The organism is Nocardiopsis deserti (assembly GCF_008638355.1).
Classification (GTDB): Bacteria; Actinomycetota; Actinomycetes; order Streptosporangiales; family Streptosporangiaceae; genus Nocardiopsis; species Nocardiopsis alborubida.
In genome coordinates this window covers 1-56,107 of record NZ_VWVS01000030.1, presented here as the reverse complement: position 1 = coordinate 56,107, position 56,107 = coordinate 1, and the positions used below count along the sequence as shown (strand labels likewise).

At 72.7% G+C, this 56,107-nt stretch carries 52 protein-coding genes (1 of these 52 cut by a window edge); 28 read left to right on the top strand and 24 right to left on the bottom strand.

Going from position 1 to position 56,107, the window contains the following annotated elements; translation table 11 throughout:
- The 5 genes from FYW99_RS30055 to FYW99_RS30035 all read right to left on the bottom strand — a co-directional run.
- On the bottom strand, positions 1-509 hold the 5' portion of the coding sequence (locus FYW99_RS30055) for an HpcH/HpaI aldolase/citrate lyase family protein (protein ID WP_150255689.1). Its footprint begins 364 nt before the window's first position; 509 of the gene's 873 nt are visible here — the first part of the coding sequence; the start codon lies at positions 507-509; its stop codon lies beyond the left edge, outside the window.
- Positions 509-1,684 (bottom strand): CaiB/BaiF CoA transferase family protein, encoded by a 1,176-nt coding sequence (locus FYW99_RS30050; protein WP_150255687.1) that lies wholly within the window; start codon positions 1,682-1,684, stop codon positions 509-511. Before FYW99_RS30050 ends, FYW99_RS30055 begins: the two co-directional genes overlap by 1 nt.
- Before the next feature lie 133 nt (positions 1,685-1,817).
- Positions 1,818-3,269, bottom strand: a complete 1,452-nt coding sequence (locus tag FYW99_RS30045) for a GntP family permease (RefSeq protein WP_150255684.1) — start codon at positions 3,267-3,269, stop codon at positions 1,818-1,820.
- Between the two features lie 466 nt (positions 3,270-3,735).
- Positions 3,736-4,527, bottom strand: coding sequence for an SAM-dependent methyltransferase (locus tag FYW99_RS30040; protein ID WP_150255682.1), 792 nt, complete (start codon positions 4,525-4,527; stop codon positions 3,736-3,738).
- A gap of 350 nt (positions 4,528-4,877) precedes the next feature.
- Positions 4,878-5,756 (bottom strand): LysR family transcriptional regulator, encoded by an 879-nt coding sequence (locus FYW99_RS30035; protein ID WP_223839787.1) that lies wholly within the window; start codon positions 5,754-5,756, stop codon positions 4,878-4,880.
- Between the two features lie 72 nt (positions 5,757-5,828).
- Between FYW99_RS30035 and FYW99_RS30030 the strand changes: the two genes are divergently transcribed.
- The 3 genes from FYW99_RS30030 (at position 5,829) to FYW99_RS30020 (ending at position 10,308) form a co-directional block, all read left to right on the top strand.
- Positions 5,829-6,782, top strand: a complete 954-nt coding sequence (locus FYW99_RS30030) for a DMT family transporter (protein ID WP_150255679.1) — start codon at positions 5,829-5,831, stop codon at positions 6,780-6,782.
- 381 nt (positions 6,783-7,163) lie between these two features.
- Positions 7,164-9,452: a phosphodiester glycosidase family protein gene (locus FYW99_RS30025; RefSeq protein WP_190394864.1), complete on the top strand. Its 2,289-nt coding sequence runs from the start codon at positions 7,164-7,166 to the stop codon at positions 9,450-9,452.
- 136 nt (positions 9,453-9,588) lie between these two features.
- Positions 9,589-10,308: a polyamine aminopropyltransferase gene (locus FYW99_RS30020; protein ID WP_150255677.1), complete on the top strand. Its 720-nt coding sequence runs from the start codon at positions 9,589-9,591 to the stop codon at positions 10,306-10,308.
- Positions 10,309-10,348: 40 nt separating this feature from the next.
- On the opposite strand, the gene FYW99_RS30015 is transcribed toward FYW99_RS30020, so the two are convergent.
- Both FYW99_RS30015 and FYW99_RS30005 read right to left on the bottom strand, forming a co-directional pair.
- Complete coding sequence (locus FYW99_RS30015) at positions 10,349-10,528, bottom strand: DUF397 domain-containing protein (protein WP_150255675.1); 180 nt, start codon at positions 10,526-10,528, stop codon at positions 10,349-10,351.
- Positions 10,529-10,753: 225 nt separating this feature from the next.
- Complete coding sequence (locus tag FYW99_RS30005; RefSeq protein ID WP_150255672.1) at positions 10,754-11,806, bottom strand: LacI family DNA-binding transcriptional regulator; 1,053 nt, start codon at positions 11,804-11,806, stop codon at positions 10,754-10,756.
- Between the two features lie 188 nt (positions 11,807-11,994).
- On the opposite strand from FYW99_RS30005, the gene FYW99_RS30000 reads away from it, so the two are divergent.
- The 4 genes from FYW99_RS30000 (at position 11,995) to FYW99_RS29985 (ending at position 17,119) form a co-directional block, all read left to right on the top strand.
- On the top strand, positions 11,995-13,839 hold the full coding sequence (locus FYW99_RS30000; protein WP_150255670.1) for a glycoside hydrolase family 2 protein: 1,845 nt from the start codon (positions 11,995-11,997) through the stop codon (positions 13,837-13,839).
- A 73-nt stretch (positions 13,840-13,912) separates the two neighbouring features.
- Positions 13,913-15,268, top strand: coding sequence for an extracellular solute-binding protein (locus tag FYW99_RS29995; RefSeq protein ID WP_263364100.1), 1,356 nt, complete (start codon positions 13,913-13,915; stop codon positions 15,266-15,268).
- The gene (locus tag FYW99_RS29990) at positions 15,265-16,212 is read left to right on the top strand and encodes a carbohydrate ABC transporter permease (RefSeq protein ID WP_150255668.1); all 948 of its coding nucleotides are present in this window, start codon (positions 15,265-15,267) and stop codon (positions 16,210-16,212) included. The genes FYW99_RS29995 and FYW99_RS29990 overlap by 4 nt, the downstream gene beginning before the upstream one ends.
- A 1-nt stretch (position 16,213) precedes the next feature.
- Positions 16,214-17,119, top strand: coding sequence for a carbohydrate ABC transporter permease (locus FYW99_RS29985; protein ID WP_150255665.1), 906 nt, complete (start codon positions 16,214-16,216; stop codon positions 17,117-17,119).
- Positions 17,120-17,609: 490 nt separating this feature from the next.
- On the opposite strand, the gene FYW99_RS29975 is transcribed toward FYW99_RS29985, so the two are convergent.
- The 4 genes from FYW99_RS29975 to FYW99_RS29960 form a co-directional block, all read right to left on the bottom strand.
- Entirely contained in the window at positions 17,610-18,431 is an 822-nt protein-coding gene (locus tag FYW99_RS29975) for an SAM-dependent methyltransferase (protein WP_150255663.1), read from the bottom strand.
- 458 nt (positions 18,432-18,889) lie between these two features.
- A complete protein-coding gene (locus tag FYW99_RS29970; RefSeq protein WP_150255661.1) occupies positions 18,890-19,651 on the bottom strand; it encodes a DUF3159 domain-containing protein in 762 nt (253 codons plus the stop codon).
- Between the two features lie 458 nt (positions 19,652-20,109).
- Positions 20,110-20,712, bottom strand: a complete 603-nt coding sequence (locus FYW99_RS29965; RefSeq protein ID WP_150255659.1) for a response regulator transcription factor — start codon at positions 20,710-20,712, stop codon at positions 20,110-20,112.
- Positions 20,709-21,863, bottom strand: coding sequence for a sensor histidine kinase (locus FYW99_RS29960; RefSeq protein WP_150255657.1), 1,155 nt, complete (start codon positions 21,861-21,863; stop codon positions 20,709-20,711). Before FYW99_RS29960 ends, FYW99_RS29965 begins: the two co-directional genes overlap by 4 nt.
- A gap of 163 nt (positions 21,864-22,026) precedes the next feature.
- Between FYW99_RS29960 and FYW99_RS29955 the strand changes: the two genes are divergently transcribed.
- The 4 genes from FYW99_RS29955 to FYW99_RS29940 all read left to right on the top strand — a co-directional run bounded on the left by FYW99_RS29955 (position 22,027) and on the right by FYW99_RS29940 (position 25,981).
- Entirely contained in the window at positions 22,027-22,911 is an 885-nt protein-coding gene (locus tag FYW99_RS29955; RefSeq protein WP_150255655.1) for an ABC transporter ATP-binding protein, read from the top strand.
- A 187-nt stretch (positions 22,912-23,098) separates the two neighbouring features.
- Positions 23,099-23,827 (top strand): ABC transporter permease, encoded by a 729-nt coding sequence (locus tag FYW99_RS29950; RefSeq protein WP_150255653.1) that lies wholly within the window; start codon positions 23,099-23,101, stop codon positions 23,825-23,827.
- 137 nt (positions 23,828-23,964) lie between these two features.
- A complete protein-coding gene (locus FYW99_RS29945) occupies positions 23,965-24,609 on the top strand; it encodes a GOLPH3/VPS74 family protein (RefSeq protein WP_150255651.1) in 645 nt (214 codons plus the stop codon).
- A gap of 157 nt (positions 24,610-24,766) precedes the next feature.
- A complete protein-coding gene (locus FYW99_RS29940) occupies positions 24,767-25,981 on the top strand; it encodes an acyltransferase family protein (RefSeq protein ID WP_150255648.1) in 1,215 nt (404 codons plus the stop codon).
- Here the strand turns inward: FYW99_RS29940 and FYW99_RS29935 are convergent, their stop codons facing one another.
- Genes FYW99_RS29935 through FYW99_RS29925 form a run of 3 tightly spaced genes read right to left on the bottom strand, consistent with a single transcriptional unit; the run spans position 25,982 to position 28,535 of the window.
- On the bottom strand, positions 25,982-26,455 hold the full coding sequence (locus tag FYW99_RS29935; RefSeq protein WP_150255646.1) for a hypothetical protein: 474 nt from the start codon (positions 26,453-26,455) through the stop codon (positions 25,982-25,984). It lies immediately after the preceding gene.
- Positions 26,452-27,864, bottom strand: a complete 1,413-nt coding sequence (locus tag FYW99_RS29930) for a sensor histidine kinase (RefSeq protein ID WP_150255643.1) — start codon at positions 27,862-27,864, stop codon at positions 26,452-26,454. The genes FYW99_RS29935 and FYW99_RS29930 overlap by 4 nt, the downstream gene beginning before the upstream one ends.
- Positions 27,861-28,535 (bottom strand): response regulator transcription factor, encoded by a 675-nt coding sequence (locus tag FYW99_RS29925; RefSeq protein ID WP_150255641.1) that lies wholly within the window; start codon positions 28,533-28,535, stop codon positions 27,861-27,863. Before FYW99_RS29925 ends, FYW99_RS29930 begins: the two co-directional genes overlap by 4 nt.
- A 113-nt stretch (positions 28,536-28,648) precedes the next feature.
- Between FYW99_RS29925 and FYW99_RS29920 the strand changes: the two genes are divergently transcribed.
- The 6 genes from FYW99_RS29920 (at position 28,649) to FYW99_RS29895 (ending at position 36,337) form a co-directional block, all read left to right on the top strand.
- Positions 28,649-29,440, top strand: coding sequence for an SGNH/GDSL hydrolase family protein (locus FYW99_RS29920; RefSeq protein WP_150255639.1), 792 nt, complete (start codon positions 28,649-28,651; stop codon positions 29,438-29,440).
- A 478-nt stretch (positions 29,441-29,918) separates the two neighbouring features.
- The gene (locus tag FYW99_RS29915) at positions 29,919-31,607 is read left to right on the top strand and encodes a pyridoxal phosphate-dependent decarboxylase family protein (RefSeq protein WP_150255637.1); all 1,689 of its coding nucleotides are present in this window, start codon (positions 29,919-29,921) and stop codon (positions 31,605-31,607) included.
- Positions 31,604-33,121, top strand: coding sequence for a lysine N(6)-hydroxylase/L-ornithine N(5)-oxygenase family protein (locus FYW99_RS29910; RefSeq protein ID WP_150255634.1), 1,518 nt, complete (start codon positions 31,604-31,606; stop codon positions 33,119-33,121). Before FYW99_RS29915 ends, FYW99_RS29910 begins: the two co-directional genes overlap by 4 nt.
- Entirely contained in the window at positions 33,118-33,753 is a 636-nt protein-coding gene (locus tag FYW99_RS29905; protein ID WP_150255632.1) for a GNAT family N-acetyltransferase, read from the top strand. The genes FYW99_RS29910 and FYW99_RS29905 overlap by 4 nt, the downstream gene beginning before the upstream one ends.
- Complete coding sequence (locus FYW99_RS29900; protein ID WP_150255630.1) at positions 33,750-35,591, top strand: IucA/IucC family protein; 1,842 nt, start codon at positions 33,750-33,752, stop codon at positions 35,589-35,591. The genes FYW99_RS29905 and FYW99_RS29900 overlap by 4 nt, the downstream gene beginning before the upstream one ends.
- A 206-nt stretch (positions 35,592-35,797) precedes the next feature.
- Entirely contained in the window at positions 35,798-36,337 is a 540-nt protein-coding gene (locus FYW99_RS29895) for a hypothetical protein (RefSeq protein WP_150255627.1), read from the top strand.
- Between the two features lie 258 nt (positions 36,338-36,595).
- On the opposite strand, the gene FYW99_RS29890 is transcribed toward FYW99_RS29895, so the two are convergent.
- Complete coding sequence (locus tag FYW99_RS29890; protein ID WP_223839785.1) at positions 36,596-37,054, bottom strand: cupin domain-containing protein; 459 nt, start codon at positions 37,052-37,054, stop codon at positions 36,596-36,598.
- A gap of 79 nt (positions 37,055-37,133) precedes the next feature.
- Between FYW99_RS29890 and FYW99_RS29885 the strand changes: the two genes are divergently transcribed.
- On the top strand, positions 37,134-38,123 hold the full coding sequence (locus tag FYW99_RS29885; RefSeq protein WP_150255625.1) for an ArsR/SmtB family transcription factor: 990 nt from the start codon (positions 37,134-37,136) through the stop codon (positions 38,121-38,123).
- Between the two features lie 15 nt (positions 38,124-38,138).
- Here the strand turns inward: FYW99_RS29885 and FYW99_RS29880 are convergent, their stop codons facing one another.
- Positions 38,139-38,777: a TetR/AcrR family transcriptional regulator gene (locus tag FYW99_RS29880; protein ID WP_150255623.1), complete on the bottom strand. Its 639-nt coding sequence runs from the start codon at positions 38,775-38,777 to the stop codon at positions 38,139-38,141.
- A 14-nt stretch (positions 38,778-38,791) separates the two neighbouring features.
- On the bottom strand, positions 38,792-40,282 hold the full coding sequence (locus FYW99_RS29875; RefSeq protein ID WP_150255701.1) for an MFS transporter: 1,491 nt from the start codon (positions 40,280-40,282) through the stop codon (positions 38,792-38,794).
- A 326-nt stretch (positions 40,283-40,608) separates the two neighbouring features.
- On the opposite strand from FYW99_RS29875, the gene FYW99_RS29870 reads away from it, so the two are divergent.
- Complete coding sequence (locus tag FYW99_RS29870; RefSeq protein ID WP_150255620.1) at positions 40,609-41,364, top strand: ZIP family metal transporter; 756 nt, start codon at positions 40,609-40,611, stop codon at positions 41,362-41,364.
- A 152-nt stretch (positions 41,365-41,516) separates the two neighbouring features.
- Here FYW99_RS29870 and FYW99_RS29865 read toward each other — a convergent pair whose 3' ends face one another.
- Entirely contained in the window at positions 41,517-41,708 is a 192-nt protein-coding gene (locus FYW99_RS29865; protein ID WP_150255618.1) for a DUF2795 domain-containing protein, read from the bottom strand.
- 348 nt (positions 41,709-42,056) lie between these two features.
- On the opposite strand from FYW99_RS29865, the gene FYW99_RS29860 reads away from it, so the two are divergent.
- The 5 genes from FYW99_RS29860 (at position 42,057) to FYW99_RS29840 (ending at position 46,835) form a co-directional block, all read left to right on the top strand.
- Positions 42,057-42,974: an ABC transporter ATP-binding protein gene (locus FYW99_RS29860; protein WP_150255616.1), complete on the top strand. Its 918-nt coding sequence runs from the start codon at positions 42,057-42,059 to the stop codon at positions 42,972-42,974.
- A 74-nt stretch (positions 42,975-43,048) separates the two neighbouring features.
- Positions 43,049-43,750, top strand: coding sequence for an ABC transporter permease (locus FYW99_RS29855; protein WP_150255613.1), 702 nt, complete (start codon positions 43,049-43,051; stop codon positions 43,748-43,750).
- Positions 43,751-43,752: 2 nt separating this feature from the next.
- Positions 43,753-45,096, top strand: a complete 1,344-nt coding sequence (locus FYW99_RS29850) for a sensor histidine kinase (RefSeq protein WP_150255611.1) — start codon at positions 43,753-43,755, stop codon at positions 45,094-45,096.
- The gene (locus FYW99_RS29845; protein WP_150255609.1) at positions 45,089-45,730 is read left to right on the top strand and encodes a response regulator; all 642 of its coding nucleotides are present in this window, start codon (positions 45,089-45,091) and stop codon (positions 45,728-45,730) included. The genes FYW99_RS29850 and FYW99_RS29845 overlap by 8 nt, the downstream gene beginning before the upstream one ends.
- Positions 45,731-45,827: 97 nt before the next feature.
- The gene (locus FYW99_RS29840; RefSeq protein ID WP_150255607.1) at positions 45,828-46,835 is read left to right on the top strand and encodes an NAD(P)/FAD-dependent oxidoreductase; all 1,008 of its coding nucleotides are present in this window, start codon (positions 45,828-45,830) and stop codon (positions 46,833-46,835) included.
- A 182-nt stretch (positions 46,836-47,017) separates the two neighbouring features.
- On the opposite strand, the gene FYW99_RS29835 is transcribed toward FYW99_RS29840, so the two are convergent.
- The gene (locus FYW99_RS29835; RefSeq protein ID WP_394350386.1) at positions 47,018-47,371 is read right to left on the bottom strand and encodes an ArsR/SmtB family transcription factor; all 354 of its coding nucleotides are present in this window, start codon (positions 47,369-47,371) and stop codon (positions 47,018-47,020) included.
- 256 nt (positions 47,372-47,627) lie between these two features.
- On the opposite strand from FYW99_RS29835, the gene FYW99_RS29830 reads away from it, so the two are divergent.
- From FYW99_RS29830 to FYW99_RS29820, 3 genes are all read left to right on the top strand, one after another.
- Positions 47,628-48,749: an NADH:flavin oxidoreductase/NADH oxidase gene (locus tag FYW99_RS29830; protein ID WP_150255603.1), complete on the top strand. Its 1,122-nt coding sequence runs from the start codon at positions 47,628-47,630 to the stop codon at positions 48,747-48,749.
- 335 nt (positions 48,750-49,084) lie between these two features.
- Complete coding sequence (locus tag FYW99_RS29825) at positions 49,085-49,252, top strand: hypothetical protein (RefSeq protein WP_190394863.1); 168 nt, start codon at positions 49,085-49,087, stop codon at positions 49,250-49,252.
- Positions 49,239-49,424 (top strand): DUF397 domain-containing protein, encoded by a 186-nt coding sequence (locus tag FYW99_RS29820; RefSeq protein WP_150255601.1) that lies wholly within the window; start codon positions 49,239-49,241, stop codon positions 49,422-49,424. Before FYW99_RS29825 ends, FYW99_RS29820 begins: the two co-directional genes overlap by 14 nt.
- Before the next feature lie 111 nt (positions 49,425-49,535).
- Here the strand turns inward: FYW99_RS29820 and FYW99_RS29815 are convergent, their stop codons facing one another.
- Positions 49,536-51,239, bottom strand: coding sequence for a RelA/SpoT family protein (locus tag FYW99_RS29815; RefSeq protein ID WP_150255599.1), 1,704 nt, complete (start codon positions 51,237-51,239; stop codon positions 49,536-49,538).
- 83 nt (positions 51,240-51,322) lie between these two features.
- A complete protein-coding gene (locus tag FYW99_RS29810; protein ID WP_150255597.1) occupies positions 51,323-52,090 on the bottom strand; it encodes an enoyl-CoA hydratase/isomerase family protein in 768 nt (255 codons plus the stop codon).
- A 304-nt stretch (positions 52,091-52,394) separates the two neighbouring features.
- Between FYW99_RS29810 and gcvH the strand changes: the two genes are divergently transcribed.
- Entirely contained in the window at positions 52,395-52,793 is a 399-nt protein-coding gene (gene gcvH / locus FYW99_RS29805) for a glycine cleavage system protein GcvH (RefSeq protein ID WP_150255595.1), read from the top strand.
- Between the two features lie 252 nt (positions 52,794-53,045).
- Here gcvH and FYW99_RS29800 read toward each other — a convergent pair whose 3' ends face one another.
- Genes FYW99_RS29800 through FYW99_RS29790 form a run of 3 tightly spaced genes read right to left on the bottom strand, consistent with a single transcriptional unit; the run spans position 53,046 to position 55,979 of the window.
- Positions 53,046-54,080, bottom strand: coding sequence for an ABC transporter ATP-binding protein (locus FYW99_RS29800; RefSeq protein ID WP_150255593.1), 1,035 nt, complete (start codon positions 54,078-54,080; stop codon positions 53,046-53,048).
- The gene (locus tag FYW99_RS29795; RefSeq protein WP_223839791.1) at positions 54,073-55,083 is read right to left on the bottom strand and encodes an ABC transporter ATP-binding protein; all 1,011 of its coding nucleotides are present in this window, start codon (positions 55,081-55,083) and stop codon (positions 54,073-54,075) included. The genes FYW99_RS29800 and FYW99_RS29795 overlap by 8 nt, the downstream gene beginning before the upstream one ends.
- Before the next feature lie 5 nt (positions 55,084-55,088).
- Complete coding sequence (locus FYW99_RS29790; protein WP_223839783.1) at positions 55,089-55,979, bottom strand: ABC transporter permease; 891 nt, start codon at positions 55,977-55,979, stop codon at positions 55,089-55,091.
- Positions 55,980-56,107: the final 128 nt, after the last annotated feature.

Here is a 56,107-nt window from a genome sequence, read left to right as displayed (position 1 = left end):
GTGCCCAGGTCCAGGGCCAGGTCGATACCGCCGAACAGCAGCCGGACCGTCTCGGGACGGCTCGCGATGTGGGAGAGCTCCACCAGCCCGCGGGCGGACTCGATCAGCGGCAGTACCAGCGCCCCGCTCGCCTCGGCCGCGGCGCGCACGTCCTCGCCGGACTCGGCCTTGGGCAGGACGACGGCGTCCGGGGCCAGCTCGCGGCAGAGCCGCGCGTCGGCGGCGAACTCCGCGGTGGTGCGCGCGTTGACGCGCACGGCCACGGCGGGGGCGCCACCACCGCCGAGGGAGGAGCGGGAGTCGGCCACGCTCGGCCACCCGTCCCGCAGCGCGTCGCGTGCGGCGTCCTTCCCGTCGGCCGGGACGGCGTCCTCCAGGTCGATGATGACGGCGTCGGCGCCGCTGCGTACCGCCTTGGCGAACCGGTCGGGACGGGACGCGGGCACGAACAGCCAGGTGACGGCCGTCGCGAGTGTGTCCGCGCGCGCGGCGCTCGTCTCCGGCGCCATCAGAGCACCCCGTCCGACCGCAGCTCGGCGGTCTCCTCGGCTGTCATCCCCAGTTCGCCGAGGATGGTGTCGGTGTGCTCGCCGAGGCCGGGAACCGGGTCCATCCGGGGGGCCGGGTCGCGCGGGCCGGGCGGCGCCAGCGCCGGGACCCGCCCCGTCGGCGTGTCCACCTCGTGCCAGCGCCCCCGCGCGGCGAGCTGCGGGTGGCGCCACACCTCGGCGAGGCTGTTCACCCGGGCGTGGGCGACCGGGATGGCGGCGAGCAGGGAGGTGGCCTCGTCGCCGCCCAGTTCGGCGAAGCGCCCGGCGATGACGGCCCTGAGCGTGTCGCGGTTGGCGCTGCGGGCGGCGTTGGTGGCGTAGGCGGGGTCCTCGGCGAGCGCGGGGCGCTCCAGGAAGCGCTCGCAGAACGCGCGCCATTCGCGCTCGTTCTGGATCGCCATCAGGACCACCCGCTCGTCGCGCGCGACGAAGGGGCCGTAGGGGTAGATCGTGGCGTGCGCCGCGCCGGCGCGCGCCGGCGGTTCCTGGCCGTCATAGGCGTAGTAGAGCGGGAAGCCCATCCACTCGGTGGTGGCCTCCAGCATCGACACGTCCAGGTGGGCGCCCTTCCCGGTGCGCGCGCGCTGGAGCAGCGCGCCCAGGATCGAACTGTAGGCGTACATGCCCGCGGCGATGTCCGAGACCGAGATGCCGACCTTCGCCATCTCCTCGCCGCTGCCCGTCACCGACAGCAGCCCCGACTCGCTCTGCACCATCAGGTCGTAGGCCTTCATCGTCTCGTAGGGGCCGGGCGAGCCGTAGCCGGAGATGTCGCAGACGATGAGCTCGGGGCGCCACGCCTGCAACTCGACGGCGCCCAGCCCGGCACGGGCCGCGGCCCCCGGCGCCAGGTTCTGGAGGAAGACGTCGGCGCTGGCCAGCAGCCGACGCAGCACCGCCAGGCCGCGCGGGTCCTTGATGTCCAGTGTCAGGGACTCCTTGTTGCGGTTGACCCACACGAAATGCGAGCTCATGCCGTTGACGCGGGAGTCGTAGCCGCGGGCGAAGTCGCCCGTGCCGGGGCGCTCGACCTTGATGACCCGGGCGCCCATGTCGGCCAGGTGTCGGCTGGCGTAGGGAGCGGCGATGGCCTGCTCCAGGGACACGACGGTCACACCGCGAAGCGGCTGCATGGTTTCTCTCCTGCGTGTGTTGGAAGGTGGGGCGCGCCACGGTGCGGGGGGTGCCGGGAGCCGCTCCCCTCCGGGCCGCCGCGTGCGGATCGGCCCGGAGGGGTGGTGGCCGCGGCTCGCGGCGGTGTCCCGGCTAGACGACGAGGCTGATGCCCACGACGATGACCAGCGAGACCACGGAGGCCAGTGCGGTCACGAAGGTCAGCGCCTTGAGCGTGCCCCGGGTGGTCACACCGAGCAGCGACTGGAACATCCAGAAGAAGTTGCTGTTCACCTGGAGCGCGAACAGGGCGCCCGCGCCGATGGCCAGTCCCAGTACCGCGGGCGGCAGGTCCAGGCTGCCCATGATGGGGGCGAGGATGCCCGCGGCCGCAATGGCGGCGACGGAGATCGAGCCGATGGCCAGGTGCAGCACGGCCGCCACCAGCCAGGCCAGCAGCACCGCCACGAGCGCCGGTGTGCCCGCTTCGGCCGAGAACAGGCCGCCCAGGACCCCTTCGAGCGCCGTCTCGCCGATCACCGCGCCCAGCGAACCGCCGACGCCGGTGACCAGCAGGATCTGCCCGGTGGTGTTGAGTCCCTCGCCCAGTGCGTCGTTGGTCCGCTCGGTGCCCTGCACGACCCGGGACAACAGGTAGGCGCCGACCAGGCCGACGAAGAGCGCCAGCACCGGGTCGCCGAAGAACGCGATCACGGGAGACGTCATACCGGCGGCCTCGGCGATCGCGCCGGCGGCGATCATGATGAGCGGGATGAGGATGGGCAGCAGGGAGACGTAGAGCGGCGGGGTCCGCGGCGCCGCCTCGTCGGCCTTCGTCACGCCGCCGTCGCTGCTGTCGCTGCTGTCGCCGCCGACTCCGCCGCCGCCGCTGCCGCCGCCGGGCGCGGCGCCCGCGGGTTGCACGGCACCGGCGGGCTCCCGGTCCTCGACCGCCACCGGGGCGATCTCGTCCTTCTCGGGGTTCCAGAATCCGAACCTCAGCAGGACGCCGTAGAGGAACACGGTGAGCACCGCCGTGGACAGTCCGACCCCGAAGCCGTAGAGCAGCATCGTGCCGAGCGGGACGCCCAGCAGACCGGCGATCGACACGGTTCCCAGACCGGGGATCACGAACACGTAGCCGACGAGGATGCCGGTGCTGAGCGCGCCGCCCATCATGCCGACGCCGTTGCGGCCCAGGCTGGGAGCGGCGGAGCGGGCCAGCGGGGCGGCGAGCACGAGCTGCACGTCAACGTAGATGGACGGGAAGATCGTGCTCAGCACGGCGGCGAGCGCGTAGGGGAGCCGTCTGGGGCCGAGCAGCCGCAGCAGCAGCTCCACCAGTTTCTGGAGGGCGCCCATGCGGAGCAGCAGTGACCCCAACAGGACGCCGAATCCGATGAGCAGCCCGACTTCGGCCATGATGTCGCCGAAGCCCTGGGCGATGGTCGAGATGGTCGTCTCGAATCCCAGCCCGGCCGCGAGTCCCAGGTAGATCGACCCGATCACGAGTGCGATCACCGGCTCGACGCGGGCGGCCAGGATCAGCAGCACCACGCCGATGATCGCTATCGTCGTGTGCGCCACGACCAAGGTGTCAGTCATTGAGCTCTTTTCCGTTCAGACCTGATTGGGGGCGGTGTCAGGCTCCCGGTCGCTGCGGCGGACCGCGGCTGGTCCGGCCTCTCCACCGCCCGAAACCGCGAAAGCGAGAACGCCTCGGCGGGAACCCTCGCACAGCCGCGGTGGAACGGCGCGGGCGGGCCCGCCCCGGCGTGCTTCAGGCCCACAGCGCGAACGCGTTCTCCAGCGAAACGCCGAAGGCGGCGCCGCGCAGCGGCAGGTGGGCGTAGCGCCCTGTGGTCCGCGACACAGACCTGCCCATGCAACACGAAGGCGGGCCCGCCTGGTAGGGGCCCGTTTCCATGGGGCGCATAAGCAGTGCTTATACCGGCGCGACGGCCCGGGACGGCGGACTGTGTCGGAGCCCCGCCGCGACAGGAAGAGCCGCCGGGCCCGCTCAGTGGTGTGCGGGGCCCGACGGCTCGGGTGGGATCGGCTCCGGGGCCGTTCAGGCCTTGCGGGCCATCCCGCAGTACTCGTCGGCGGCGGCGGGCAACCGGCCGCCGACGTCGATCCGGGAACTGCGCCACTCCAGGGCGGGCACCACTCCGGGCTCGACCAGGTCCAGTCCCGTGAAGTACTCGCCGATCTGCTCCGGTGAGCGCAGGATGTACGGCAGGGGCGCGTCGGCGTTCCACGCCTCCGCGGCCCGTCGCATGCCCTCGCTGGTGTCGGTGCTGTCGGCGATCGCGAGGAAGCTGCCCGAGGGCAGCCGTTCCATGTAGGAGCGCACCAGGGACAGCGCCGTCTCGTGCGTGTGGTGACCCAGGATGCCCAGCATCGTCAGGCCCACCGGACGGGTCAGGTCCAGCGTCCGGGACGCCGCCCCCAACACGACGTCGGGGTCGTGCACGTCGGCGTCGACGTAGTCGGTGGCGCCCTGTTCGGTGCCGGTGAGCAGGGCGCGGGCGTGCGCGAGTACCAGCGGGTCGTTGTCCACGTAGACCACGCGCGCGGACGGGTTCACGGACTGGGCGATCTCGTGGGTGTTGTTGTGCGTGGGCAGCCCCGTGCCCAGGTCCAGGAACTGGTCGATGCCGGCCTCGTCGGCCAGGTGGGTGACCGCACGCAGCAGGAAGGTGCGCTGGGCGCGCGCCACGTCGACCATCTCCGGGAAGTCCTTGAGGATGAGGTCGCCCAGGGTCCTGTCGGCGGGGTAGTTGTCCTTGCCGCCCAGCCAGTAGTTCCACACCCGGGCGGAGTGGGGGACGGAGGTGTCGATGGGGGGTGGGGTAGTCATGGGAACCATGCTCCAGGTGGGGGGTGGGGAAAGTGGGGGTGGGGAAGGGGGGCCACGGCCCCAGGCGCTTCGTCCTGAGAGGCCGAAAACGCGGGAAACAGGGGGGTTCCGCGGTCGCGGTGTGGCACCGGTGGTGATTGTAGTGGCGCGTTCCGCGCCCCGACTCGCACCGGCCACCTCCGGCATCTCGTCCTCGCCAGCCAGGTGCGGTGGGTGCGCGCCCCTCGGTGAACGTGAGGTGCGGCAGCAGCGGACGCCGTCACCGGTCCCCAACAGTGCGAGGATCGCCGCCCCGGCCCGGCAGGCCGCCCCGGGGCCCGCTGGGGAGGTGGTCTCCGCACGCTCCTCGGTCAACCCACCAGGCATGCTCTGAGGGCCTGGAGCGCCGACGAGGCGGTCTGGGCTCTCTCTAGAAGCAGGATGTCGCGATGCAGTTCGGTGTCGAGGCGCAGACAGGTGATGTGCGGATCGCTGTCCCCGGCCGGGTTCGGAACACAGGCGACAGCCAGACCTTCCCGCACCAACGCGAGCTGGGTCAGATGGTCGGCGACATGGAACGACACGTCGATCTCGACGCCGTGTCGGCGCGCGACCTGTTCGAGCGCGGTGTGGGCGTCCGAACCCTGGGCGCAGGTCGTCCAGCGCTCTCCGGCCAGATCACGAATACCGACAGAGCCGTGGGAACGCAGAGGATGACCGCTCGAAACCGCGATGAACAGGGCTTCTCGTGTGATCCGCTCCGCGACGACACCCGCAGGCAGCCGCAGCGGGGAGGGACTCCAGGACTCGGCAAGCACGAGGTCGGCGGCCCCGGCCACGAGACGGTCGAGATGCTCGGCGGTCTCCCCGTCCTCGACGGACACCCGCACGCGGGGGTGCTCGCGGTGGAACGCGGCCAACCTGGAGCCGAGCACGCTTCGGATGGCGGAAGCGACCGCCGCGACACGCAGATGACCGACGTAGGCCTCGTCGCGGTGGAGATCGTTCTCCGCCTGCTGCATGACGTCGGCCACGCGCCGAGCGTATCCGGCGAGCACCTCTCCCTTCGCGGTGAGGCGAAGGCCGCGTCCGTCCGGCACCACGATCTTCGTCCTCGCCTCGGCCTCGATGCGCCGCAACTGCTGTGACACCGCGGGACCCGTCATGTGCAGTACCGTCGCGGCCCGGGTCACCGACCCCGTCCGGGCTACGGCGTCCAGCACACGGAGCCGGCCCCATTCCATATTCATAAGAAATGCTTAACATAAATGCGCAGAACTATGAAGTAGTGCTGGTTCCAGGCGGGAACCTACTGTCGAACCATGTCTCCTGTCGTCCCACGCCCGTCGCACAGTGCGTCCCCTACTGCTTGGACGGCGGGAAGAAACGGCCCCGTCGTCGCGTCGTCCCTGGTCCTGGCTGGAGCGCTCTGCCTTTCGGTTTCGGCGATCCTGGTGAAACTGGCCGGCGTCGATGCCGCCACGACCGCGGTGGTACGGTGCGCGATCGCCGTGGTCGTACTGATCCCCCTGGCGCTTCGGGAACGGGCGCGCGTCGGGGCCCTGTCACGTAGCGGTGTGCTGTGGTCCCTTGCCGCCGGGGCCGCGCTGGGCATCGACTACGCCGCCTGGACCGCCTCGATCTACTACGTCGGCGCGGGGATCAGCACCGTCCTGATCAACGTGCAGGTCCTGGTTCTGCCCGCACTGGCCTTCCTCGTGGACCGGGAGAGGGCCGCGACGCGCTTCGTCATCACGCTCCCGCTGATGCTCTTCGGAATCAGTCTGGTCGGCGGATTGTGGAACGCCTCTCTCCGGGGCCCGGACACGATTGTCGGTGTTCTGCTCGGTATCGTCGCGGGTTGTGGTTATGGCGTGTACTTGTTCATCACTCGACGATCGGCACAACGCGACCCGGGGCTGTTCGTTCAACCTTTGACATGGGCGTCGGCTTCCGCCACGGTCGCCGCCCTCGTGCTCTCACCGATCTCCGGCGGCGTCCAGCTGACCGGGATCCCAGCCCGGTCGTGGATACTGCTCGGGCTCCTGGCGGTACTCGGTCAGGTGGTCGCCTGGCTGCTCATCCACCACGGCAGCGTCTCGCTGCCGCTGACGACGACGGGCGGATTGCTGTTGGTCCAGCCGATCCTCGCGCTCGGCCTGTCCGCGCTGATCCTGGGTGAGCACCCCACGGTCCTCCAACTGGTAGGGGCAACAGTCGTGGTCGCCGGTGTCGCGACAGCGAACGGTCTGCTGTTTCGAAACCGTACGCGCTAGATCGTTGACGGAGGTTTGCTGAAACTCCCGCATACAGGTTCGGATCCTGCACCGCCCGCAATCTCCCCAGGCCGGAGCGCACGCTCCGGCCGGTCGTTTCCGGGCGCCTCCCCCGCGTGGGAGGTATGCGGGAGATCGCCTCCGAAGCGGGTTCCTCCGGGAGCCCGCTTTCGTCGTCTCCACAGTGGTGCTCCCGAGCCGTAAGGGCCGTCCCCGAGACACGGGGAGAGGAGTCCGCGGGTCTTCGTCCCGTGTTCATGTCCTCACCCTCCGGTGTGTACCGCCGCTGGAGAGAGCACCTGTCGTGGAGGATGTGCACGGCCCGAACACCGGGTGCGTCACCCGCCCCACCGACGAGTCCTCACGCGAAAGGGTGCCCCCGTGAACCTGTCCCGTCCGAGGTCCTCGGGTCCCGTCCGCTCGGCGGCCGTCCCCGTGGTCGCCGTGCTGGTCGCGCCCATGATCCTGGCCGCACCGTCCTCCCAGGTGACAGCCGACGTCGCCGCGCCGGTGAGCGGGATCGCCGGTGGCGTGGAGGAGCGGATCGCCACCGGGGTGGGCCTCGTGTCCGGCCCCGTCCCCGGTTCCGGGGGCGGCGGGGAGCAGTTCGCCAGTCTCCTCACCGTCGACCTCACCGAGGAGATCGGGATCGAGTACGTCGACGGGGGCGGCCTCACCTCTCCGGCGACGGTCGCGGACATGGCGGCCGCCGCCGAGCCCCCGGAGGGTTCCACCGTGGTCGCCGCGGTCAACGGCGGCTACTTCGACATCGGCGCGACCCAGGCGCCCCTGGGCGCCGGGATGAGCGAGGGGCGCCTGCTCACCTCGCCGGACCCGGGGTTCACCAACGCCGTGGTCATCGACGCCGAGGGCAGGGGCAGCGTGCGGCGGGTGGCCTTCGAGGGGACCGCGTCCCTGCCGTCGGGGGACCTCGACCTCGACGCCCTCAACACCTCCGCCGTCCCCGCGAACGGCCTCGGTCTGTACACGTCGGATTGGGGCGGCCACCCCCGCGCACACGTGGTGTACGAACCCGGGGCCGACCCCGGGGACGCGGCCGTGGCCGAGGCCGTGATCTCCGAGGGCGCCGTCGAGCGGGTCAGCAGCACCCCCGGCAGCGGCCCGATCGACGAGGGCGAACAGGTCCTGGTGGCGCGCGGCTCCGCCGCGGAGCGGATCGCCGACCTGTCCGAGGGCGACCCGGTCGAACTGGAGCACACCCTCACCGCCGAGGGCACCGAGCCCCGCGTCGTCGTGGGCGGACGGCACGTGCTGGTGCGCGACGGCGAGCCCGTCCCCGTCGAGGACGACTCCCGCGCGCCGCGTACCGCGATCGGCTTCTCCGAGGACGGCGAGGCCATGCACGTGGTGACCGCGGACGGGCGCAACCGCGGCCACTCCGGGTCCACGCTCGCGGAGGTCGCCGAGCTGCTCGCCGCGTCCGGGGCCGACCAGGCGCTGGAGCTGGACGGCGGCGGATCCTCGACCCTGCTCGTGCGCGAACCCGGGGGCGTCTCTCCGGTGCTGCGCAACCGCGCCGGGGACCAGCTCCGGGAGGTCCCCGACGGCCTGGTCTTCACGGCGCCCGAGGGGTCAGCGGAAACCTCGGGCCTGTGGCTGCGGCCCGCGCTGGAGCCCCGGCCCGGACACGGCTCCCCCGTGCCGCCCCAGGCGGACCCCCGCCGCGTGTTCACCGGCATGCACCGCACCCTCGCCGCCACCGGGCACGACGAGGCCTTCGGGCCGTCCGGTCCCGGAGCGCCCCACACCCCCGACGACCGCACCGGTGAGCTGGAGCTGTCCGCGCCCTCCGGGCACGGTGACGGCCCCCGGTTCGTCGCGGGAGACCCCGGCCCGGTGACCGTCACGGGGCGGGCGGGCTCCGTCCGCGACACCGTCGACCTGGAGGTGCTGCCCGCACCGGACACGCTCCTCGCCGCGCCCCAGCGCCTGGGCATGGCCTCCGCCGAGGACACCGCCTCCTTCGTGCTCACCGGGGTCACCGGGGACGGCGCACGCGCGCCCGTCGAACCGGTCGACGCACGGGTCGAGGCCGTCCCCGACCTGGTCGAGGTCGTGGCCCGGGGCGACGGCGGCTTCGAGGTGCGGCCGCGTACCGGGCGGGGAGCGGGCACCGGGGAGGGGACGGGCACCCTCACGGTGACCGCCGGAGGAGTGAGCACGCAGATCCCGTTCTCCGTCGGCACGCGGACGGTCTCCGTCGCGGCCTTCGAGGACGCGCGGGAGTGGACGGCACGGTCCGCGCGCGGCGAGGCCGGGGTGCGCCCCGCGGCCGGGCGCGACGGTCCCGGCCTGGCGTTGGCCTACGACTTCACCCGCGACATCCGCACCCGGACCGCCGCCGCCCACCCGCCCGAGCCTCTGGCCCTGGACCGCCAGGCCTTCGCGTTCACCGTGGGCGTGCGCGGCGACGGCAGCGGCGCCCGGCTCATGATCGGCCTCACCGACGAGCACGGTGTCGGCCACTCCCTGGAGGGTCCCGCCGTGGACTGGGAGGGCTGGCGCGACGTGCGCCTGGAGGTGCCCGACGACGTCGGACACCCGGTCACGGTCTCGCGTGTGTACCTGTTGGAGGAGGACCCGAGCCGCGCCTACACCGGCGAGGTGGTGCTCGACGGCCTCACCGCCGAGGCCGTGCCGGAGCCCTGACCCGCAGGGCGGGACCGGCTGCGGTACGGACCCCGCCGGGGCCGGGTTTCCACCGCCCGGCCCCGGACGCGGCCCCGCGTCCCGTCAGTGCGTGGTACGAAGGGGACCCGAGGACCACGATGAGCAGGAGAGACCAATGAGCGCCCGTTTTCAGGAACTGGACTGGCGGGCGACCCCGATGGGGGAGCTCAGCCTCCGGCGCCGCCACGACCCCCTCTTCCGCAAGGAGGTCTACGAGATCAAACTCGACGACGACTTCCTCATGTCGAGCCTGTTCACCGCGGCCGAGGTCGAACTGACCCGGCTGGCCCTGGCCGAACTGGACGCGGCGAACGGCCTGCGCGTCGCCGTGGGAGGGCTGGGACTGGGCTACACCGCGCACACGGTGCTGGAGGACCCGCGCGTGGGCTCCCTCGTCGTGGTGGAGGCCCTGGGCGAGGTCATCGAGTGGCACCGCGAGGGACTGATCCCCTCGGGCGCGACGCTGGTCCGCGACCCCCGGTGCCGCCTGGAGCACGGTGACTTCTTCGCCGCGGTCGGCGCCGGATCGGGGCCCGCTCCCGACCTGGGCACGGAGCCGTTCCACGCCGTGATCGTGGACATCGACCACTCACCGAGCCACCTGCTCCACCCGAGTCACGCGGGTCTGTACACGGCCGATGGGCTGCGCCGCCTGCGCGAGCACCTGCTCGCGCCGGGCGGTGTCTTCGCCCTGTGGTCCAACGACGCGCCGGACCAGGAGTTCACCGACCTGCTGGCGGAGGTCTTCACCACGGCGCGCGCGGAGGTCGTGGACTTCCCCAACCCCCAGCAGGACCACGACGCGTCCAACACCGTCTACGTCGCGATGGCGTGAACGACCCGCTCTTCTGAACGGGGAGCGGCCGAGTGGGGCGTCAGCGCACGGAGGCTTCGCCTTCGCAGCGGACCGGGGCGGCCCACTCGGCGGCGGGGAAGGCCAGGGTGGCGGCCCGCCGGTTGCGGGTGTCGCGTACCTGTACGCGGTCCTGCCCGTGACGCAGTTCCACGCAGTGAGCCGCGTTCTCCGAATACGAGGACTTGAACCACTCGCTCACGACAACTCCTCCAGCAGCCTGGCCGTGTCGTCCACAGGGAAGCAACGACCGATCACGTGCGTCACGACCCCCTCTGTCTTGTCAGTCTCATCAGCGGTTTCGTACACGTGGTTACCGTTTGCGTGATCGGAAGCGGAAACCTTAAATAAGACCATTTCCATACATTCCCGGAAAGCGAATTGCACGACTTCTGTCGGCCTCGGTCTCCTCAAGGAACGACAGGCGTCAGAGCGCGCTGGCACTGCTCTCCCGAACCACCAGGGTGTGGCCGACGACGACCTTGGCCGAGGACCGGTCGGCCTCGCTGCCGGGCACCGCGTCCGGAGCGCCGCGACGGGCCTCCACCTCCTCCAGCAGCAGCCGCACCGCCTCGCGGGCCAGGCCCGGCTTGTCCGGAGCGACGGTGGTCAGGCTGGGCACGGAGTAGCGCCCGGGAGCGATGTCGTCGAACCCCACCACCGCCACGTCCTGGGGAACCCGCACCCCGGCGTCGTGCAGCGCGCGCATCGCCCCCAGCGCCAGCAGGTCGTTCATGCACAGCAGCGCGTCGGGCGGCTCGGACCCGGCGACGAGCTCGGCGGCCAGTTCCGCCCCGTCCCTCCAGTGGAAGTGCCCGGCCGGGCGCACCAGTACGGGATCGTAGACCCTCCCCCGCGCCTCCAGGGCCTCGCGGTAACCGCGGGTGCGCAGCTCGGCCGTGCCGGAGGGGCCCGGCGGCCGACCGCCCACCACCGCGATCCGGGTGCGTCCCCCGTCGAGCAGGTGCTCGGTGGCCTCCCGCGCGGCGGCCACGTTGTCGATCGCCACGTGGCCGCGGCGGACCGTGCGGGGCAGTTCGCCCAGGAGCACCACCGGCAGCCGGGAGGGGTGCGTGCGCAGGGCGGCGTCGTCCATGGCGAGCGGGCTGAGGATGACGCCGTCGACGAAGTCGGCGCCGAACCCCTCCAGGGCGGACTCCTCGCGGTCGCGGCGGGCCTCGCTCTGGTGGACGAGGACGGTGCGCGAGAGGCGTTCGGCCTCGCGGATGACCAGGTCGGCGAGCTCGGCGAAGTAGCCGAGGTCGAGTTCGGGCACGACCAGCGCGATCACGCCGGTCTCACCGCGGCGCAGGTGGCGTCCGGCCAGGTTGACCCGGTAGCCCAGCGCGGCGATGGCCGCCTCCACGGCGGCGCGCGTGGCGGGCCGGACGTGCGGATGGTCGTTAATAACGTTGGAAACCGTTTTCTCCGAGACCCCGGCCTGACGCGCGACGTCCTTGATACGCGGCCTCGTGCCCACGTCCACCCCCGATCAGCGCCATCCTAGCCCGCGCCCCGCCGCTCCCCAGCGGTCGGACCCGGCCTCCCCCGCCCGGTATCCGGAACCCCCTGACCTTCGCATCGAGGTATTTACATCGATGTAAAAATATGCTGACATGTGCCGTGACGCCAGTCACATGACGACGCCGTGAGAAGGAGAAGACCTCCGTGCCGACGCACCACCAGTCGCAGCGCGGGGACGGGCCCACCGCTCCGCCCCGCCCCGAGTACCCGCGCCCGCAGTTCACCCGCCCCGACTGGCTGTGCCTCAACGGCGCGTGGGGCTTCGAGATCGACCGCGGCGACAGCGGGCTCGAACGGGGCCTGCGCGACGCCGAGCTCTCCGGCACCATCACCGTCCCCTTCTGCCCGGAGTCGGAGCTGTCCGGCGTGGGCGACACCGACTTCATGGAGGCGGTCTGGTACCGGCGCACCGTCCGCGTCCCCGACGCCTGGGCGGGACGCCGCGTCCTGCTGCACTTCCAGGCCGTCGACCACGACACCACCGTGTGGGTCAACGGCGTGGAGGTCGTCCGCCACCGCGGCGGGTTCACCCCCTTCACCGCCGACCTGGCCGGGGTCGCGGGCCCCGGCGAGGAGGCCGTGGTGGTCGTGCGCGCCCGCGACAGCCGACACGGCCCCCAGGCCCGCGGCAAGCAGGCCACCTGGTACGCCAACTCCGGATGCCACTACACGCGCACCACCGGCATCTGGCAGACCGTGTGGATGGAACCGGTCCCCGACGTGCACCTGCGGCGCCCCCGCATCACCCCGGACCTGGCCAACGGGGCCTTCCACCTGCTCCTGCCGCTGTCCGGCAGCGGCGAGGGGCTGCGGGTGCGCGCCGCCTTGGAGGACGGCGACGGCGAGGTCACCGCGGCCGAGGCCCGCGCCGACCTGGACACCGCACCCCGGCTGACCCTGACGGTGCCTCCGGAGCGGCTCCGCGCCTGGTCGCCGCAGGACCCGCACCTGTACACGCTGCGCCTGGAACTGCTCGACGCCCGGGGCGACGTGGTGGACCGGGCCGGGTCCTACGCGGGCCTGCGGTCGGTCTCGATCCAGGGCAGGGCGATCCTGATCAACGGCCGACGCGTGTTCCAGCGCCTGGTCCTGGACCAGGGCTACTACCCCGACGGGCTGATGACCGCACCCGACGACGCCGCCCTGGTGCGCGACATCGAACTGGGCCTGCGGGCCGGGTTCAACGGGGCCCGCCTGCACCAGAAGGTCTTCGAGGAGCGCTTCCTGTACCACGCCGACCGGCTCGGCTACCTGGTCTGGGGCGAGTTCGGCGACTGGGGGTGCGCGGCCGACGGCGGCGCGGCCGACGACAACCAGCGGCCGGACGCCTCCTACGTGGCCCAGTGGACCGAGGCCGTGGAACGCGACTACTCCCACCCCAGCGTCATCGGCTGGTGCCCGCTCAACGAGACCTTCCAGCGGTTGCACGACCGCTTCACCGCCCTGGACGACGTGACCCGGGCGATGTTCCTCGCGACCAAGGCGATCGACCCCTCCCGCCCGGTGGTGGACGCCTCCGGGTACGCCCACCGGGTCCCCGAGACCGACGTCTACGACTCCCACAGCTACGAGCAGGACCCCGAGGCGTTCCGCGAGCAGATGAGCGGCCTGGCCGAGGACGACCCCCACGTCAACCGTGGCGCGGACGGCCGCGACTGGTCGGTGCCCTACCGCGGGCAGCCCTACTTCTGCAGCGAGTTCGGCGGGATCCGCTGGGACCCCGACACCGACGGCGGCGAGCAGTCGTGGGGGTACGGAGACGACCCGAGGACCCCGGAGGAGTTCCACACCCGCTTCGAGGGTCTGACGGGTGTGCTGTTGGAGGACCCGGACATGTTCGGTTACTGCTACACGCAGCTCACCGACGTGTTCCAGGAACGCAACGGCGTCTACCGGTTCGACCGCGGAGACAAGCTCGACACCGCCCGCATCGCGGCCGCCCAGCGCAGGACGGCCGCGTACGAGAAGGCCGACCGTCGGCCCGAGTGAGTGCGTCCCCGGCAAGCCCCGGGGTCCACCCGCCCCCCCGTATCACCCCCCGCCCTCCCCCTGGAGTCCGCCGATGCCACACCCGCCACGCAGATCCAACCCGCCGACCGGGTCGCCTCCGCCGTTCTCCCGGCGCCGCGTGCTCCTGGGCACGGGAGCCCTCGCCCTGGGCTCGGCCCTGGGCGCCGCCGGATGCGCCCCCGGCTCCGGTTCGGGACCGGGCACGCAGGTGCGGTTCTGGAGCCTGTTCCAGGGCGGTGACGGCGCCCGGGTGCAGACCATGCTGGACGCGGTGCGCGAACAGGCCCCGCACCTGGACGTCACCCCCAGCACGCTGGCCTGGGGACCGCCGTACTACACCAAGCTGGCGGTGGCCTCCGTGGGCGGGCGGGCCCCCGAGACCGCCGTTTTGCACCTGTCCCGCCTGCCCGGGTACGCCCCCGGCGGGCTGCTCGAACCCTTCGACCTGGACCTGCTGGCCGAGTTCGGGGTCACCGCCGAGGACTTCGTACCCGACCTGTGGGAACGCGGCATCCACGACGGCGCCACCTACGCCGTCCCGCTGGACACCCACCCGGTGATCGTCTTCTACGACACCGGGGTGGCCGACCGGGCCGGTCTGCTCGACGGGGACGGGAAGCTGACCGGCATGGACTCCCCCGAGGGGTTCCTCGCCGCGTCCCGGGCGCTGGCCGGGGCCGGGGGCGGCAGCGGCGTCTCCTACGGGCACGTCAACGACGACTCCCAGGGGTGGCGGCTGTTCTGGATGCTGTACAACCAGACCGGCGCGTCCATGGAACTGCCCGAGGGCGGACCGGCGGTGTTCGACCGCGACGCGGCGCTGCGCGTGTACGCCTTCCTGGCCGAACTGCTCGACGGTCAGACCTCGGATCCGAACCTGGACTACCCCACCGCCCTGGCGGCCTTCGCCTCCGGGCGCTCGGCGATGCTCGTGTGCGGGGAGTGGGAGCTGCCCTACCTGTCGGAACACGTGGAGAACCTGGGGGCGGCCCCCTTCCCCACGGTCTTCGACCAGCCCGGCGGGTACGCCGACTCCCACGCCTTCGTGCTGCCCCGCCAGGGCGAGACCGACCCCGAACGGGTGCGCGCCGCCCACGAGTTCGTGGCGCTCATGGTGCGCAACAGCCTGATCTGGGGCGAGGCGGGCCACATCCCGGCCTACTCGCCGATCGCCCGGTCCCCGGAGTACCTGGCGCTGGACCCGCAGTCGGACTACGCGGCCGCCGGTGAGACCCCCGTGCTCGACCCCGAGGTGTGGTTCGCCGGGGCCGGGTCGCGGTTCCACTCCGACGTGAGCGAGGCGCTGCGCACGGCCCTGACCGGCGACGGGCCCGAGGCGGCGGTGGAGCGCCTGGGCCGGACCCTGGACTCCTGGGCCGCCCGCACCAACCCGGGAGGTCTGGAATGAGCGTGACCACCCGAGCCCCCGCCCGCCCCCGCCCGGGCGGGGCCCCGACGCCGGGCGGCCCCGGCTCCGCGCGAGGGCCGTGGCGGCGCCTGGCGGACTCGCCCCTGGTGTTCCTGCTGCCCTTCCTGCTGGTGTACGCGCTGTTCCTGGCCTGGCCGCTGGTGGGCGGGCTGTGGATGAGCTTCACCGACACCGCCCTCAACGGGGCGGGCGGCGCGTTCGTCGGTCTGGAGAACTACGCCGAGGCGCTGGGCGACCCGATGGTGTGGCGGACCCTGGGCAACACCGTCCTGTTCACCCTCGTCACCACCGTCCCCCTGGTGGTGGTCGCGCTGGCCATGGCGGTCCTGGTGCACACCGGACTGCCCGGGCAGTGGCTGTGGCGGCTGTCGTTCTTCCTGCCGTTCCTGCTGCCGGTGGCCACCGTGGCTCTGGTGTGGAAGTTCCTGTACGTGGAGGACTTCGGTCTGCTCAACCACGCGCTGGGGCTGCTGGGGATGGAGGGCCTGGGCTGGCTGACCGACGAGGGCGTGGCGATGTGGTCGGTGGCCCTGACCACGCTGTGGTGGACGGTCGGGTTCAACTTCCTGCTGTACCTGGCCGCCCTCCAGTCGATCCCCGGCCACCTGTACGAGGCCGCCGCACTGGACGGCGCGGGGGTGTGGGCCCGGCTGCGCCACATCACCCTCCCCCAGCTGCGGGGCACCACGGTGGTCGTCCTGCTGTTGCAGGTGCTGGCCTCGCTGAAGGTCTTCGACCAGATCTACCTGCTGACCGGGGGCGGCCCGGGCGAGGCGACCCGGTCGCTGCTGCTCTACATCTACGACGTGGGCTTCACCGGCTACCGGTTCGGGTACGGCGCCGCCGTCTCCTACCTGTTCCTGGCGCTCGTCCTCGGAGTGGCCGCCTTCCAGTTGTGGATCAGCGCGAGGAGGAGGGGCTGACATGGCGACACGGAGCATGCGTTCGGCGCGGCGGGCCGAGGCGGCCCTGGAGCGCGCCAGGCAGCGCGACCTGATGCTGGGCGGGGGCCGCGGGCCGCGGATCGCCGCCATGTCGGCGCTGGTGGTCCTCGCGGTGCTGTGGCTGGCACCCATGGTGTGGGCCCTGATCACCTCGTTCAAGACCGAGGGGGACGCGGTCGCGCTGCCGCCGACCCTGGTTCCCGGGACCGGGTTCACCCTGGAGCAGTACCGCAACCTGTTCGAGGCCGGGAACGTCCAGATGTGGCTGTTGAACAGCCTGGTCGTCGCCGTGCTGGTCACCCTGCTCACGATCGTGGTGGCGGCCCCGGCGGCCTTCGCGATGTCGCGCATGGACTTCCGGGGCCGCGCGGCGCTGATGGCCCTCACGGTGGCGGCGATCGTGGTCCCGCCGCAGCTGCTCATCGTGCCGCTGTTCCAGCAGATGGTGTCGCTGGGCCTGGTGGACACCTACGCGGCGGTGATCCTGCCGCAGCTGGTGGCACCGGTCATCGTGTTCGTGCTCAAGCGGTTCTTCGACGCGGTGCCGCGCGAACTGGACGAGGCGGCCCGCATGGACGGGGCCTCGTACTGGCGGCTGTTCACGACGGTGATCATGCCGCTGTCGCGGCCCATCCTGGCGGCGGCGTCGATCTTCGTGTTCATCACCGCCTGGAACAACTACCTGTGGCCGTTCATCATCACGACCGACCCGGCACTGATGACGCTGCCCGTGGGCATCCCCAACATCCTGGACTCCTACGGGACCTTCTACGCCTCGCAGCTGGCGGCGTCGATGGTGGCTGCGGCGCCGATGGTGGTCGTGTTCATGCTGTTCCAGCGCCAGATCGTCAACAGCGTCGCCACGACGGGTCTGGGCGGCCAGTGAGGACGGGCCTCCGCGCCGGAGGGTCGATCGGCGCGGAGGCCTCCACCCGCACGTCCCCAACGCCGATGTCTCCGACGGCGCAAGGAGAAGGAAGCACCGCTCCTCCCCGGACGGGAAGCGGCGATGTCACCACGCACGTCCCCATCGCCGAGGACAGCCGTGAGTCCCGGGACCGGGTGTGCGAGGCACCCGGGTGCGGGCACACCGCGCACGCCGACACCAACGCCGAGCACGCGGTGAGGCGGCAAGCGCCCCAGGACATGGCGGGTGCCAGGATGTGGAGCCCTCGCCGCCAGACGGGCTTCGAAGCGTCGGCCACCCGCGGCGGACGGGTTCCGTCAGCTGGGTCCTCCCGCCTTCAGGCGGAGAGGATGCCACCACCTGTCCACCGCCGAACCCGTGGAAGGTGCGGCGCGACAGCGCCCCGGCCGCAACACCGAACTGCGGGCTCCTGCGCTGCACCGGTTCCAGACCGGGGGCGCCCTCCGCGTCAGGGTTTGCGCGCCACGCCGCCGTACTGGTCCATACCGCGCCGGGCGCCGACCTCGATGGGGGTGGGGCGCCACAGGGGGCAGGGGACCACACCCGGCTCCAGGAGTTCCAGGCCCTCGAAACGGGCGGCCACCTCCTCCGGGGCGCGCAGGAGGTAGGGCACCGCGCCCTGCTTGTTGCCCGCCTCGATGGCCTCGTTGTAGGCCTCGCTGGTGTTGGTGCCGTCGTAGCTCGCCAGGTAGCTGCCGGAGGGCAGCGCGTCCACGAGCCGACGCACGACCGGCAGGACCTCGTCGTCGGGCACGTGGCCCAGGACGCCCATGAGCATGAGCGCGACGGGCTGGTCGAAGTCCAGGGTCTGGGCGGCCCGTTCCAGGATCGTGTCGGGGTCGCGCAGGTCGGCGTCGATGTAGTCGGTGACCCCCTCGGGGGCGCCGACCAGCAGGGCGCGGGCGTGCGCGAGCACGAGGGGGTCGTTGTCCACGTAGACCACGCGGCAGTCCGGGGCGATCGCCTGGGCGACCTCGTGCGTGTTGTTGGCGGTGGGCATGCCGGTGCCGACGTCGAGGAACTGGCGGACGCCCGCCTCACCCGCCAGGTGGGTCACCACGCGGACCAGGAACTCCCGGCTGGTGCGGGCCAGGTCCACGATCTCGGGGAAGCCCGCGGCGACCGCGTCGCCCGCCTCGCGGTCGATCGGGTAGTGGTCCTTGCCGCCCATCCAGTAGTTCCAGATCCGGGCCGAGTGGGTCCGGGTGGTGTCGATCTGCGGCGGGCGGCCGGCGGAGGCGGGAGTGAACGGGGACGCGTCGTCGGTCATGGGGGCATCCACCTCGGTAGACAGGGGGCTGACATCACGGAACGCAGACCCCGGTGCTCACGCGGCCGGAGTCCCGCCGCAGCCGGGGAAACTGCTCGCACCGATGCTATCCACACCGTGTGGGCGCGTCCCCCACGCGATGTCCGAATGCTCTTCCCGGAGCCGCGTTCCGCCGCGGGAGGCAAAGGCCCCTCCGGCCACGGCTGGCACGGCGGAGCGGTAGGCGGGGCGGCGGAGCCGCAGGCGGGGGCGGTGGAACGGCAGGTCGGGCGCGGTGGAGCGGCAGGTCGGCGGGACCGCGGCGGCCACGGGCCGTCCCTTCGCCCTGTCGGGACCCAAACGGGGGCCGCGTGCGGTACGTACCGAACACCCCGCCGCGCGGGCCGAGGGTCATCGGCCCGCGCGGCGGGGTGTCGGGGATGTGATGGGGGCGGCGGCCCGGAGGCCGGTGGGGCCGGTCAGCTCCGCGCGGCGGACACGGCGTCGGAGGACCTGACCAGGCGCTTGGTGGAGCGGCGGAACGCCCAGATGACCACCACGGCGACCAGGGCCGTCAGCGGGAAGCCCATCACGGTGTCCGCGATCGCGAGCCAGGCCGTGGAGTCGGCCAGGTAGAGCCACCCCTGCACCGCGAACCGCAGGACGCACATGACCAGCACCGCGAACGTGGCGACGTGGTGCGCGACCAGCGTGGGCCGGTCCTCACGCCAGGCGTGGGTGCCTCCGTGCACGGCGTTCCAGATGACGCCGGTCACCGGCCGGTTCATGAGGGTCGTGGCGAGCGTGACCACGCCCAGCACCAGGGCGGCCCAGATTCCGATCACGAAGAAGTCGTTGGCCGACCCGGTCCAGGTGACGATGCCTCCGGCGACCACGACGCCGAACACCCCGCCCCACACGGAGCTGAGGGGCTTGCCGTGCCAGAGCTGCACCACGGCGATCGCCACGGCCAGGACGATCGCGATCCCGACGGCGACCGGCAGCGGGACGAAGGCGATGGCCCCCGCGAAGACCAGGGCCGGGATCGCCGAGAGGACCATCCCCCAGGGGCCGCCTGCCGCGTCCATCGCCGCCTGCCTCGTGTCGACGGGCTGCTCGGGCCTGGTCGGCTGGGCGGGGTGGTGCTCGGTCATGGTCACTCCGTCCGGGGAGGCGGTCGCGTCGGTGTGCTCGGGGGAGTCGAGGAGGTCCTGGGCGGCGGTCGTGTCGCTGTGTGCCATGTCGTTCCTCTCGTTCACGTCCGGGTCCGGCTCCGGTGCCGGGCCAACGCTCCGTCGCGGCCGCGGTCGCATCCGGGCTGCCCCCGTGCGGGGAAGGGGCAACGAGATGTCTCGCGCTCGCTCCGGGTGTTCGCCGGTGGTGGCCGGTGTGAGGTTCATGACCCCATTCCACCGGTTCGCGCGCCCGTCGGGCAGTGCGACCGCGTCACCACTTCGCCGTGACGTTCCGCTGAGTCGGGCCATGACGTGGTGTCACTGGTGGAACGCGAGAAGCGAGGTCACCGATGTGTCACGGCCACCCCCGCCGCTCGGGGAACCGGCCCGGCGCTCCCCGAACACCCCGGGCACCCCGGTCCCGGGCACCCCGGAGAAGCGGCGCCACGGGCCGGTGTCACAGGCCGGTGCCATGGGTCCGCGGCGCCGGGGGAAGCGGGTGCCAGGGGAGGCGGAGCCGGAGCTCACAGCCAGTCGTGTTCACGCGCGTACCGCGCCGCCTCGTGCCGGGTGCGCGTCTGGGTCTTCTGCATCGCGTTGGAGAGGTAGTTGCGCACCGTGCCCTCCGCCAGGTGGAGCTGGGCGGCGATGTCGGCGACCGAGTAGCCCTCACTGGTCGCCCGCAGCACGTCGACCTCGCGGTCGGTGAGCGGGCAGTCGTCGATGACGGCGAGCGCGGAGACGTCCGGGTCGATCCACCGCTTGCCCCGGTGCAGGGTGGCGATGACCGAGGCGATGTGCGCCGGTTCCGCGGACTTGCTGACGAAGCCCTGGACCCTGAGCTTGAGCGCCTTGCGGAGCACGCCGGGTCTGGCGTGGCGGGTGAGCATGAGGATCACCTGGTCCGGCAGTTCACGGCGGATCCGCGCGACGGCGCCGAGCCCGTCCACGCCGGGCATCTCCAGGTCGATGACGAGCACGTCGGGCCGGTGGTCCAGCGTGGCCCGCACGGCCTCCTCCCCGTCCTCCGCCTCGGCGAGCACGGTGATCTCGCCCTCCAGCGGGAGCAGGGCGGCCATCGCCTTGCGCAGGAGGGCCTCGTCGTCGGCGAGTACCACGGTGGTCATCGGTTGTCCTTCCGCGTTGTCGTGGGTCGTGCCGGGTCCGGGTGTGGGAACCGCGCGGCGGTCGTGAACCGTCCGTCCTCGTGTTCCACCGTCAGTTCGCCTCCGCTGTCGGCCACGCGCTCGCGCAGGGTGGCCAGGCCCCGCATCCGGGTGGGCGGTTCCTGGGAGGCGCCGTCGTTGACGATGCTGATGCCGGTCTCGGTCAGGGTGATGCGCACCCGCCGGGCCTGGGCGTGGCGCAGGATGTTGGTGGTGGTCTCGCGCAGGACCTGGCCCAGCAGCTCGCCCGCGCCCGGGGCCACCTCGGCCTCGCGGTCCACGCGCACGTCGATGTCGGCGGCCTCGAAGAGGTTCTTGGCGTTCTCCAGCTCCGCGGACAGGTTGAGGCGCCGTTGGGCGTAGGCCAGTTCGCGGGTCTGGGTGATGGTCTCGCCCACCAGGGTCTGGATCTCGCCCAGTTCCTCCTCGGCCCGGTCGGGGGCGGCGCGCACCAGTTTGCGGGCCAGCGCGGTCTTGAGTTTGACCACGTGCAGGGTGTGGCCCTGGATGTCGTGCAGGTCGCTGGCGAAGCGCGTGCGCTCCTGGGCCACGGCCAGCTCGGCCTCGCGCTCACGCGCCGCCGCCAACTCCGCGACGAGGCCGGAGACCAGCTGGTTGAGGAACGTGAGCACGACCCCCACCAGGGCGATGGCCGCGGAGACGAGGACGTACTGGACCAGGGTGTCGAGGACGTCCTCGTACACGAGCAGCCTCGCCGCGGGCACCGCGGCGGCGAAGCCGACCAGCCCCGCAGTCGCCGCGGTCCGGTGGCGCGGCAGCCGGTGGACGACGAGGGTGGCCACGACGGAGAAGCCGTAGGACGCCGACGCGTTGTCCCAGACCAGCACTCCGAGCAGCCACACGGCCGCGGTGACGGCCAGGCAGGGGAGCACGACGCGGGAGAAGCGGCCCGCCGCCCACTGCGTGACGGCCGTCAGTGCCGCCACCAGGCTCAGTGCCAGGGTGAGGACGTCCCACACGGAGTCGGATTCGATCGCCGCCAGGATCGCCCCCACGGCGGTGAGCGAGGCCGTGGCCATGCTGAGGTTGTGCGCGTGCAGCTGTCCCTGCGTCGTCTCGGCCTGTTCGGAGGTCGCGTTCGGCGTGTCCATGTGCGGCTCTCCGGGGTCGAGGGCAGGGTCCGCCCCAGTATTCCGCTGTTCGCGCCGCGCCCACCAGTGACACCGCGTCATGGCCCCACCCCGACAAACGTCACGGCCAGGTGGTGACGTGGTCCCACTGCCCCCGGAGCGCGGCGGGCGCTGCAATGGACACATGACCTCCACAGCAGTCATCGACGTCGAACGCCTCAACCTCACGTACGGCGACTTCCACGCCGTGAAGGACCTGTCCTTCCAGGTGAAGCATGGGGAGCTCTACGCGCTTCTCGGCACGAACGGCGCGGGCAAGACCTCGACCCTGGAGACCGTCGAGGGCCACCGCACCGCCACCTCGGGCACCGTACGGGTCTTCGGGCAGGACCCGCGCGACCGGCGCTCCGTACGGCCCAGGATGGGCGTCATGCTCCAGGAGAGCGGGTTCTCCCCGGACCTGACGGTGAGGGAGTCGGTCCGGCTGATCGGCGGGCTCACCCGGCGCACGGACACGGTCGAACGCGTGCTCGGCATGGTCGACCTCACCGGCAAGGCCGGCACCAAGGTGTCCCAGCTCTCCGGCGGTGAGAAGCGGCGCCTGGACTTCGCCACCGCCGCGTACGGGTCGCCGGAGCTGATCTTCCTGGACGAGCCCACCACCGGTCTGGACATCCAGTCCCGGGACGGGCTGTGGGAGGCCGTGGACCGGCTGCGCGAGGACGGCTCGACCATCGTGCTGACCACGCACTACCTGGAGGAGGCCCAGCAGCGCGCCGACCGCATCGGACTGATGCACAGGGGCTCCCTCCACCGCGAGGGGACCGTGGCCGAGCTGACCCAGACCCTTCCGGCCACGATCCGCTTCTCCCTGCCCGAGACCGCACCGGCACTGCCCGTGCGGGCCGAGCGCCAGGGCGACGGGTCCTTCCTCGTCGAGACCCTCGGTTTGCAGAAGGACCTGTACACCCTGCTCGGCTGGGCACAGGACCACGCGGTCGAACTGCGGGGGCTGGAGGCCGGGCCGACCCGGCTCGACGACGTCTTCCGCTCCATCGGCAGCGACTGACGCCGTGGCCGGAAAGGCTCGCCGACCCGCTCCATGCGCCGTGGTCCTGTACTCACAGCCGATGTCGGCGCTCGAACCTGGCCGCAGGCACAGGACCATCGCAGGTCAGGGCCCACGCGTCACACCAGCGGCATTTCCGGTCAGCCCACTGGTCTCCCCCGAACCTTCCAGGAAAAGGACCTTCACCATGCTCCCGATCGCTCAGAGCGAGTTGATCCAGATCTTCCGGAACCGGCTGGTCCTGGTCACCATGCTCATCGTTCCGGCGGCCTCCAGCGCGTTCTACATCTACATGCACCAGGCCTTCCCCGCGCTGCGCGAGGCCCTGGACCTGGGCGCCATCGCCTCGGTACTGGTGTTCCTCGTGGTGACCATGGGTCTCTACACCACCTCGGTGACCACGCTCGCCTCCCGGAGGCAGAACCTCTTCCTCAAGCGGCTGCGCTCCACGGCGTCGAGCGACGCCAGCATCCTCACCGGGTTGCTGCTCCCGGTCACCGCCGTCACGCTGGTCCAGGTGACCGTGATCCTGGCCGTGCTGGCCGTGGTCGGCGGCACCCCGGACAACGTGCTCCTGCTGGTGGCGGCCGTCGTCGCGACGATGATCATGATGGCGGGCCTGGGGCTGGCCACGGCCGGGCTGACCAACTCCCCCGACCACGCCCAGGTGACCACGCTGCCCATCATGATCGGCGTCCTGGCCATCTCCGGCTGGGTGGGGTTCACCGGCACCGAGGAGCTGACCCTGTTCAAGCGGCTGCTTCCCGGCGGCTCGGCCTCCGAGCTGGTCGTCAACGCCTGGAGCGGCGGCGTTCCGGTCGCGGACTCCCTGATCCTGCTGGTACCCACGCTGGCCTGGGTCGTCGTCGCCGTCGCGGCGGCCACCCGGATCTTCCGCTGGGAACCGCGCCGGTGACGGACTCGGCGCGGGCCGTCCGCACACGCGAACGGGCTACTGACACGACAGCGTCCGTCCGGGCCCGCGGCGGCTCCCGCCGTCGGCGGGCTCCCCGCGAGAACGCCTTGGAGGAGGACGCCTTGGAGGAGAACGGCATGGACCTGACACTGCCGCAGCGGCTCTACCTGCTCAGCTACGACACCGACAAGAACCGGTTCGATCCCGTCAGCGCCGCCTACCGTGGCCAGCTGCTGTGCGCCGCGGCGCTGGCCGACCTGACCCTCGGCGGTCTGCTGCGCCCCCGCGACGGCAAGGTGACGCGCGCCATCGCCCGAGCGCCCAAGGACCCGTTCCTGGCCCGGGTCCTGTCCGATCTGTCCCCCAACGAGCCGCACCACTGGATCAACCTCCTCTACCCCCAGATGGGCAGGGCCGAGGAGATGGTGCGCGGGGAACTCGTCGCGGACGGGGCGGTCACGGTCAGGCGCGGCCGGACGCTGGGGGTGTTCCCCACCCGCACGGTCGCCCTCGACCGGCCCGAGGAGGTCGACCGGCTGCGCGAGCGCACGCGCGACGCGGTTCTGGGGGGCCGCGACGCGGGGACGGTGCCCCTCCAGGACGCGGCCTTGGTCGCGATCGCGGCCGAGGGCGACGTGTGGACCGTGTTCGCCCCCAACGAGCGCTGGCGGCACAGGCCCGCGGTCAGGGCGCTCCAGGAACGCTTCGACGCCGCGGCCCCGGGGCTGCGCAACGCGGTCCGCACGGCCGTCATGGCCACCGGCAAGGGCGCCTCCGCCTGATCCCTGCCGCCGCGTGTGCTCCTCACCGGAGCCGCCGGGCCCGCCTGGCCCGACGCGGCACGCCGCCCAGGCTTCTGGCACACCGCCCCAACTTCTGGGACACGGCCGCGACACCACGGGGACGGCGTCCCGACACGGGCGCGGCACGATCGGCGCCATGACGCACGACCAACCCGCCACGGACCGCAGCCCGACCACCGGGGCGGGACCGCACCTGCCCGCCCTGGACGGACTGCGGGGCGCCGCGATCCTCGGGGTGCTGCTGTTCCACACCGGCCACCTGCCCGGTGGTTTCCTGGGCGTGGACCTGTTCTTCGCCCTGTCCGGCTACCTCATCACCGACCTGCTGCTGCGGGAGGTCGAGGCGACCGGCACGGTGTCCGTGGCCGCCTTCTGGGGCAGACGGGTCCGCCGTCTGCTGCCCGCGCTGGCGGTCATGCTCACCGCCGTCACCGTGCTGGTCTGGGCGGTGGGACCGCCCGACCTGGTGCGGACCACCCTCGCGGACGGGCCCTGGGTCCAACTGAACGTGGTCAACTGGCACCTGCTCGCCGAGTCGGTCGGCTACTGGGACCGGTTCGGCGGACAACGGGTGTTCGAGCACCTGTGGAGCATCGCGGTCGAGGAGCAGTTCTACCTGCTGTGGCCGCTGGTGCTGCTGGCCGTCGCCCGGTTCGGGCGCGGTGCGGACCGCGGGGTCGCGGTGGTCGCGGCCCTGGCCTCGGTCGCCTCACTGGCGCTGATGACCGTGCTCGCGGGAGCGGTGGACCCGACACGGGCCTACATGGGCACCGACACCCGGGTGTCCTCGCTACTGCTGGGCGCGGTGGTCGCCACCCGCCCGGCACGCGCCTGGCTGGCCCGTGTGACGGGCCGACCGGCACGCGCGGTCCTGGTGCTGCTCGCGGTCGGCGTCGGTACGGCGTGGGCGCTGGTGGAGGGGGCGGACGCGCCGTGGCTGTTCACCGGCGGCCTGTTCGCGCACTCCCTGGCGGCCGCGCTGCTGATCGGGCTGTGCGCGCGGGAACCGCGATCGCTGGTCTCACGGGCTCTCTCCTGGCGACCCCTGCGGTGGCTGGGGCTGGTCTCCTACAGCCTGTACCTGTGGCACTGGCCGGTCATCGTGCTGCTCTCCCCCGAGGTGACGGGCCTGGACGGGTGGTCGTGGACGGCCCTGGTGAGCGCGGTCTCGATCGGCCTGGCCGCGCTGTCGAAGTACCTGGTGGAGGACCCGGTCCGGTTCCGCGCCGCGTGGGCCCGCGGGCGCGGCGGACCGGTGGTGTTCGCGGCGCTCATGGTGGGCCTCGCCGTGTTGTGGCTGGCGCTCCCGGCCCCCGCTCCGCCCCCCATCGACGTCACCGGTCTGGACTGATCACGTGATCAGCGGGCAGGTCCGCAGCTCCTCCGTCTGCGGAGTGGGCATGGTGAAGCGCACCCGCACCCGTGTGTCCTGCGCGCCGCCGCTCTGCACGTGGGTGCTCAGCGCCGTGCACACGATCTGGTCGACGCCCAGGGGGGTGACGTCCTCGGCGGTCAGCGGCGTCACCAGTTCGATCACCCCCGGTTCGATGACCACCCCCACCCGCTGGACCGAGACCGGCTCGATCTCGGTGCGCATACCCGAACCCCCCGGCCCCGCCAGCAGCAGCGCCAACGCCTCGGAGATCGAACCCAGGCCGCCGGTGTCGCGCTGTTGGGGCCGCAGCTCACCGGAGGCGTCGACGAAGTACAGCGTCGCCCCGGGCGCCACGCCCGTGGGGGCCTCTCCCCCGTCGGTGACCCCGGTGGGCTGCACTCCGCATCCCGCGACCAGGAGCGCCGCGGCGGCCCACCAGACGCGTCTCATGTCTCCTCCGGTTCCCTGGGCAGTCGCAGCACGAACCGCGCGCCGCCACGGTCGGTGTTGTCCGCGGTGAGGTCACCGCCGTGCAGACGGGCGTTCTCCAGCGCGATCGCCAACCCCAGCCCGCTGCCCGGGGTGCGGGTACGGGCGGCGTCGGCCTTGTAGAAGCGGTCGAACACGTGCGGCAACACGTGCTCGGGCACCCCCGCCCCGCCGTCGGTGACGGTGATCCACACCTGTGCGGGGGACGCGCGCACGCGCACGCGCACCGGCGGCGCGCCGTGCCGCAGCGCGTTGCCCACCAGGTTGGCCACGACCACGTCCAGCCTCCGCCGGTCCGCCCGCAGCAGCACACCGTCCGGCGCCGCCAGTTCGACCCGCTCCAGCCAGCCGCGGACGCGCAGGGAGTCCCGCACCGCAGCGGCCGCGTCGACCTCCTCCACCCGCAGCGGGGCGGTTCCGGCGTCGAAGCGGGACACCTCCATCAGGTCCTCGACGAGCCGGACCAGCCGCTGGGTCTCGGTGATCGCCATCCGCGCGGACTCCCGTGCGTCCGGCTCCATCCCCTCGGTCGTGTCCGCCAGGACCTCCGCCACCGCCGTCAGCGTGCTCAACGGGGTGCGCAGCTCGTGGGAGACGTCTGCGGCGAACCGCCGGGCGTCGGCCTGCATCCGCTCCATCTCCGCCATCGACGCCTGTACCGACGCGGCCATCCCGTTGACGGTCACGGTCAGCTCGGCCAGCTCGTCGGCGCCCTGGGACGGGGAGCGCGCGTCCAGGTCACCGGCGGCCAGCCGGTCGGCGGTGTCGCGCAGCTCGCGCACGGGGCGCAGCACGCTGCCCGCGGCCAACAGCGCCGCCAGCACGGCCAGCGGCAGGACCAGCGCTGCGGTGGTGATCGCGGACCTGGTGAGGCCGTCGATCTCCCGTTCCACGTCGGCGAGGTCGCGCACGGCGTACACCTCGATGCCGGAGGGGGTGCGCGTGCCGTCGGGCGCGGTGATCATGACGGGGGTGCCGACCAGGAGCCAGGACCCGCCCTCGGCACTGATCCGCTGGGTGACCAGCCGGTCCCGGGCGCGTACGGCCGAGCGCAGCTCGTCGGTGACCAGGGCGGTGTCGGCGCCGTCCGCCGACCGCAGGTCGCCGTAGACCACCAGCGTGTTCGCGCCCACCACCGCGCGCAGCCGGTCGAGCGCCCCCTGGTCGGGCGGATAGGTCAGCTCCGGGGCGACCGAGCCGACCTGCCCGGCGATGGTCCCGGAGAACTGGCGCTGGTGGGAGGTGACCAGCGCGGTGCTCGCCGACCCGGCGCTCGACCAGACCGCCGCCGCGGCCCCGAGCACGGTGACCAGCGTGAAAGCGACCAGCAGCCGGGCACGCAGGCCGCGCAGCCACAGCCGCCCGGTCATACCGGCCCGAACCGGTAGCCGAACCCGCGCACGGTCTGCACGTACCCGGGGGCGGCCGGATCGGCCTCGACCTTCGCCCGCAGCCGCTGCACGCAGTTGTCGACCAGCCGGGAGTCACCGATGTAGCTCTGCTCCCACACCTCCTCCAGCAGTTGCTGGCGGCTGAACACCCGGCCGGGGGCACGTGACAGGGTCAGCAGCAGACGCAGCTCGGTCGGGGTGAGCCCCACCGGCTCGCCGCGCAGCGACACCATCAGCGACGCGGTGTCGATACGCAGGTCGCGGTGCACGCGCACCCCCTCGTGGGTTCCGGCGCCGCGCCGCAGCACCGCGCGGATCCGCGCGTCGAGCACGGTGGGCCGTGCCGGTTTGACCACGTAGTCGTCCGCGCCCGCCTCCAGACCGCCGACGACGTCGAAGTCGTCGCCGCGCGCGGTGAGCATGATCACGGGCACCTCACCGGCCCCGCGGATACGGCGGCACACCGTGAACCCGTCCACGTCCGGCAGCATCAGGTCGAGCACCACCAGGTCGGGGGCCGAGGCGTGGAACGCACGCAGCCCCTCCTCACCGCCGTCCGCGGTGCGCACGTCGTGGCCGTGCCGGTGCAGCGCGAGTTCGAGCCCGCGCCGGACCAGGGGGTCGTCTTCGATGAGCAGGATCGCCGCCATCGCGCCAGTATGGGCCATGCCGGTCCGCCGCGTCGGCGGCCGCGGGCCGTCTGCGACACAACCGCGACACAGCGGCGGCGGGACCGGGAAGCGGCGGCGGCACGATCGGGGCCATGATCACCAGACACCGACCCCTCCTCGCCCTGACCGGCCTGCTGGTCCTGCCGGTCGCCGCCTGCTCCGCCCCCTCAGCCGGCACCGACGCCTCCGAGCGCCCCGACACGGCCGACGCGTCGGCGGCCGCCCCCGACGCGTCGGCGCCGGAACTGTCCACGGTGCTCCTGCTCGGCGACTCGATCGCCCAGGGCCAGGCACAGCCCCTGGAGGCCGCCTTCGAGGCCGGTGGCGTCGACTTCCGGTCGCTGGCCTCCGCGGGCGGCGGGAACGTGGTCGGACCGACCTCCGAGGAGCAGTGGAAGACACTGCCCGACCAGATCGCCTCGGCCGAACCCGACGCGGTCATCTACCAGATCACCACCTACGACTGGGGCGGCGAACACGAGCAGAGGGACGCCTACGAGCGGCTGCTGACCACGGTGACCGAGGCCGACGCCACGCTGGTCTTCGTCACCATGCCCCCGATCAGGCCCGACGACTTCTACGAGCCGCACATGGAAGAGCTGGACCGGGCGCCCGACGTCGCGCGGGAGGTCGTCGAGGACGCCCCGGAGCACGCCGCCCTGCTCGACGCAGGTGAGGTGTGGGGGGAGACCTACCAGCGCGAGCGCGAGGGCGCGGTCGACCGCAGCTCCGACGGCATCCACACCTGCCCGCAGGGGGCCGCCCGCTTCACGAGCTGGCTGCTCGCCGAGCTCACGACGCTCTACCCCGACTTCTCCCCGCCCGCCGCCGACGAGTGGGCCAACACCGGCTGGTCCGCGAGCGAGCAGTTCACGGGCTGCTGACGCCGGGCCCGCCGGGGCGGCGCGTTCCCGGGCCCCGCCCGGACGCGCCGCCCCGTCGCGGGCCGGACGTGGGAAGGGCCGGGCGCGGGGAGGGAGGGGCCCGGTCAGGACACCGGCCGCTCCCCCGGACCGGGCGGGGGCGCCGGGACGACGGTCTCTCCCGAAGCGCCGTGAGAGTTCCGGGAGCGGGCGAACGTCCTTCCCACCGAAAACGCCCGACGCGTCGGGCGTTCGGTTTTCGCGAAGACCACACTACTCCGCGTCACCGGCGTTCGTGCTGGTCAACGGCTTTCAGTGACTCCCGGCAATCACAGTGGTCGCTACTGTAACTCTCCTCACACTGTACGGGCTCGAACACTTAGGCTAGCCTCACCTTAATTAGGGCACCCTATATAAGAGTGTTCGCGAAGTTCCTCACCCCATGCCCACATCCGGCTCGCGGATGCTGTCGGCATGCCCGTTTCCAGGAGGATGATCCATGAGCTCCCTCGCGCGGTCCGCACCGGGCCCGCTGCACGGGAACGCCGGTGCCCTCGGCACCAGGCCCGAGCCGACACCCCCCTCCGGCCAGGACCCCGACGACCCCCGGACACAGCTGTTCGACGCCAGCAGCGCCGCACGCTACCGCGACCTGACCGGAGAGGCCGCAGGCCGGGTCGCCCGGCGGATCGCGGGGGTCGACCGGCCGCTCACCGGCGCCACGGCCGAGGACCTGCGCCCCCGGATCGACAAGGTCGACCTCGACCAGCCGCTCCACGACCCCACCGCGGCACTGGACGAACTCGAACGCGTCTACCTCGACGACGCCGTCTACTTCCACCACCCCCGCTACATGGGACACCTCAACTGCCCCGTGGTCCTGCCCGCCCTGCTCGGCGAGACCGTCCTGTCCGCCGTCAACTCCTCCCTCGACACCTGGGACCAGAGCGCCGGGGGCACCCTGATCGAGCAGCGGCTCGTCGACTGGACGTGCGAGCGCATCGGCTTCGGCGAGACCGCGGACGGCGTCTTCACCAGCGGCGGCAGCCAGTCCAACCTCCAGGCCCTGCTCATGGCACGCGACGAGGCCCACCGACGCGCCAGGGCGGACGGCGGCCAGGACACGCGCCTGGCCGAACTCCTGCCCAGGATGCGCGTCCTGACCTCCGAGGCCGGACACTTCAGCGTCGCCAAGTCGGCCGCCCTCCTCGGACTGGGCTACGAATCCGTCATCACCGTGGCCTGCGACGACAGGCGGCGCATGCGCCCCGACGCCCTGGCCGCCCAGCTGCGCCGGTGCCGCGCCGAAGGGCTCCTGCCCATCGCCGTCGTCGCCACCGCCGGAACCACCGACTTCGGCAGCATCGACCCCCTGCCCCGCATCGCCGACCTGTGCCAGCAGCGCGGCGTGTGGATGCACGTCGACGCCGCCTACGGCTGCGGCCTGCTGGTCTCGCGCCACCGCCACCTGCTGGAGGGCGTCGAACGCGCCGACTCGGTCACCGTGGACTTCCACAAGTCCTTCTTCCAGCCGGTCAGCTCCAGCGCGATCGTGGTCCGCGACCGCGCCGTCCTGCGCCACGTCACCTACCACGCCGACTACCTCAACTCGCGCTCGGACGGCAGCACCCCGCTGCTCTCCCCCAACCAGGTCGACAAGAGCCTGCAGACCACGCGCCGCTTCGACGCCCTCAAACTGTGGCTCACCCTGCGCGTCATGGGCGCCGACGGAGTGGGCGCCCTCTTCGACAGCGTGCTGGAGCTGGCCGACACCGCCTGGACCCTGCTCGACGCCGACCCGCGCTTCACCGTGGTCACCCGGCCCAGCCTGAGCACCCTGGTCTTCCGCTGCGCCGCGCCCGGCGCCGACCCCGACACCGCCGACGCCGCCAACCGGTACGCACGCGAGGCACTGCTCGCCTCGGGCCGCGCCTTCGTCGCACGCACCACGGTCGACGGCAGGCCCCACCTCAAACTCACCCTGCTCAACCCCAGGGCCAGCCGGGAGGACGTCGCCGAGGTGCTGGACCTGATCGCCGAACACGTCGACCGCTTCACCGCCGGACGCGGGTTCCGCGACCGCCCGGCCCCGCCCGACCAGCCCGCCCCGGCCGCGGCCCACGCGGACCACACGGAGCCCGCGGCCCACGCCGCCCTGCCGACCACCGCCACCGGGAGGTCCCGTTGACCACCAGCCCCCGCCCCGCCGCCGCCCCCGACCGGATCCACGACTTCGCCGCCGTCGGCATCGGCCCCTTCAACCTCGGCCTGGCCTGCCTGACCGCGCCCCTCCCCGACCTGGACGGCCTCTTCCTCGACGAGAAACCCGAGTTCTCCTGGCACTCCGGCATGCTCCTGGAGGAGGCCGAACTCCAGACCCCCTTCATGTCCGACCTGGTCACCCTCGCCGACCCCACCTCGCCCTTCTCCTTCCTCAACTACCTCAAGGAGTCCGGCAGGCTCTACCCCTTCTACATCCGCGAGCGCTTCTACCCCCTGCGCGCCGAGTACGACGACTACTGCCGCTGGGCGGCCCGGCACCTGGGCGACGCCGTCCGCTTCGGCCAGTGCGTGGAGTCCGTGGAGTACGACCCCGACCAGTCCCTCTACCTGCTGCACAGCACCGAGACCGCGACCGGAACCCGGCACACCCACCGCGCACGGCGCCTGGTACTCGGCACCGGCACGCCCCCCTACCTGCCCGAACCGTGCCGCGGCCTGCCCGGCGACGCCGTGCACAGCTCCGGCTACCTGCCCGCCAGGCAGCGCCTCCGCGACAAGCGCAGCGTGACGGTCGTCGGCAGCGGGCAGAGCGCCGCGGAGATCTTCCACGACCTGCTCCAGAACCTGGACGGCCACGGGTACCAGCTGAACTGGATCACCCGCTCCCCGCGCTTCTTCCCGCTGGAGTACACCAAGCTCACCCTGGAGATGACCTCCCCCGAGTACGCCGACCACTTCCACGCGCTGCCCGGCCCCACCCGCGACCGGCTCGTGGCCTCACAGAAGAACCTGTACAAGGGCATCGACTCCGACCTCATCAACGCCATCTACGACCTGCTCTACGTCAGGAGCCGCCTCGGCCCGCCGCCCGTGCGCCTGATGACCGGCACCGAGGTCACCGGCGCCCGCCACGACGCGGCACGCGGCGCGTACACCCTGGACCTGCGCAACACCGACCAGGGGCGCGGCTTCACCCTCGACACCGAGGGCCTGGTGCTCGCCACCGGCTACCAGTACCGGATGCCGGACTTCCTGGAGCCCATCGCCGACCGGCTGTCCTGGGACGACTCCGGGCGCTTCGCGGTGCGCCGCGACTACCGCGTCGACCGCGAGGCGCCCACCGCCGGGGAGGAGGCGCCCGGCGGGGGAGGCCTCCCCGACGACGGCCGCGGACCGGGGCCCGCCCGGGGCGCCGTCTTCGTGCAGAACGCCGAACTGCACACGCACGGCTTCGTCGCCCCCGACCTGGGCATGGGCGCCTACCGCAACTCCTGCATCCTGCGCGCGATGCTGGGCCGCGAACCCTACGCCGTCGAACGCTCGATCGCCTTCCAGGAGTTCGGCGCGCCCCGGCACGAGGTCCCTGCCACCGACGCACGGGACGGGGGCGGCCCCATCGGAGGCGGCCCCATCGGAGGCGGTACGGCGGAGGAGGCGGTCCCGGCCTCCGGTCCGGCACGGAAGGCGGCGCGGCGATGAGGGACCAGGCACAGGCACCGACGCGGCCCGCACCGGACCAGGCCCCCGCACCCGTCTTCACCCGCACCGACCCCGGACTCGGCGAGTTCCGCGTCCGGCCCGTGGACCCCGACACCGACGTCCCCCTCCTGCACCGCTGGCTCACCCACCCCAAGTCCCGTTTCTGGCTCATGTCCGAGGCCACCGAGGACGACGTCGCCCGCGACTACCGCGCCATGGCCGCCTCCGAACACGAGCACGCCCACGTCGGGGAGTGGCGCGGGACCCCCCGCTTCCTGGTGGAGCACTACGACCCCGGGCACAGCGAACTCGCCGCCCACTACCCGGTACTCCCCGGCGACACCGGCATGCACTTCCTGGTGGCGCCCACGGACACGCCCGTACACGGCTTCTCCCGCGCCGTGATCACCACCGTCATGGAACTGGTGTTCTCCGACCCCGCCACCGAACGCGTCGTCGTCGAACCGGACGTGCGCAACACCGCCGTCCACACGCTCAACACCGCCATGGGGTTCCGGGTCCTCACCACCGTGGCGCTCAGGGACAAGGACGCCCACCTGAGCACCTGCACCCGCGCCCAGTTCCGCGCCGCCGTCGCCGCGGCCCCGACCACAGGAGGCATCGCCAGATGACCGCGCCCGCCACCGGACCCGACACCCGCCAGCCCCGCCTCCAGGACCCCCGCGACGCGGCCGCCCACCTGTCCCCCCAGACGTGGGACCGCGCCAACCGGCTGCTCGTGCGCAAGGCCCTGGCCGAGTTCGCCCACGAGCGGCTGATCGGCCCCGAGCCCGGCCCCGACGGCCTGTTCTCGGTCACCAGCGACGACGCAACCGTCGAGTACCGGTTCGCGGCCCGCGTCATGGCCCTGGACCACTGGCGGATCGAGGCCGACAGCATCGTCCGCCGCGACCTGCGGCGCGACGGCGCGCACCTGCCCCTGGACGCGCTCGACCTGGTCCTGGACCTGCGCAAGACGCTCGCGCTCGACGAGGACGTCCTGCCCGTCTACCTGGAGGAGATCACCAGCACCCTGGCCAGCAGCGCCTACCGCATGTCGGGCCCGCAGCCGAGCGCCGCCGAGCTGGCGCGCGCCGGGTTCCAGGAGATCGAGGCGGGGATGACCGAGGGCCACCCGTGCTTCGTCGCCAACAACGGGCGCCTGGGCTTCGACGCCGCGGAGTACCGGGCCTACGCCCCCGAGGCCGCCGCCCCGGTGCGGCTGGTGTGGGTCGCCGCGCGGCGCGAGCGCACGACGTTCAGCTGCTCGGCCGACCTGGACCGCGAGGAACTGCTGCGGGGCGAACTCGGCGCCGAGGCCCTCGCCGTCTTCGACGCGCAGCTGACCGGCATGGGCCTGGACCCCGGCGACTACCACCTGATCCCGGTCCACCCGTGGCAGTGGTGGAACCGGCTGGCGGTCACCTTCGCCGCCGACCTCGCCCGCCGCGACCTGGTGTGCCTGGGCCACGGCCCCGACGAGTACCGCGCGCAGCAGTCCATCCGCACCTTCTTCAACACCTCGGCCCCCGAGCGCCACTACGTCAAGACGGCGCTGTCGGTGCTGAACATGGGCTTCCTACGCGGGCTCTCCGCCAGGTACATGGAGGCCACCCCCGCCATCAACGACTGGGTCGCCGCACTCGTGGCCGACGACCCCGTCCTGCGCGGAACGCGCGTGGAGATCCTGCGCGAGCGGGCCGCGGTGGGCTACCGCACCACCCACTACGCGCGGGCCTCCGCGGAGGGGTCGCCCCACCTGAAGATGACCGCCGCGCTGTGGCGCGAGAGCCCGGTGGCGCGGCTGCGGTCGGGCGAGCGGCTGGCCACGATGGCCTCACTGCTGCACACCGACGCCCGGGGGAGGTCCCTCGCGGGGGAGCTCATCGCCGAGTCGGGCCTGGAGCCCGCGGACTGGCTGCGCCGCTACCTCGACGCCTACCTCGTCCCCCTGCTGCACTCCTTCTACTCCCACGACCTGGTGTTCATGCCGCACGGGGAGAACGTCATCCTCGTCCTGCGCGACGGGGTGCCCCAGCGGGTCCTGCTCAAGGACATCGCCGAGGAGATCGCGGTGATGAGCCCGGACGCCGAGCTGCCCGCCGAGGTCGAGCGCGTCCGCGCCGAGGTGCCCGAGGACATGCGGGTGCTGTCGCTGTTCACCGACGTCTTCGACTGCTTCCTGCGCTTCCTCAACGGCATCCTCGCCGGTGAGGGCGTCCTGTCCGAGACCGACTTCTGGCGTACCGTGGCCGCCTGCGTGGCCGACTACCAGGCGTCCGTCCCCCACCTGGCCGACCGTTTCGCGCGCGACGACCTGTTCGCGGAACGCTTCGCGCTCTCGTGCCTGAACCGGCTGCAACTGCGCAACAACCGTCAGATGGTCGACCTCCAGGACCCGTCCGGGGCCCTGCAACTGGTCGGCACGCTGGAGAACCCCATCGCCGGGTTCCGTCCCGCGCCCCGGTAGGCGCCGCGGTCCGGTGGACGCTGGGGCCGGTGGCTGCTGGGGGCCGGCGGGCCTCGCGGCCCGGTGTGTCCCGCGCACGTCACGCCCGTCCCGGGGGAAGGGGTTCCGAGCCCCTCCCCCGGCGGTCCGCGCCACCGGACCGCCCGGGTGTCGTGGTGGCGCGGTACGTTCTTCGGGCCTGCAGACCGTACCGCCCAGGAGGAGACGTGGCCCGCTACTCACCCGTGCCGGAGCTGAACCTGCTCAAGGAGCTGGAGGAGCGTGCCGCCGGCGACTTCGTCGCGGACGGCTTCGAGATGCTCGGCTACGACGACCCCGAACTGCTGTCCGGCTGGCCGGACGACCCGGCGTTCCGGTCCCGCCTCATCCCCTTCGCCCTGGCCAACGGCTCCGGTTCCGTCTACGCCCTGTGGCGCTGCGACGACCGCGAGGACCCCGCCGCCCTGCCCGTCGTCGTCCTCGGTGACGAGGGCGCCCTGGCGGTGGCGGCCGAGGACCCCCGCGGGCTGGTCCTGCTCCTGGGGGCGGACTCCGAGATCGGCGCCGACCACGGCTACCCGCCCTACCTGCGCGGCGAACCCCAGGACGAGGACGGACCCCGTCGCGCCCGGTACCGCGCCTGGCTCCAGGAGCACTTCGGGCGCGGCCTGCCCACGGATTCGGAGGTCGCCGCCGTGCTGGACGGCGCGCAGAACCGCTACGGCGAGCGGTTCGCACGATGGACGGAGAGCTACCTGTCCGAGTGACGTCCTCCTCACGTCATCGGCTTCGTCTGGAACGCCGCTCCTTTACGGCGTAGATTCACTTTTGTCCGTTTATGCCGGATATGCCGCCGGGGTGGGTGGCGGCCCCGGTCTCACCCCCGCCGCAGGTCACGGGCCGCGTCGGTCATATCCCGCACGGTCCGGTGGTCAGCGCCGTCCACGAGCAGGGACCGCGCCAACCGCATCGCCCCGCGCTCACAGGCGGGCCCGGGCCCGGCGGCGCGCGTCGTCCGGCCGGGGTCAGTCCCGCCACTCCTGGATCATGGTGTCGGAGGCGTGCACGCACATCACGCGCAGCCGCCCCGTGCCGGTGTTGGTGAAGCCGTGCCACACCCCGGGCTGGACGACCAGGGTGTCGCCCGCCCCGGCTGCCAACCGGCGGTCGCCGACGGTGAACGCCGCCTCGCCCTCCAGGACGGTCCACGTCTCGGTGTAGGGGTGGCGGTGCGGGCCGGGCCCCTGCCCGGGGTCGTTGTCCACGAGGAAGAACGAGATCCCCGAGCCGTGGGGGCGGCCCTCGAAGCGCAGCGTGCGCGAGTCGCCCATCCGGAGTTCGTCGGCGGGGACCACGCGGTCGTGTGTCGTGCTCTGCGCGGGGCGGACCCCCACGGACCCGTAGGCCGCCGTGGGCACGGGCGCGACCTCGCCGCCCGGGGTGGCGGTGGCGGGATCGTGGTGGTGGAGCGGTGCGGACGTCATCGGGGTGTCCCTTCGGTGTGCCCGTCTCGGTGTGGCTCCACCATGGCCGGGCGGGCACGCCGCGCTCTACACTTTCGATGTGCGTCGAAACAGGGTCCGCTTCCGGATCGGGGCGGCCGACGTCTCGGCCATCCGGTTCGGCGTCTCACCGGGCCACGAACTGTCCCACGCGGTCCGGGTCCTGCTCGGCCCCTCGGGCCACCCGCTCCAGTGGGGCTGGCTGCGCTCGGTACGGGGATCGCTGCCGAGGAGGCCTTTCGAGTACCTGGCCACGGTGATCGGCCACGAGGGCTACTTCCCCGACTTCCTCACGGCCGCCCCGTCCTGGGACATGACCCCCGAGGAGGAGGCCGAGCGCCTGCGGCGCGTGCCGCCCGAGGCCGTCCGGGCCGACCTGACCAAGGTGCTCGCGCGCTCGCGGGGGCGCCGCCACACCCTGGTGGCGGACATGATCGCCCACCCCGAGCGCACCAGGGCGCTGGTCTCGGACGCCTGGACGGCGGTCTGGGAGGCCGCGCTGGCCCCGCACTGGCCGCAGATCCGGCGCCTGTTGGGCGCGGACATCGACCTGCGGGTGCGGCGCATGGGCGCGGGCGGCGTGGCGGCGATGGTGGGCACGCTGCACGAGTCCGTGGGCTGGCACCGGGACGCGATCGAGGTCGGGATGCGCAGGCACAACGAGGACGTGGCCTGCGAGGGCAGCGGTGTGGTGCTCACGCCCTCCGTGATGAGCGCGCCGCGCTGCTCGGTGCTCACCGAGCCTCCCGTGCAGCCGACGCTGTTCTACCCGGTGCACGGGCTGTCGGCGTCGTGGACGCGTGAGGGCACGGTCGCCGCGGAGGCGCTGGAGGCGCTGCTCGGGTCGGGGCGCGCCCGCGTCCTGCTGGCCCTGGACGGGTCCCGGTCCACGTCGGAGGTGGCCGGGGACTGCGCGATGGCGGTCTCCACGGCCTCGCACCACCTGTCGGTCCTGCGGCGGTCGGGGCTGGTGGAGGGCCGCCGGGAGAGCACCCGGGTGATGCACGCGCGCACACCGCTGGGTGAGGCCCTGGTGAGCGGAGGGGCCTGAAGGACATGCGCCCGGTCAGCGGGCCCCGGCGCCCGGGTCCGTCTCCGCGTCCGGTGCGTGCGGAGTGCCCGGACCGGGAACCGGTGCGTCCCGATCCGGGTCCGGGTCCTGGTCCTGCTCGGGCGCGATGGCGCGGGCCAGGTGCTCGGCGACCTGTCGGCGCAGCGGGGGCGGGAGCGTGCCGCTGGACAGCGACTCGTACATCCACAGGCCGTCCGCGGCCAGGCGCAGCACGAACAGCTCCATCTCCTCAGGCGTCAGCGGCGCGGCGGACGGTTCGGACGTCCAGCGCCGCATCACCTCGTCCCAGGGTGCGCGCGTGGCCGGTTCGTTCGCGGTCTCCAGCAGGAGCAGCAGCTCGGCGCGCGTGGAGCTGTGCGCGGCCACGCGGGCGTAGGCCGCCAGGCGCTCGCGGGGCGTGGCCCGCTCCGCGCTCCTCCCGGCGGCCTCGGCCAGGTGGTCGTCCCACCCCTGGGCCAGGTGTTCGTGCAGTGCCTGGAGCAGGGCCTCACGCGAGGGGAAGTGGTAGAGCAGCCCTCCCTTGGTCAGACCCGTCTCGGCCGCCACCGACTCGTAGGTCAGGGCCGTGACGCCGTCGCGCTGGACGACGCGGAAGGCCGCGTCCAGGATCTGTGTCCGGTTGCTCCTGCGCATGTTCTCCCCCGGTGTCAGTGGTCCGCGTACGCCGACGAGGACGTGCCGGGACCATGGTGGCGCAGCAGGCGCCAGGTGAGGGCCGCGCCGCACGACAGGACCGCCGCGACCACGACCATGACCACCAGGTAGCCGGTGTCGAAGGCGGCGTGGGCCGCCCCGACCACCGCTTCGTCGCCTCCTGCCGAGGCCAGGGCGTCGGCCAGGCTCCTCCCGGCGGCGGCCGGGGCGCCCTGCGGCAGCTGGACGGCGGCCGCGTAGACGAAGGTGACCAGGCTGCCCATCAGCGCCACCGCGGTCAGGTTGCCGAACTCGTAGGAGACCTCCTCCACCGAGGAGGCCATCCCGGCGCGGCTGGCGGGCGCGTTGCCGATGATCGCGGTGGAGGCCACCGACATCGCCGCTCCCAGACCGGCTCCGGTCAGCAGCAGCCCCGCCACGAGCCAGCCGATGCCCGCCTGGAAGCCCAGGACCGAGACGACCACACCCGCCACACCCGTGGCGAGCCCTCCGGCGATCAGGGGCAGCAGGCCGGTCCGGTGCAGGAACGCGCCGCCCAGCAGCGCGGTCGGCAGCGAACCCGCCGCCACGGCGGCCACCAGCAGTCCGGCCTCCAGCGGCGTGAAGCCCACGACCAGCTGGAAGCGCTGGGTGGTGACGAGCTGGATGCCGCCGATGGCGAACATCGAGAACGCCGCGGCCAGCACACCGGAGGTGAAGGCGGGGTTGCGGAAGACCGCGAAGTCCAGCAGCGGGTCCTCCAGGCGGCGCTGGCGGCGCGTGAACAGGACGAAGGCCACCGCGGCCACGACCACGGCGACGGCGAAGAGCGGCCACCGCGGCGGCGTGTGCGCCAGCTCCTTGATCGCCAGCACCGAGGCGACCAGCCCGGCCATGGCCTGGAGCGAGGAGAGCAGGTCCCAGCGCTTGTCGGGGTCGGGGACGTTGGGCGGCGCGATCAGCGCGGTCGCGACCAGCGCCACGAGGACCACGGGCACGTTGAGGAGGAAGACCGATCCCCACCAGAAGAACTCCAGCAGGACCCCGCCCACGATCGGCCCCAGTGCGCCGCCGACCACCGATACGCTGCCCCAGACCGCGATGGCGATGTTGCGTTCGCGCTCGATGGGGAAGGCGATCCGGATCAGCGCCAGGGTGGCGGGCATCATCGCCGCCGCACCCACCGCGAGCAGCGCGCGCGAGGCGATGAGGACCCAGGCCGTGGGGGAGAACGCGGCGACCAGCGAGGCCAGGCCGAAGACCACCAGTCCGACCACGAACATGCGCACGTGGCCGATCCGGTCGCCCAGCGTGCCGCTGCCCAGCAACAGACCGGCCATGACCACCGGGTAGGCGTTGATGATCCACAGGCTCTGCGCGCCCGTCGCCCCCAGCTGAGCGGTCAGGGTCGGCAGGGCGGTGTACAGGATCGTGTTGTCCACGGTGACGAGCAGCAGTCCGGCCGCCACGGTCACCAGCAGCATCCACCGGCGTGCCGCCGTCATGGTCGCCGCGCGCGTCTGTTGTGAGCCCATGGGAAAAATGTACCTTACATCCGGTACAGTTTCGCGCCCGCTCCCTTGACGTGTGCGGGCCTCCTTCCCTTGCCACGCAGTCGTTTCCGCGCACGCGCCACGTGCCGTCCGGGTACACGGGGCACGCGGGCTCGGGGCCTGCGAACGGGCCTTCGCGCGGCCGCCCGGAGAGGCCGCCGCGATCCGATCCGCGGCGCGCCGGAACGCCGCGCGGCCCGCGGTCCCTCCTCCTGCTACCACCCGTAGAGGGGAGGCGCTCGGGCCGTCCGTGCGCCCGGCGGCGGAGGGGGAAGGGCATGGCGGGAGTGGTGGAGGCGGGTGCCTGGGGGTTGTTGGCGGGGTCCGCGCTGCTGGCGGGCGCTGTGCTGGGGTACGCCCTGAAGATCCCGCGCCTGGTGATCGCCTCGGTGATGGCCTTCGGCGCCGGAGTGCTGCTGTCGGCGGTCTCCTTCGAACTGATCGCCGAGGCGCACGCGGAGGCCGGGCTCCTTCCGACGGTGGTCGGCACCCTCGCGGGCGCGGCCGCCTACACCGCGGGCAACATCGTGCTGGCCCGGCGGGGAGCGCGGCACCGCAAGCGGTCCGGCCGGCCCAGGGAGCAGCCGACAGAGGGACAGCAGGCCGGGTCGGGCCTCGCGCTGGCGCTGGGGGCGCTGCTGGACGGCGTTCCGGAGTCGGCGGTCATCGGCGTCGGCCTGGCCCAGGGCGGCGCGGTCAGCGTCGTGACCGTGGCCGCGGTGTTCATCAGCAACATCCCCGAGGGGCTGTCCAGTTCGGCGGGCATGCGGCGGGCGGGCCGCGGCAAGGGGTACGTCTTCGGCGTGTGGGGGGCGATCGCCGCCGCCAGCATGGTCTCCGCCATGGTGGGCTACGCAGTGGTGGGCGGACTGCCCGCGTTCGTGGTGGCGGCGGTGACGGCCGTGGCGGCCGGGGCCATCCTGGCCATGATCGCCGACACGATGATCCCCGAGGCCTTCGAGGACACCCACCTGGCCATCGGAGCCATCACCGTCTGCGGGTTCCTGGTCTCCTTCGCGCTCTCCCACTCCTGAGCGGCGGGGAGGGGGTTCGCGGCGAAGGCGGGGGTTTGGAGGACTCGGAGGCGACCGTGTCGAACCCGGAGGCGGGGCCCGGTGGCTGTTGAGGGGGCCGCCGGGAGCCGCGCGGGTCAGCGGCTCCCCGCGGCCCCGTGCGTGGGCCGCCGCTACTTTCCGAAGAGGGCCCTCTGCACGTCGTCGGGGCCGTCGAACCGGCTCGTACCGGCGTCGGAGAGCTTCTGGACCAGGTCGTCGCCCGCGCCGTTGCCCTTCGCCAGCGACACCAGGTCGTCGCGGCTGGCGGGGTAGTCGGCTCCCTTGAGCGCCTTCTGGAGTTCGATGGGGTTGAGGTCGGCCATGGTTTCTCCCCGTGTTTGGCGTGCTGGTGCGACGGACTCCCGTCGGCTACCCGGACGGCGGACGCGAAATACCACCGCAGGGCAAAGAGGCGACGTCCCGGGGCCCGTGCCCGGGCCCGCCCGCGGTGGCGGGGCCGGACGGAGAGCGGGGAGTCCCGTCCGGGGCGACGGGGTGCCCTCCGCCGCACGTCGACCTGAACCCGTCGCGCACCTGCCGACCGTCCACCGCTCCCGCCCGCTCATCCCGGCGTCCACCGTTCGGTTGACCCCCGGGGTCGGCACCATCGGCGCCGGACGGTGGCCGCACGGGCGATCCGAAACGAGCGCACGCGGACCAGGCTGGGAGGCATGGCAGTCATCGACGTCACCGACCTCAGCAAGGGCTACGGCGACCACACCGTCCTGGACCGCGTGTCCTTCTCCGTGGAGGAGGGCGAGGTCTTCGGAATCCTCGGCCCCAACGGCGCGGGCAAGACCACCGCCGTGGAGTGCGTGGAGGGGCTGCGCCGCCCCGACTCCGGGAGGGTCCGCGTCCTCGGGTTCGATCCGCTCCGGCAGAGCCGGGAGCTGCGCGAGCGCATCGGCGTGCAGCTCCAGCACACCCAGCTCCCCGAGAACATCAGGGTCTGGGAGGTCCTGGACCTGTACGCCTCCTTCTACGCCAGGCCGCGCGACTGGCGGGAGCTGCTGGAGGAGTGGGGTCTGGCCGACAAGCGCAACGCGCGCTTCGGCAGGCTCTCCGGCGGCCAGAAGCAGCGGCTGTTCATCGCCCTGGCCCTGGTGGGAGACCCCCGCGTGGCCTTCCTGGACGAGCTCACCGCCGGACTCGACCCGCAGGCGCGCCGGGCCACCTGGGAGCTGGTCAAGCGGGTCCGCGCCAACGGCGTGACCGTGGTGCTGGTCAGCCACTTCATGGACGAGGTGGAGGAGCTGTGCGACCGGGTCGCGATCCTGGACCGGGGCGGCATCGTGGCGCTCGACAGCCCGGCGGGCCTGATCGGGGGCGCCGGTGCCGAACACCGGATGCGCTTTCGCCTGATGAACCGGGACGGCACCGAACCGAACCACCTGCTGGGCGGTCTGCCGGGGGTGTCCGGCGTGACGCTCACCGGCGACCAGGTCCTGGTGACGGGCAGAGGGGACTTCGCCACGGCCGTGACCGCCGCCCTGGCACGCGAGCACGTCCTCGTCTCGGATCTGCGCGTCGACAAGCGCACCCTGGACGACGCCTTCCTCGCCCTGACCGGCCGCTCCCTGCACACCTGAGTCCGACGCCCGGCCCCGAACGCCCCCTCGTACCGCCGTTCCCGTCCAGCACCGCACCAAGGAATCCGCACCCCATGAACACCCTCGCCAAACTCACCACCGTCGAGACCAAGCTGCTCACACGCGAACCCGGGGCCGTCTTCACCCTGCTCATCCCCCTGTTCATCCTCATGGTCTTCGGCAGTTCGATCACCGAGGGCGACACCGTCCTGGTGCCGATAGCGCTGACCATCGCCATCGGGCTGGTGGGCCTGTACATGCTGCCCACCACCCTGGCCACCTACCGGGAGCGGGGCATCCTGCGCAGGCTCTCCACCACGCCCATGCGCCCGGGGAACATGCTCGCCGTACAGCTGCTCCTCCAGTTCGCGCTCATCGTGGTCACGGCCGGGCTGCTGATCGGCGTGGGGGTAGGCGTCCTCGGCGCCCACATGCCCCGGGTACCGCCGTTCCTGGCGGTCTTCCTGCTGGGCACGGCCGCCATGTTCTCCGTCGGCCTGCTCATCGCCGCCCTCGCCCCGAACGGGCGATCGGCCAACGGTGTGGGCGTGCTGCTGTACTTCCCGCTGGCCTACCTGGGCGGGCTCATGCAACCCGCGGATCAGCTGCCCGCTATCGTGGCCCGGATCGGTGAGTACACCCCCTTCGGCGCTGTGAGGCAGAGCTTCCACGATGTCTGGTCCGGCGCGGCCCTCCAACCTCTGCTCATGGCCGCGATGGCCGCGTACGCGGTGGTCCTCAGTCTCGTCGCGGCCAGGGTCTTCCGCTGGGAGTGACCATGCAGACGCCCTCTGAGCGCCCTCTGGGCCTGCGTGAGGAGCGGGTGCTCCGCCTCACGGCGGCAGTGCCCTACCTCCTGCTGCTCGTCTCCACGGTCCTGGCGCTGCTCACCGAGGACGGGGCCTGGGGCGAACGCCTGGAGATCCTGGCCCTGGCCGTGTCCGCCGCGGCCCTGATGTGGACCGCGACGGGCCTGTTCCCCGGGTGGGCCTCGCGTCCGGTCGCGATGGCCGCCTACCTCGCCTGTCTGGTGATGCTCATCGCGGTGCTGAGTGCGCACAGCACCTGGTTCGCGGGCTTCTTCGCCTTCACCGGCTACGTCCACTCCTGGCAACTGCTGCGCGGCGCGTGGCGCTACGTCGGGGTGGCCGCCACCGCCACCGTCTCCATCACGGCCTACATGGGCGGACCGCCCGCCCCGACCATGGCCTCGGTGCTGCTCTACCTCGTCTTCACCGCCACCATCGTCGTGGTGGTCAGCGTGTTCAGCCACTTCGGCGAGGTCACGGCGGAGCGCAGTGCCGAGCGCGAGCGGATGGTGGAGCGGCTGCGGGAGACCATCCGGGAGAACGAGGGCCTGCACGCCCAGCTGCTGGTTCAGGCTCGCGAGGCCGGGGTGCACGACGAGCGCCAGCGCATGGCCCGGGAGATCCACGACACCCTCGCCCAGGGGCTGGCGGGCGTCATCGCCCAGCTCCAGGCCGCCGAGCGGGCTCGGGACGCCGACAAGGACCCCTCGGTGTGGCGCACGCGGGTCGCCAACGCCACACGGCTGGCCCGAGAGAACCTGGCCGAGGCGCGACGGTCCGTGCACGCGTTGGAGCCGGCCCCCTTGGAGGAGGCAACGCTGTCCGGTGCGCTGGCCGGGATCGCCGCGGAGTGGTCGGTGCTGCACGGGGTGCACGCCGAGTTCACGGTCACCGGCACGGCCAGACCACTGCACGCGGAGGTCGCGGCGGCTCTGCTGCGGGCCGGGCAGGAGGCGCTGACCAACGTCGCCAAGCACGCCGGGGCGAGGCGGGTGGGAGTGACCCTGTCCTACATGGAGGACAGGGTCGCCCTCGACGTGCGCGACGACGGGAGCGGTTTCGACCCCGCGCTCCTCGGCCGAAGCGGTTGTGGTGGTGCCGATGGCACTGAGGACTCAGGTGGTGCTGGCGGAACCGGTGGTGCTGACACAGGTACCGTTTCCCTCGTTCCGGGCGGAGGCTTCGGGCTGACATCGATGCGGCAGCGCCTGGCCCGCGTGGCGGGCACCCTGGAGATCGAGTCCGAACCCGGCGCCGGGACGGCGGTCAGCGCGTCCGTCCCCGCCCTCGCACGAGAGGCCCCCCGTGAGTGATCCCCCCGTCCGGCTGCTGATCGCCGACGACCATCCCGTGGTCCGTGACGGCATCCGCGGCCTGTTCAACAGCGAGCCGGGGTTCGAGGTGGTCGGCGAGGCGTGCGAGGGCGCGCGGGCCGTCGAGCTGGCCCGGGCGCTGGAGCCCGACGTGATCCTCATGGACCTGCGTATGCCGGGGACGGGCGGCGTGGCCGCGATCCGGGAGCTGGCAGGGGCGGGCGTGTCCTCCCGTGTCCTGGTGCTGACCACCTACGCCACCGACAGCGACGTGGGCCCGGCCATCGAGGCCGGAGCGACCGGCTACCTGCTCAAGGACGCACTGCCCGAGGAACTCATGCGCGCCGTGCGGATGGCCGCGCGCGGGGAGTCCGTGCTCTCCCCGGCCGTGGCCGCCCGGCTGCTGGGGCGGGTCCGGACTCCACCGACGCCCCTGAGCGACCGGGAACTGGAGATCCTGCGCCTCATCGCCCGGGGCTCCACGAACCGCGAGGCCGCTGCGCGTCTGTTCATCAGCGAGGCCACGGTCAAGACCCACGTGCTGCACGTGTACGGCAAGCTCGGCGTCAACGACCGTGCGGCGGCGGTGGCGGAGGGGTTTCGACGCGGGCTGCTCACTCCGGAGGAGGACTGAGCCCGCGGTCCGGCGCGCGGCGTCCGCGACCGGCCAGGGTTTTGCCGGAACGGCAAAGAACTTTGCGCATGCGGCGCCGGGGCCGCATCGTGGCGGTATGAACGAGAACGAGTTGGTACGGGCGTCCGGTGAGCCGTGGGACGTCGTCGTGGTCGGGGGCGGTGTGGCGGGCCTGTCGGCCGCGCTGACGCTGGCCCGGGTCCGCCGGTCGGTCCTGGTCGTCGACGCCGGGGAACCGCGCAACGCCCCGGCCGCCGGAGCGCACGGCCTGCTGTCCCGGGACGGGATCCCGCCGCTGGAACTGCTCGGGCTGGGGCGCGAGGAGGTCGCCTCCTACGGCGGGCGGATCGTGTCCGGCCGCGTCGCGGGCGTGCGCCGGGAGGACGGGAACCTGGTGGTGGGCACCGAGGACGGGGGCCGCGCGGTGACCCGGCGGTTGCTGTTGACCACGGGGCTGGTGGACGAACTGCCCGACCTCCCCGGCCTCGCGCGGCTGTGGGGGCGGGACGTGGTGCACTGCGTGTACTGCCACGGCTGGGAGGTGCGCGACACGGCCGTCGGCGTACTGGGGACCGGACCGGGGGCGTTCCACCAGGCGCTGATGTTCCGGCAGCTGTCGTCACGGGTGACGCTGTTCCGGCACACCGGCGCCGACCTGACCGACGAGCAGTGGGAGCAGCTGGCCGCGCTGGGCGTCGGGGTGGTCGACGGCGAGGTCAGCGGCCTGGAGATCGACGGCCGGGACAGGCTGGCGGGCGTGCGCCTGGCCTCCGGGAAGGAGTTCGCGGTGGACACCCTGGCGGTGGCGCCGCGGTTCGCGGCCCGCGCGGACTTCCTCGCCGACCTGGGGCTGGAGTTGACGGAGCACCCGACGGGGATGGGCGTGCAGCTGGCTGTCGAGACGGGCGGGTTCACCGGCGTCGAGGGGGTGTGGGCGGCGGGCAACGTCGCCGACGTGATGGCGAACGTCCCGACCGCGGCCGCGTCGGGGACGCAGGCGGGAGCCGTGCTCAACGCGGACCTGATCGCCGCCGACGCGGGGGCCGCGGCGGCCGCGCGCGCCGCCCTCGGCGCCCCGGACGCGGGGCGCCGCGCCGTGGGCTGAGTTCTCCCCGCGCGGCTGGGGGCGCCGGGCCGTCCTCCGGCGCCTCTCGATGGTGGCGCCTTCCTGCCGCCGGGAACGCGGTTGCGGCGCTGGCTCCCCGGAGGCGGGACCGGCCGGGCTGGCCCGCGGCCTGGGACCGGCACCGCCTTCCCTCCGGCCCTTCCTGCCCCTCCGGTCCGGCCTCAGGGCACCGTGCCGGAGGGGCTCCTCCCAGCCGTGGCTTCGGAGGGGTCGTCCTCGTCGGGCGCGCTGGCGGCGTCGCCCTCGGCGATGCGCGCGGCGCGCAGGACCGCCTCCAGGAGGCCGGGCATGCGCGCGCGGAGGTCCTCCTCGCGCAGACAGCTCATGCGCGAGGTGCCCTCGTAGTACTGGCGGATGACGCCCGCCTCGCGCAGAACGCGGAAGTGGTGGGTGGAGGTGGACTTGCTCACCGGCAGCTCGAAGGCGATGCAGGCCATGTCGTCGTGCCCCCGGGCCAGTTCGCGCACGATGCGCAGGCGCACGGGGTCGGCCAGGGCGTGCATGACCGTCTCCACCCGGATCTCCTCCGCCGGCGGGTGTTCCAGCTGCCGACCGCTTGCGGTCCTTCGTTCCCTGCCGGGCATGCCATGACCTCCGCTGTCGTGCGCCGTGCGACTTCCACCACAAAGTACGAGGGCGGTCGTAGTTTGACAATCTTCGTAGTACGTTGCTTACCGTAGTACGGCATTCATCGTATTAGAGCCCGGCCACCGTGCGCCGGCCCGCTCCCCGATGGACGCCGACCCCGTGCCGCAGACGGAAGGACACCCCTTGAGCACGCTGTTCACCCCCTTGAAGCTGAGGTCGCTGGAGATCCCCAACCGCGTGTGGATGTCCCCGATGTGCATGTACTCGGCCGCCTCCGAGGGGCCCGACACCGGCGCCCCGACCGACTTCCACCTCGCGCACCTGGCCGACCGGGCCGCGGGCGGGGCCGGCCTGGTCATGGTCGAGGCCACCGGCGTGCGGCCCGACGGGAGGATCAGCCCCTGGGACCTGGGGCTGTGGAACAGCCGCCAGCAGGAGGCCTTCAAGCGTGTGACCGCGGCGATCAGCGCCCACGGCGCGGTACCGGCCATCCAGCTCGCCCACGCCGGGCGCAAGGCCTCGGTGGACAAGCCCTGGCGGGGCGACCGGCCCGTCCCCGAGTCCGAGGGGGGCTGGCCGACAGTGGGGCCGGGCTCCGAGGCCTTCCCCGGCTACCACGCGCCGGTCGAGCTGACCGCCGACGGGATCCGGCAGCTGGTCCGCGACTTCGCGGCCTCGGCCGAGCGGGCGCTGGCCGCCGGGTTCCAGGTGGTCGAGGTGCACGGCGCGCACGGCTACCTGCTGCACTCCTTCCTGTCGCCCGCCACCAACCACCGCACCGACGAGTACGGCGGCAGCCCCGAGAACCGGATGCGCTTCCCGCTGGAGGTCGTCGAGGCCGTGCGCGAGGTGTGGCCCGAGCACCTGCCGGTGCTCTTCCGCACCTCGGCCACCGACTGGCTGTCGGAGAACGAGGCCGACGAGCGCGAGGGCTGGACCGGCGAGGACACCGTCCTGCTCGCCAAGGAGCTCCAGGCCCGGGGCGTGGACCTGCTCGACGTGTCCACCGGCGGCCTGGTCGCCGACGCCCGCATCCCCGTGGGCCCGAACTACCAGGTGCCCTTCGCCGAGCAGGTCCGCGGCGCCACCGGCCTGCCCACCGGCGCGGTCGGAGCGATCACCGAACCCGCCCAGGCCGAGGAGATCGTCGCCTCGGGCCGCGCCGACGCGGTGTTCCTGGGACGGCAGCTGCTGCGCGAGCCCTACTGGGCCCACCGCGCCGCCGAGGAGCTGGGCGCGGAGTCGCGTTGGCCCGAACAGTACGGTTACGCCGTCGGCCGCCCGCGCGTCACCGGCAGGGCCTGAGCCGTCCGGCACCCGTTGTCCCCCGGGGTCGGGAGCGGACTCCCCCTGCGCTCCCGGCTGCGGGAAGCACGACCGTGGGCGGCGCCTGTCACGGGTGCCGCCCACGGCGGTCAGGGGCCGGAAGCGGTCAACCCGTCAGAACGGATCTCTGCGGCCCGGAGGGGTGCGCGTCACGGTTCCCCCACCCACGCTCACGGCCGGAGGGACCGGAGCTCGCGCTCGGTGGCGCGGATGGCCGCGTCCAGCAGTTGCGGTGTGGTCGCTCGCAGCGGCGCGACGCGGTGCGGGCCGAGATGGAGGGCCCAGAAGCGGCGTGAGGCCGGTCCCCAGGTCCGATGGTCGTCACGGCCGAGTACGTGGTCGATGATTTGATCATCGATGATGTGGAGCAGGTGCGTTACTGCGCCAGCCTCTTCGGGGCCATCCAATCGGAAGCACTGTCGACCAGCGACAGCTGTGAGCTGGTTCGACAGGTACAGGGAGAACTTGATGAGCAACCGTGAGTGGCACAAGAGCAGCTACAGCAGCGGGGTCAACAACAACTGCGTGGAAGTTGCCGAAGGCCAGACCGAAACCTGGATGCGCGACACCCAGAACCGCGAACTCGGCCACCTCCACTTCACCACCCCCGAGTGGACCAGCCTCCTCACCACCCTCAAAACGCGTCAGCCGTAACCGCACCGGGCACCCCTGAACCACCGGGGTGCCCGGCACACGCGGTTCAACCGGGAATCGGAGCCGGAGTTCGGCATCCCCGGTGCGGGTCGGCACCGAGCCGAACCTCCGTCAGGCCGACGCGGGCAGGAGGGCGGCCACGTCCTCGGAGCTGACCTGCTCGTACCCCAGGGCCACGTAGAGCTCCTCCAGGGACGGGTAGCCCGAACGGCGCGCCACCCCGGTCATCGCCCCCGACGACTCGGCCTCGATGAGCCGGTCCTCCCCCACCAGGGCGATCATCCTCTCCCGGCCGGTGTGCTCCGCCTGCTCGTGGGCGCGCGTGCGGTGCCAGGCGGCGATGGCGACCCGTGCCCTGCCGGTCCTGACCGACTCCAGCCACGCGCGGTCCGGCGAGGGTTCGGCCTTGGTGATGACGTGCACCGTGTCCCCCTCGCGGACCCGGGTCGCGGGACTGACCAGGCGGCCGTCGATGGCCGCCGCCGAGTAGCGGTCGCCGGTGTCGGCGCCGAGCGCGTAGGCCACGTCGACCGGTGTGGCCCCCTCGGGCAGGGTGAGGACCTCGCCCTGCCCGGTGAGCACGGTGATGCTGTCGGCCAGGTCGGTGCGCGCGCCCTCCAGCAGTTCCTCGGCCGTGGCCTGCTCCTGCCACCCGAGCAGCCTCGTCAGCCACTCCGGGTCGGTGGTGCGCTCGGTCGTCAGGCGGCCGTCCCTGCCGGTGGCCTGGCGGATGTCGGCGATGATGCCGTACTCGGAGACCTGCTGGGCGTGGGAGTCGCAGATGATGATCTGCACGCGGCGGCCGGACTCGGTGAGGACGGTGGTGTGCAGCGCCCGGTACAGGTTGTACCGGGGGGTGGCGATGAAGTCGCGGAACTTCGCCGGATAGGGCTTCCACCTCCCGTGGACCGCCCCCAGGGCCAGGTAGGCGTTGCGCTCGTCCCCCTTGACCACGACCACGTACCGGACGGTGTCCAGCGGATCGGGATCACCGGTCAGGCCGGTGCCGGAGGTGAACACCGAGTACGGGTGGCGGGAGCGCACCTCCACCTGCGCCTTGACGCGGAAGGAGGCCAGGCCGTCGCGCAGGGAGACGCGGAGCGCGTCGACCTCGTGGGCGGAGTTCTCGCGGACCCTGGCCACCCGGGTGCTGACCCGCTCGAAGTCCTCCCCCTCCAGGTACTCGAAGCACAGGTCCTCCAGGTCGCGCTTGAGCCGGTACACGCCCAGCCGCTCCGCGAGGGGGATGAGGAGCTCCCGGGTGCCCTGGGCGATCTTGACGCGCTTGTGCGGGGGCTGGAACTGGAGGGTGCGCAGGTTGTGGAGCCGGTCGGCGAGCTTGATCAGCAGCACGCGCAGGTCGTCGCGGGCGGCCACCACCATCTTGCGGAAGGTTTCCCCCGCGGCCGCGCTGCCGTACATGGACCGGTCCACCTTGGTGACGCCGTCCACCATGACGCCGACCTCGGTCCCGAACTCCGCCGCGAGGTGGGCCAGGCTGAAGGGGGTGTCCTCCACCGTGTCGTGCAGGAGCGCGGCGACCAGCGTCGCGGTGTCCAGGCCCATCTCGGCGAGGATGGTGGCCACGGCCACCGGGTGGATGATGAACGGCTCGCCGCTCTTGCGCCTCTGCTCCTTGTGCAGGTGCTCGGCGACGGCGTAGGCCCGGCTCAGCAACGCCACGTCGGCCTTGGGATACCAGCGCTGGTGCTCCCTGACCAGGGACCGGACCCGGTCGGCGGGGGTGGAGGTGGCCTTGGCCGCGTTGAGCCCCTGCCACCACTGGGTGGACGCCGTCACATCGGGTGCGCCCATCGGGACCCCCTGTCCGCACGCTGCTTCGAGTTCGTCCAGTGTAGTGACCGGCAGCCGCCGTGGGGGCGGGAATCCGGAGTCGGCTACTCCCCGCTGAAGGCGGGCCTGACCCGGGCGAGGGAGGCGCTGACCCCGGCCTCGTGGTCCTTGGTGCCGAGCAGCCCGACCTGCTCCACGATCTCCCGGTCCAGGGCGGCGGGCAGCGCGGCGAGCAGGTCGGCGCGGAGCGTGGCCTTCATCGAGCGCACGGCCAGCGGGGCGGAGGCGGCGATGCGGTGGGCGTGGTCCACGGCCGCCCGCCGCAGGGTGTCCTCGTCCACCAGCATGTCGGCCAGGCCGATGGCGTGGGCCTCGGTGCCGGTCACCCGGCGGGCGGTGTAGAACATGTCGGCGGCCTTCTGTCGGCCGACGACCGCGGGCAGGGACACGCTCAGCCCGAAGCCCTGGTGCAGGCCCAGGAGCCCGAAGTTGGCGTGGAAGCGGGTGGAGGGCGCGGCCACCCGGAAGTCCGCCGCGCAGGCCAGGCCCAGGCCGCCGCCCACCGCCGCGCCCTGGACGGCGGCGACCACGGGCACCGGCAGGGAGAACAGGCGCAGCGCCTCGCCGTAGATGGCGCCGAGGGTCCGGACCGGGGTGTCGCCGACCCCGCCCGCCGCGAAGTCCACCCCGGCGCAGAAGTTCTTCCCCTCCGAGCACACCACGAGGGCGCGGCGGTCCCCGGTGGCGACCAGCTCCTCGGCGGTGTCCGCCAACTCCTTGAGGACGGCGTGGTCGAAGTGGTTGTTGGGCGGCCGGTGGATCTCCAGGACGGCGACGTGGCCGTCGAGGCGGACGGACAGTTCCTCGCTCATCGGACGCCTTCCTGTGCGTTCGGTGTGACCGACAACGAGGTTACCGACCAGTACACCGACCGCGGACGGCCACCCCTCCTCCCGGGCGCCCGCACGCCCCGGGCCGGACGAAACAGACGAACCCTGCGCGGGAGCCCGACCGCGCCGCGCCTTCGGCGTGTGCCGGGGACCGCCGGACCGACACCTCTCCCCCGGTTGCGCCAAAGGCGCCCCTGGGCGCCCGCCGGTCCAGCACACTGGCCTTGCCGGTCTCCCACCAGGGATGATCGCGCTTGGCACATGTAAAGACACGAAGGGGCCTGCCATGGCCAGCATCCCGGGCGACCTGCTCTACACCACGTCCCACGAATGGGTCCGCCGCGAGTCCGGTGGCACGGTCGCCGTCGGACTGACCGACTACGCCCAGCGGCAACTGGGCGACGTGGTCTTTCTGGAGCTGCCCGATGTCGGAGCACGGGTCGACGCCGAGGAACCGGTGGGAACGGTGGAGTCGGTCAAGGCCGTGTCGGAGTTCTACGCGCCGTTCAGGGGCGAGGTCACCGAGGTCAACACCGAACTCGCGGAGGAGCCCGAGCAGGTCAACGACGACCCCTACGACTGCTGGCTCTTCCTGGTCAGGCCCGCGGACCCGGAAGCGGTGGACGCGCTGCTCGACGCCGAGGCCTACGGGAAGCTGATCCGTGAGGAGGAGGACGAGGGGTAGTGAGGCCGACCGAAAACGTTACCTGTGTGATGCGTGGTCCCTGACCTGCGATGATCTTGTACTTATAGTCGATGTCGGCACTCCGGACTCGCTACAGGTACAAGATCACGGCGGAGGGGACGGGGTTCCGGTCACCGCACCGGGGTCACCCGGTGAGCTGCTCGGGCACCGACCGGCCACGCAGCCCCCGGACGGCCGGTGCCCGGTCCCCCCGACCACTCCGGACGGGGGGACCGGGCACCGGCCCGGGCCTCACCCTCCCGACGCCCCCGCCCCCGCGGCGGCCGCTTCCAGCGGGAAGTGGCAGGCGGCCGTGTGGCCGGGGTGGCCCGGGCGGGCCTGGGCGGGCGGGGCGGTCTGGGCGCACACGTCCTCGGCACGCCAGCACCGGGTCCGGAAACGGCACCCGGACGGCGGGTCCACCGGTGAGGGCACCTCGCCCCGCAACAGGATGCGCTCGCGTGAGGGCGCTCCCGCACCGAGCAGGGCCGGGGCCGAGGACAACAGCGCCGCCGTGTAGGGGTGGCGCGGGTTCTCGAAGATCTCCTCGGTGCCGCCCGTCTCGACCACGCTTCCCAGGTACATCACCGCCACGCGGTCGGCGACGTGGCTGACCACCGACAGGTCGTGGGAGATGAAGACGTAGGAGACGCCGAGGTCGCCCTGCAGATCGGCGAGCAGGTTCAGCACCTGGGCCTGCACGGACAGGTCCAGGGCGGACACGGGCTCGTCGCACACGATGACGTCGGGTTCGAGGGCCAGCGCGCGGGCGATCCCGATGCGCTGGCGCTGCCCGCCGGAGAACTCCTGCGGGTAGCGGTGGGCGTCGCCCGCACGCAGGCCGACCATCTCCAGCAACCGGCGGACCCGCGCGGGCTGCTCCCCCCGGGGCACCAGCCCGCGGTGGGTGCGCCACGGCTCGCTGATGAGTTCGGCGGCGTTCAGCCGCGGGTTCAGCGAGGCGAAGGGGTCCTGGAAGACCATCTGCACCCGGCGGCGCCAGGCCAGCAGCTCCTTGCCCCGCAGGGTGAACGGGTCGGTCCCGTCGAAGCGCAGCGTGCCCTGGTCGGGCCGCTCCAGCATGAGCAGGACCCGGGCCAGGGTGGACTTGCCGCAGCCCGACTCCCCCACCAGCCCCAGCGTCTCGCCGCGCTCCAGGGTGAGGTCGACCCCGTCGAGCGCGCGCAGCCGGGTGTTGCCCGACGCGCTCCTGGGGACTTTGAAGCTCTTGGTCAGGCCGCTCGCCTGGAGCAGCGGCCCGGCCGGTCGTGCCGTGGTGTCAGGCATCGGCCGCCTCCTTCCAGTAGTGGCAGGCCGCTGCGCGGCCGTCGTCGGTCGCGGCCAGCTCCGGCCGGTGGGTGGCGCAGCGCTCGCGCGCCAGGGGGCAGCGTGTGCGGAACGCGCATCCGCTGGGGATCGCCCTCAGGTCGGGCGGGCTGCCGGGGATGAAGCGCAGCGGCTCCCCCCGCCTCTGGCCGCCCGGCACCGAGGCCAGGAGCCCGCGCGTGTAGGGGTGGCGGGGCGCGCCGAAGACCTCGCCGACCGGGCCGGTCTCCACGACCGCGCCGGCGTACATGACCGCCACGTGGTCGGCCTGCTCGGCGGCGACCGCGAGGTCGTGGGTGATGAGGACCAGCGCCATGTCCCGCTCGGTGCGCAGGTCGCGCAGCAGCTCCATGATCTGCGACTGCACGGTGACGTCGAGGGCGGTGGTGGGCTCGTCGGCGAGCAGCACCGAGGGGCGCAGGGCCACCGCCATCGCGATCAGCAGCCGCTGGCGCATACCGCCCGAGAACTGGTGGGGGTAGGCGTCGACCCGGGAGCGGGGCTCGGGGATGCCCACCCGCTCCATGAGTTCGACCGCCCTGGCCCTGGCCTCGCGGCGCGACAGTCTCTCGTGGATGCGGAAGGGCTCGGCGAGCTGCGATCCCACGGTGAACACCGGGTTCAGCGCGGTGAGCGCGTCCTGGAAGACGATGGCCAGTCCGGGGCCCGCCAGGCGGCGCCGTTCCCGGGCGCCGAGGGCGAGCAGGTCGGACCCCTCCAGGCGGATCTGGCCGCCGACCACGTCGGCGACCGGGTCGAGCAGACCCGCGATCGCCTTGGCCGTCATGCTCTTGCCGCACCCGGACTCGCCCAGCAGGGCCAGCGTCTGGCCGGAGTCCACGGCGAAGCTGACGTCGCGTACGGCGTGCGCGACCCCCTCGGGGGTGCGGATGTCGACCGAGAGGCCGTCCACCTCCATCGCCGCGGGCTGCGGGGACCTCACCCGGGCGGGACTCTCCTGCACCGCGTTCAATGCGCTGCCTCCTCTGCCTTGCGGACGGGCGCGCGGCGCCTGCCGCGCGGCACGGTCAGCCGCCACCTCTGGGCGGGGTCGGTCGCCAGCCTGGCCCAGGAGGCCAGGGTGGTGGCCGAGATGGTCGTCATGATGATGGCCAGGCCCGGGAGGACCGCGATCCACCAGGCCGTCTGGAGTTCCTGGCGCCCCTGGGCCACCATCAGCCCCCAGCTCAGGTCGGGCGGCTGGATGCCGATGCCCAGGAAGCTCAGCGACGACTCCGTGAGCATCACGAAGCAGAAGTCGAGCGTGGCGACGGTGAGCAGGGTGGGCATCACGGTCGGCGCGACGTGGCGCCGGATGATGCTCCCGCTGCGGGTCCCGAAGGTGCGGGCCGCGTCCACGAACAGGCGGGTGCGCAGCTCGGCCGACTCCGCGCGGGCGGTGCGCAGGTAGATCGGGACGCGGGCGACCGCCAGGACGAGGACGATGGTGGCGATGCTGGGCGAGAACACGTAGAGCACGACGACCGCGAGCAGCAGCGAGGGGAAGCTGAGGATCACGTCGGCGATCCGCATCGACACGCTCTCGCGCCAGCCCCGGTGGTAGCCGGCCCACATCCCCCAGGCCGAGCCCACCACGAAGGAGACGAGCACGGCGGGGACCGCCACGGCGAAGGTGGTGCGCGCGGCGACGATCAGCCGCGCCGCGACGCTGCGGCCCAGCGAGTCGCTGCCGAGCACGAACGCCCAGCCGTTGTCCAGGGTGAACGGCGGCAGGTTGACCGCGCGCAGGTTCTGCTGGGTGGCGAGGCCGCCGAGCAGGAACGGGCCGACCACCGCGACCGCGGCCAGCACCACCAGGACCACGGCGGCCGCGCAGGCGAAGGGGTCCTTCAGCAGCATCCGGAATACATCCAGTCAACCCGGGGCCGGGCGCGCGCACCAGCCCCGGGTTCCTCCTGTGGACAACGCCGTACGGCCCTCCCCCACGCGGCGAACTGAGCAGAAATGCCGTTGGCGTGTTGCGTGAC

Coding starts and splice junctions, on each gene's coding strand:
- FYW99_RS29990 (WP_150255668.1), top strand. CDS start 15,265: ATGAGCGTGACCACCCGAGCCCCCGCCCGCCCCCGCCCGGGCGGGGCC.
- FYW99_RS29925 (WP_150255641.1), bottom strand. CDS start 28,535: ATGGCGGCGATCCTGCTCATCGAAGACGACCCCCTGGTCCGGCGCGGG.
- FYW99_RS29960 (WP_150255657.1), bottom strand. CDS start 21,863: ATGGACACGCCGAACGCGACCTCCGAACAGGCCGAGACGACGCAGGGA.
- FYW99_RS29965 (WP_150255659.1), bottom strand. CDS start 20,712: ATGACCACCGTGGTACTCGCCGACGACGAGGCCCTCCTGCGCAAGGCG.
- FYW99_RS29955 (WP_150255655.1), top strand. CDS start 22,027: ATGACCTCCACAGCAGTCATCGACGTCGAACGCCTCAACCTCACGTAC.
- FYW99_RS29985 (WP_150255665.1), top strand. CDS start 16,214: ATGGCGACACGGAGCATGCGTTCGGCGCGGCGGGCCGAGGCGGCCCTG.
- FYW99_RS29880 (WP_150255623.1), bottom strand. CDS start 38,777: ATGCGCAGGAGCAACCGGACACAGATCCTGGACGCGGCCTTCCGCGTC.
- FYW99_RS29890 (WP_223839785.1), bottom strand. CDS start 37,054: ATGACGTCCGCACCGCTCCACCACCACGATCCCGCCACCGCCACCCCG.
- FYW99_RS29875 (WP_150255701.1), bottom strand. CDS start 40,282: ATGACGGCGGCACGCCGGTGGATGCTGCTGGTGACCGTGGCGGCCGGA.
- FYW99_RS29970 (WP_150255661.1), bottom strand. CDS start 19,651: ATGGCACACAGCGACACGACCGCCGCCCAGGACCTCCTCGACTCCCCC.
- FYW99_RS30050 (WP_150255687.1), bottom strand. CDS start 1,684: ATGCAGCCGCTTCGCGGTGTGACCGTCGTGTCCCTGGAGCAGGCCATC.
- FYW99_RS29995 (WP_263364100.1), top strand. CDS start 13,913: ATGCCACACCCGCCACGCAGATCCAACCCGCCGACCGGGTCGCCTCCG.
- gcvH (WP_150255595.1), top strand. CDS start 52,395: ATGGCCAGCATCCCGGGCGACCTGCTCTACACCACGTCCCACGAATGG.
- FYW99_RS29800 (WP_150255593.1), bottom strand. CDS start 54,080: ATGCCTGACACCACGGCACGACCGGCCGGGCCGCTGCTCCAGGCGAGC.
- FYW99_RS30030 (WP_150255679.1), top strand. CDS start 5,829: ATGTCTCCTGTCGTCCCACGCCCGTCGCACAGTGCGTCCCCTACTGCT.
- FYW99_RS30045 (WP_150255684.1), bottom strand. CDS start 3,269: ATGACTGACACCTTGGTCGTGGCGCACACGACGATAGCGATCATCGGC.
- FYW99_RS29870 (WP_150255620.1), top strand. CDS start 40,609: ATGGCGGGAGTGGTGGAGGCGGGTGCCTGGGGGTTGTTGGCGGGGTCC.
- FYW99_RS29820 (WP_150255601.1), top strand. CDS start 49,239: ATGAGCAACCGTGAGTGGCACAAGAGCAGCTACAGCAGCGGGGTCAAC.
- FYW99_RS29975 (WP_150255663.1), bottom strand. CDS start 18,431: ATGACCGACGACGCGTCCCCGTTCACTCCCGCCTCCGCCGGCCGCCCG.
- FYW99_RS29865 (WP_150255618.1), bottom strand. CDS start 41,708: ATGGCCGACCTCAACCCCATCGAACTCCAGAAGGCGCTCAAGGGAGCC.
- FYW99_RS29860 (WP_150255616.1), top strand. CDS start 42,057: ATGGCAGTCATCGACGTCACCGACCTCAGCAAGGGCTACGGCGACCAC.
- FYW99_RS29940 (WP_150255648.1), top strand. CDS start 24,767: ATGACGCACGACCAACCCGCCACGGACCGCAGCCCGACCACCGGGGCG.
- FYW99_RS29825 (WP_190394863.1), top strand. CDS start 49,085: ATGGTCGTCACGGCCGAGTACGTGGTCGATGATTTGATCATCGATGAT.
- FYW99_RS29915 (WP_150255637.1), top strand. CDS start 29,919: ATGAGCTCCCTCGCGCGGTCCGCACCGGGCCCGCTGCACGGGAACGCC.
- FYW99_RS29900 (WP_150255630.1), top strand. CDS start 33,750: ATGACCGCGCCCGCCACCGGACCCGACACCCGCCAGCCCCGCCTCCAG.
- FYW99_RS29815 (WP_150255599.1), bottom strand. CDS start 51,239: ATGGGCGCACCCGATGTGACGGCGTCCACCCAGTGGTGGCAGGGGCTC.
- FYW99_RS29920 (WP_150255639.1), top strand. CDS start 28,649: ATGATCACCAGACACCGACCCCTCCTCGCCCTGACCGGCCTGCTGGTC.
- FYW99_RS29840 (WP_150255607.1), top strand. CDS start 45,828: ATGAACGAGAACGAGTTGGTACGGGCGTCCGGTGAGCCGTGGGACGTC.
- FYW99_RS29810 (WP_150255597.1), bottom strand. CDS start 52,090: ATGAGCGAGGAACTGTCCGTCCGCCTCGACGGCCACGTCGCCGTCCTG.
- FYW99_RS29930 (WP_150255643.1), bottom strand. CDS start 27,864: ATGACCGGGCGGCTGTGGCTGCGCGGCCTGCGTGCCCGGCTGCTGGTC.
- FYW99_RS29945 (WP_150255651.1), top strand. CDS start 23,965: ATGGACCTGACACTGCCGCAGCGGCTCTACCTGCTCAGCTACGACACC.
- FYW99_RS30040 (WP_150255682.1), bottom strand. CDS start 4,527: ATGACTACCCCACCCCCCATCGACACCTCCGTCCCCCACTCCGCCCGG.
- FYW99_RS29950 (WP_150255653.1), top strand. CDS start 23,099: ATGCTCCCGATCGCTCAGAGCGAGTTGATCCAGATCTTCCGGAACCGG.
- FYW99_RS29855 (WP_150255613.1), top strand. CDS start 43,049: ATGAACACCCTCGCCAAACTCACCACCGTCGAGACCAAGCTGCTCACA.
- FYW99_RS30020 (WP_150255677.1), top strand. CDS start 9,589: ATGAGCGCCCGTTTTCAGGAACTGGACTGGCGGGCGACCCCGATGGGG.
- FYW99_RS29850 (WP_150255611.1), top strand. CDS start 43,753: ATGCAGACGCCCTCTGAGCGCCCTCTGGGCCTGCGTGAGGAGCGGGTG.
- FYW99_RS30035 (WP_223839787.1), bottom strand. CDS start 5,756: ATGAATATGGAATGGGGCCGGCTCCGTGTGCTGGACGCCGTAGCCCGG.
- FYW99_RS29935 (WP_150255646.1), bottom strand. CDS start 26,455: ATGAGACGCGTCTGGTGGGCCGCCGCGGCGCTCCTGGTCGCGGGATGC.
- FYW99_RS29790 (WP_223839783.1), bottom strand. CDS start 55,979: ATGCTGCTGAAGGACCCCTTCGCCTGCGCGGCCGCCGTGGTCCTGGTG.
- FYW99_RS29905 (WP_150255632.1), top strand. CDS start 33,118: ATGAGGGACCAGGCACAGGCACCGACGCGGCCCGCACCGGACCAGGCC.